Raw genomic sequence first — 56,629 nt, forward strand, 5'->3', positions numbered from 1 at the left:
GCGACTTCCGCGGCCGCGATCCGGTCATCGAGCCGCTGCTGGAGCGCCGTGGCCTGAACTGATGTCGATGAAGCCGGCGCTCGCGCCGGCTTTTTTGATTGCTGCATCCTTTCACTAAAACCATAACGAGGACACCATGATCCGTCCACATATCCTGCTGGTTGCCGCCGCCAGCGTCGCTTCCACCCTGGCCTATGCCGCTCCCGCCTCGATGCTCGAGGCCTCGAACCCGTTCGCCAAGCCGAGCACCCTGCCGTTCAACTATCCGGCGTGGGACAAGATCAAGAACGAGCACTTCGCCCCGGCCTTCGCCGAAGCGATGCGCCAGGAAAGCCTGGAAATCGAAGCGATCGCCAACAACAAGGCGGCGCCGACGTTTGAAAACACCATCGTCGCGATGGAACGCTCGGGCCAGCTGATGAACCGTGTCGGCGCCGCCTTCGGCACCCTGAAGGGTTCGTACACCAACGACACGCTGCAGGCCCTGGACAAGGAACTGGCGCCGAAGCTGTCGGCCCATAACGATGCGATCCGCCTGAATTCCAAGCTGTACGCCCGCATCAAGACCCTGTACGACAAGCGCAGCAAGCTGGGCCTGGACGCCGAAGGCCAGTACCTGATCGAGCGCTACCACACCGACTTCGTGCGCGCCGGCGCCCAGCTGTCCGATGCCGACAAGCAGAAGCTCAAGGAGATGAACGGCCAACTGGCCGCGCTGTCGACCCAGTTCGCCCAGAACGTGCTGAAGGAGGCGAACGCCTCGGCCCTGGTGGTGGACAGCCGCGCCGAACTGGCCGGCATGCCGGACAAGGCGGTCGACGCCGCCGCCCTTGAGGCGAAGAAGCGCGGCCTGGACGGCAAGTTCGTGATCCCGGTCGTGAACACCACCCAGCAAGCGGCCCTGTCGGTGCTGACCAACCGCGCCACCCGCGAGAAGCTGCTGGCGGCGTCCATGGCGCGCGGCTCGCGCGGCGGCGAATTCGACAACCGCGAGGTCGTGCTCAAGCTCGCCAAGCTGCGCGCCGAACGCGCCGTGCTGCTGGGCTACCCGAACCATGCGGCCTACAACCTGGCCGACCAGACCGCCAAGAACACGGGCGCCGTCAACCAGCTGCTGGCCGAATTCGCCAAGCCGGCCGTGAACAACGCGCGCAAGGAAGCGGCCGAGATCCAGAAAGTGATCGACCAGGAGAAGGGCGGCTTCCAGGCCGCCGCCCACGACTGGGCCTTCTACAGCGACAAGGTGCGCGCCGCCAAATACGCTTTCGACGGCAACCAGTTGAAACCCTATTTCGAACTGAACCGCGTGCTGGTGGACGGGGTGTTCTTCGCCGCCACCAAGGAATTCGGCATCACGTTCAAGGAACGCAAGGACCTGCCGGCCTACAACGAGGACGTGCGCGTGTTCGACGTGTTCGACCACGACGGCAAGCAGCTGGCGATCTTCACCTTCGACCCCTACGCGCGCCCGAACAAGCGCGGCGGCGCCTGGGCCAATGCCTGGGTACCGCAGAGCAAGCTGCTGGGCACCAAGCCGGTCATCGCGAACAACCTGAACATCGCCAAGCCGGCCGCGGGCGAGCCGACCCTCCTGACCTACGACGAAGTGCGCACCACCTTCCACGAGTTCGGCCACGCCCTGCACGGCATGTTCTCGGACGTGAAGTACCCGCGCTTCTCGGGCTCGCGCGTGCCGCGCGACTACGTCGAGTTCCCGTCGCAGGTGAACGAGATGTGGATGACCTGGCCGGAAGTGCTGGCCAATTATGCCAAGCACTACCAGACCGGCGCGCCGATGCCGAAGGAGCTGCTCGACAAGGTGCAGGCTTCGCAGCAGTTCAACGAAGGCTTCCGCACCACCGAGTACCTGGCCGCGGCGCTGCTGGACCAGGCCTGGCACCAGCTGTCGCCGAACCAGATCCCGACCGACGTGCTGGCCTTCGAGGCTGACGCGCTCAAGAAAGCGGGCGTTGACTTTGCCTTGGTGCCGCCGCGCTACCGCACCACCTACTTCTCGCACACCTTCTCGGGCGGCTACTCGGCGGGCTACTACGGCTACCTGTGGGCCGAGAAGCTGGACGCGGACACGGTCAACTGGTTCAAGGAGAACGGCGGCCTGACCCGCAAGAACGGCGACCACTTCCGCAAGACCTTGCTGTCGCGCGGCGGCACCATCGATGCGATGCAGATGTACCGCAACTTCAGCGGGCGCGATGCGCAAGTGCGTCCGCTGCTGGAACGCCGCGGCTTGACGGGGGAATAAGCCCGTCTGGCGCCGGCCGTGCAATGCGGCCGGCGCTTGTATACACTCCCGCCAATCCCTTCAACAGCAAGCCTCCAAGCGATGAGTGTTCAATCCCTCCACGGTATTACCTTAGAATCCCTGTTAACCCGCCTCGTCGAACACTATGGCTGGGAGGGGCTCGGCCGCCGGATCGACATCAACTGTTTCCAGAAAGACCCGAGCATCAAGTCGAGCCTGAAGTTTTTGCGTCGCACCCCATGGGCGCGCGAGCAGGTCGAGGCGCTGTACCTCGAGACCCGCTTCACCAACTAACGAGAGCGACATGTTGAACGAAAACGAGCACACCAACGAGCGCGATGAGAACCTGAAAGCGCACCTGAAGGCCTTGCACCGCCATCTGCAGGAGACCGATAACGTCGATCCCGAGCTGGAAACCCTGCTGCGCCAGCTCGACGGCGACATCGACCGCGCCCTCGCGCGCCACGCCGAGAGCGAGCTCGACGAGAACACCTATGGCCTGTCTTCCCGTACCCAGGAACTGGCGGCCCGCTTCGATGCGAACCACCCGACCTTCTCGGCCGGCCTGCGCCAGCTCGGCAATATGCTGTCCAATATGGGTATCTGACTACTGCCGCGCCGCAACTCATTGATAACTAAGCCATTTTTGGAGGCTGAGGGAGACCCAAAAATGGTTTTCCGGTACAATACCGGCCAATGAACTCCCCAGTAAACCTTTTCGCGAGCGTCCCGAAGCGCTCCAGCCGCGCTCCCGCCGCGCCTTTCCTCCCGATGTCCCGTGCCGAAATGGACAAGCTCGGGTGGGATTCGTGCGACATCATCCTGGTCACCGGCGACGCCTACATCGACCACCCGAGCTTCGGCATGGCGCTGGTCGGCCGCCTGCTGGAAGCGCAGGGCTACCGCGTCGGCATCATCAGCCAGCCGGACTGGACCTCGGTCGAGCCTTTCCGCGCGCTCGGCAAGCCGAACCTCTACTGGGGCATTACCGCTGGCAACATGGATTCGATGGTCAACCGCTACACGGCCGACCGCAAGATCCGTTCCGACGATGCCTATACCCCGAACGCCGAGCCGAACAAGCGCCCCGACCGCGCCGTCACGGTGTACTGCCAGCGCGCCCGCGAAGCCTTCCCGGGCGTGCCGGTGATCGCCGGCAGCATCGAGGCTTCGCTGCGCCGCATCGCCCACTACGACTACTGGTCGGACAAGGTGCGCCGCTCGGTGCTGTTCGAATCGAAGGCCGACCTGCTCATCTTCGGCAATGCCGAGCGCGCGCTGGTGGACGTCACGCGCCGTATCGCCGCCGGCGAGAACATCAAGAACATCCGCGACCTGCGCGGCACCGCCTTCCTGGTGCCGCACGGCTGGCTGCCGGACGACGAATGGAGCGTGCACAACTCGACCCGCGTCGACGTGCCGGGCCGCGTCGATCCGCATCCAAACCCCTACGCGATGGCGCAGGAAGACACGAAGGCGTGCGCCACCGAAAACGCGCAGCCCGAGCCGGTGGTGAAACCGGTGGTGATCATGACGCGCGAGGAGCGCCAGGCCGCCGCCCGCGCAAAGGCCCAGAAAACCGTGGTGCGCCTGCCTTCTTTCGAGACCGTCAGCGAAGACCCGGTGATGTACGCGCACGCCTCGCGCGTGTTCCACCTCGAGTCGAACCCGGGCAATGCGCGCGCCCTCGTGCAGCAGCACGGCGACCGCGACGTCTGGCTGAACGCGCCACCGCTGCCGCTGGCCATGGACGAGATGGACAACGTCTACGACCTGCCATACGCGCGCGCGCCGCACCCGAGCTACGGCAAGGCGCACATCCCGGCCTGGGAAATGATCCGCTATTCGGTGAACATCATGCGCGGCTGCTTCGGCGGCTGCACTTTCTGCTCGATCACCGAGCACGAAGGCCGCATCATCCAGAGCCGCTCGGAACCGTCGATCCTGCGCGAGATCGAGCTGATCCGCGACACCACCAAGAATTTTGCCGGCACCATCACCGACCTGGGCGGTCCGACCGCCAACATGTACCGCCTGGCCTGCAAGGATAAAAAGATCGAGGAGTCCTGCCGCCGCCTGTCGTGCGTCTACCCGACCATCTGCAGCAACCTGGGCACCGACCACAGCAAATTGATCTCTTTGTACCGCAAGGCGCGCGCCATTCCGGGCATCAAGAAGATCCTGATCGGTTCCGGCCTGCGCTACGACCTCGCGGTGCGCTCGCCCGAGTACGTCAAGGAACTGGTCACCCACCACGTGGGCGGCCTGCTGAAGATCGCGCCGGAGCATACCGAGCAGGGCACGCTCTCGAAAATGATGAAACCGGGCATCGGCGCCTACGACGAGTTCAAGCGCCTGTTCGACAAGTACTCGATCGAGGCCGGCAAGAAGCAGTACCTGATCCCGTATTTCATCGCCGCCCACCCGGGCTCGACCGACGAGGACATGCTGAACCTGGCACTGTGGCTGAAGAAGAACAACTTCAAGCTCGACCAGGTGCAGACCTTCACGCCGACGCCGATGGCGATGGCCACCACCATGTATCACTCGGGCAAGAACCCGCTGGCGAAGGTGACGGAAGATTCGGAAGTCGTCGAGACCGCCAAGAGCGGCAAGACCCGCAAGCTGCACAAGGCCTTCCTGCGCTACTACGATCCGGAGAACTGGCCGGTCCTGCGCGAGGGCCTGAAACGCATGGGCCGTGGCGACCTGATCGGCACGGGCGAGCGCCACCTGGTGCCGCCGCCAGGCGCCGAGCCGGCGCCGGACTGGGACCGCAAGCGCATGGTGCCGGGCGGGACGCCGGTGGGCGAGCGCGAGGTCGGCAAGCGCGGGCCGGGTACCGGACGCAGTAGCGGCGCGGGACGCGACAAGGTGCAGGTGCGCGTCGAGCGTGCGCCGGCCGCGGCCGTGGTGGCATCGTCCAAGGCCCGTCCTTCGATCCTCGATACGATCAAGGCCAAGCCGAAAGCAGGGCGCAAATAAGGCCGTCTTGCCGATACAAAAGCCGGAGCTGGTCTCCGGTTTTTTTTCGCCTATTTACCGGGAAATCTGGCCGGAAAACAAGCTGGTGAAGACCTTGTGCGCGCACAGGATCGCGCCGGGACGCAGCGCCACAATCGGATGCGGAGGGGCGCCGGCGCGTGCCGACGGCCTGTTCGATCACTTCTTTCCGGGAGCACAAAGTGAACCGCATACACGACCCAGGCCGGGCGCCGCACGGCCTGCTCCGGCTGTCCGCATGCTTGCTCGGCAGCATGCTCATCGTCGGCACGTCCGCCGCCTGGCAAGCGCCGGCGGCGGACGAACCGGCGCTCGAAAAAGCGCGCCCGGCGACAACGTACCGCGTGATCAACCTGCGTCCGTCCGGCGAGAGCCTGCAAGCCGGGATCGGCATGTTCAACGCCCGCAACCAGCTTGCGTTCTCGACCGGCGCCGGAGGCCTGATCCGCGGCTGGTTCTATGACGGCAGCAGCCTGGTGGACATCGGTTCGCTCAATGGCCGGACCACGCAGGTCAATGACCTCAACGATGCCGGGCAGGTCGTCGGCGCCGGCTTCATCCGCGACGCTGGCACCCCGGAGGCTCCCGGCGAGATCTATCATGCCTTCCTCTGGAGCAGGGCGAGAGGCATACGTGACCTCGGCACCCTCGGCGGGGACGGGACGTCCCGCGCAAACGCCATCAACAACCTGGGCCAGGTGGTGGGCGACGCCTATGCCCCCGACGGCAGGTTCCACGCATTCCTGTGGAGTGCGCGCGAGGGCATGCGCGATCTCGGCCTGCTCGGCTCGCGTCCCGACAGCGCCAGCGCTGCCAGCGGGATCAACGAGGCCGGCGAGGTTACCGGTGCAGCCACCCTGAACAACGGCAATTACCACGCTTTCGTGTGGACACGCCAAAAGGGCTTGCAGGATCTCGGCACCCTGGGCGGCACGACCTCGTCTGCGCTCGACATCGCGGACAACGGCCTGGTGGCGGGCGAATCGACGATACGCGGCGATGTCGCCAGGCATGCCTTCGCCTGGACGCGGCGCAGCGGCATGCGCGATATCGGACCGGCCGGCCGTAACGACGCATTCGTGCAGGAGTTGTCGTCGAACGGACACCTGTCCGGTTTCGTGCTCCTGAACAGCGGCGACAGGCGCCCGTTCTCCTGGACCCGTGAAGGCGGCCTGCGCATCCTCGGCACCCTGGGCGGCAGCGACGCGCTCGCCCAGGGCGGCAACAACAGGCGCGAGGTGGTGGGCGGGTCGTTTACCACCGGCGACCTGGACTTCCATGGCTTCCTCTGGACTCCCAGGAGCGGCATGGTCGACCTGAACACGCGCCTGCGGAATGCGCCGGCCGGGCTGGTCGTCAGAAATGCGTATGCGATCTCGGACGATGGCTACATTTTTGCCGACTCGAATGCCGGCGTGGTGCTGCTGGTGCCCGACAACTGCCCGACCCGGACGCAGTCGGTCGGTCCGATCGCGGCGAGCAGCCTGGTGGCGGTCGGCCGGCCTTTCGCCTCCTCGGTGAACACGGCGAGCGAGGACAAGGCCGCCAGCCATAACGTCCTGTGGAACTGGGGCGACGGCAGCGGCGACCAGCAGGGCAGCGTGCGCATGCGCGAGGGCAGCGGCGCCGCCATTGCACAGCACACGTACACGGCGCCCGGCGTCTACACGCTGCAGGCGAAAGTCGCCGACCGCAGCGGCAAGGGCGCGACCGCCAGCCGCACCGTCGTGGCCTACGAAGCGGCGCCCGGCGTGACGGCCGCCAGCGGCTGGTTCGTTTCCCCGCGCGGCGCCCACAAGGCGGCCGGCAGCAGGCTGGACAGGGTGGAATTCAGCTTCCTGTTCCCGTCGGACGCGGGGAGCAGCAAGGCGGCGCCACGCCTGGCGATCAGCGGCACCGGGCTGCAATTCAGCAGCGAGCACATCCGCATGGTGAAGCGGTCCGGGACACGCGGCTTCGAGGGCAGCGGCACCCTCAATGGGCGCGGCGGCTACCGCTTCAGCCTGAGCACCGCGACAGGCGCTACTGGCGCCACGGGACGCTTCGGACTGAAGATCTGGCATACCGACCCTGCCAGCGGCGCCATCGTCGTCGATTACGACAACGGGGGCGCGAATGGGTTGGGCTCACTGTTCCGGGGCGACATCCGGATGCACTAGCTCTCTATCCCCGGCACCATGCGTGCGCGCCGCTCATGGGCGACATCCAGGTCGAGGCTGGCCTGCCGCGCACGCAGGGTGCGCGCATAGCGGTGCCGCGCGCGCAGGCGCGGATTGGTGACGAGGCGCCCCAGCGTCTCGCCCACCACCATCACCACGCCCAGCAGCGGCAGCACCAGCATCAGCCCCACCACCCCGGCTAGCGCGCCGCCGATGAAGATCATCAAGACCGTCACCAGGGGATGGACGCGGATGCTGCGCCCCAGCGTCAGCGGCATGAACACGAAGTCGTCCAGCAGGCGCGCCAGCACGAACACGCCGATCGCGCCGTAGGCAATGAAAGGATTGCTGGGCGCATCGGTGGAGGCCACGATCACCACCAGCACGCAGCCGACCACCGAGCCGACGAAAGGCACCCAGGCCAGCACCGCGCAGAACAGGCCGAGCAGCAGCGGCGAGGACACCCCGATCGTCCACAGGCCCAGCGCCAGCACCGCCGTGTCGAGCACGGTCAGTTTGATCAGGCCTTCGAAATAGCGGCGCGCGGTCTGGTCGACTTCGTGCAGCAGGTAGAGCGCGCGTTCGAAATAGGCGTTCGGCACCGCGCGCGCCAGGAATTTCTTGAAGCGCAGGCCGTCACGCAGGAAGAAGAAGGTGAGGAAGGGCGCCAGCAGCAACGAGGGCACCCAGGTTGCGACCGCGACCAGGATCTCGCCCAGGTGCTTCTCGGCGAAGTTGTCGGTATGGGCGCGGAAGATGCCGTTCACGGTCGAGGTCAGGCGCATCTCGGCCAGCAGCGGGAACTTCTTTTCGAGCAGGGTCATGGTGTTGTGCACGAAGGCGATCCCGCCGTCGAGGTAGAGGCCGACCGTCTTTTCCCACGACGCTTCTTCCGGTCCCGGGCTCCATGAGAAGGCGGCGGTCAGCGCCAGCGCCAGGGCGGCGAAGAAGCCCAGGCAGACCAGCATCGCGGCCCCATTGCGTCCATAACCGCCGCGCACCAGGCGCTGCATCGGCCCGACCAGGATGTAGTGCAGTACCCCGCCGAACAGGAAGGGCAGGGCCAGCCACAGCATCTGCTGCACCACCAGCAGCAGCACGCAGGTGGCGGCGATGATCCCGGTCCAGACGACCGGCCCGGCGCGCTCGCTGCGGTTCATAGGGCTTCCAGCTGGGGACGGCCGGTGCCCATCCATTCACGCAGGCGCAGGCCGATGTGGCGAGCCAGCGCCAGCGAAATCTTGTAACCGATCACGGCGTCGGTCTCGAGCAGCCCGAGAAAGTCGGCGCGGAAGAACACCGCCATCTCGCAGGGCTCGACCGCGCGTGCCTGGGCATTGCGCGGCGAATTGTCGAGCAGGGCCAGGTCGCCGAAGAAGCTGCCCGGCCCGAGTTCTGCCACCACCTGGTTGCTGCCTTCGTGGAGCTTGTTGATGACGACCCGGCCGCTCATGATCAGGTACAGCGCCTGCCCTTCCTCACCCTCGTCGAACACGATTTCGTCGGTGAGGTAGCGGCGCTCATGCAGGAGACCGTCGACGATTTTCAGTTCCAGGGGCGTCAATGTCGAGAACAGCGCCGAGTTCTTCAGGCGGTGCAGGCGCGGCGACATCTTGGGCGACTTGAGGAAACCAAAAATCACGATTGCTCCAGCATGGTGCGTTGATATGTTGTCGGATGATTATCCGCTATCGGGTGCTGCTGTGCATCAAAAAAGCTCTGCCCCACATATGTCCCGGTAGAAAGTGTTGCGCTTACACATGTCTATGCAATTGTGCGTGCCCTGTCAGGGAAACGGTGTAATATAGTTCCTCAGGGAAATATATGTTAATAAAATAACATAATTGAGGTGATGCCAATGGCTCACCCATGGGAACAGCAGTGCTCGACATTCATTCTTTCCTGCTGGCGCTCGGCGTCGGCAATATCGCCTTTGCCATCCTGATGGCAGGGTACACGCATGGCGCTGCGCCCAGTCCGGGATTGCGCCTGTGGATGTGGGCACGCTTCGGCATGGGCGCCTGCCAGCTGCTGGGCTGGTGCCGCTTCTATTTCGACGTGGCGCTGCTCAACGGTATCGAAGGGGCCGGCTGGGTCCTCGCGGTATCGCTGGAGGTGGCCGCCTACTGTATTTTCTTCGGTCTCGAGCACTGGCGGCGGGTGTTGCTGCCGGTGTCGGCCCTGGCCCTGGCCATCGTGCTGGCGGCCGGCCGCGCCGGTGTGCCCATGCCCTACCTCACTGCGCTGGTAGCCGGGGTGCTCGCGCTGTTCGCGGCAGCGATGGCCTGGATCCTGCTGCGCCCCCGGCGCCGCGCTTCGCTGCTACAGCGGATCATCGGCGCCAATGACGCGCTGTTCGCGGTTGCGGTGGCCGTGTGGGGCGCCAGCTGCCTGAGCAGCGACGCGTCCCTGGGCCAGCGCGTGGCGCAGGAATCGGCTTACCTGGCCGGCTACCTCCTGATGATCGTGAATGGCTTCGGCTTCCTGTTGTTGTGCAAGGAAAAGGACGATACCGACATGGCGCGCCTGGCCACCACCGACAGCCTGACTGGCCTGCCGAATCGCCACGCCTTCCTCGAGCGTGCCGAGAACGCACGCCAGGCCGCGCTGCGCCAGCGCCAGCCGCTCGCGCTGGCGATGATGGACATCGATCACTTCAAGCAGATCAACGACCGCTTCGGCCATGCCACGGGCGACGAGGCGCTCACCGTTTTCGCCCGCACCGCGCGCGCGACCCTGCGGGCCCATGAGACCATCGGCAGGCTGGGTGGGGAAGAATTTGCGATGGTGCTGCCGGGGACCGATGTGGCGGGGGCCTTGCACGCTGCGGAACGACTGCGGCGAGCGGTGCGCGAGGCGGTCGTGATCACCAGCGGCACGCCGTACACGATGACGGTGAGTATCGGGGTTGTCGTGCTCGATCCGAACGAGACGCTCGGGATGGCGCTGGCACGGGCGGATCATGCGCTGTATGCGGCCAAGAGCGGGGGGCGGGATCGGGTGGAGGTGGGGAAGCCGCAGCAGCGGCGGGCATGAGAAGACTGGCCTGAGAAGACTGAAGTGCAAAGAAAAATGGTCCGCCAATGCGGACCACTTTTCTTTGAAGTGTTCAAAGCGGACGGGGCTCGCCCACGTGCCGCGGGCCGCGGATTCGCTTGCAGGCGAATCCCTTCGAGCCCACGGCTCGTGTTCACCCGCAGGGGTGAACACTCTGATCGCTGAACGAAAAAAGGGTCCGACTTCTCGGACCCTTCCTCTTAAGCTGGCGGAGCGGACGGGGCTCGAACCCGCGACCCCCGGCGTGACAGGCCGGTATTCTAACCAACTGAACTACCGCTCCGGTGTTCTGTTTCCCTACTCTACTAAAAGAAAAAGGTCCGACGAATCAGACCTTTTCCCGTGATGCTGGCGGAGCGGACGGGGCTCGAACCCGCGACCCCCGGCGTGACAGGCCGGTATTCTAACCAACTGAACTACCGCTCCGTTTACTCTGATCAGTACTTCGATCAACCTGCTGAATGGCGTGGTGGGCGCTGAGAGGCTCGAACTCCCGACCTAATCCTTGTAAGGGATCCGCTCTACCAACTGAGCTAAGCGCCCGGCTTCTCTATCCAGAGGTTTCTGTCTGACGCTTGTCATTGCGTCCGAAGAGGCCCGAATTATAGAGGCTCGAATTCAAGGTTTGCAAGGGTTTTCGAAAAAAATAGAAAATCGATGGAGGATGGGCGCCGTTTTCGCGATCCCGGCGCTTTTGTGTAAATATCATGCTTCGCCCCGGATGAGAAACGCCATGCCCACCGCCCACCCGCTGTTGCAGCACCTGTTCGACGCCGCCATGGCCGCCGCCGACCCCTACTACCTGGTCGCGCCGCACCTGCCGCCGCCGCCCAGGGGACGCACCCTGGTGCTGGGCGCGGGCAAGGCGGCCGCGCGCATGGCCGAGGCGGTCGAGCGCCACTGGCGGGGGGCGCTCGAAGGGCTGGTGGTCACGCGCTACGGCCACGGCGCGCCGACTCGCCGCATCGAGGTCATCGAAGCCGGCCATCCGGTGCCGGACGCCGCCAGCGAGGAGGCGGCGCGCCGCATGCTCGATGCCGCCGCCGGACTGGGACCGGACGACCTGGTGCTGTGCCTGGTGTCCGGCGGCGGCTCGGCCCTGATGTCGCTGCCCGCCCCTGGCATCACGTTCGAGGAAAAGCGCGCGCTGAACCGGGAACTGCTGCGCTGCGGCGCGCCGATCGGCGAGATGAACCGCGTGCGCCGCCACCTGTCTGCGATCAAGGGCGGGCGGCTGGCGCTGGCTTGTTACCCGGCGCGCGTGGTGACCCTGGTGGTGTCGGACGTGCCGGGCGACGACCCGGCCGTGGTGGCATCGGGCCCGACGGTGCCCGACGGCAGCACCGGCCGCGATGCGCTCGCCATCCTCGAGAAGTATGGGATCCCGGTGCCCGACGCCGCGCGCACGGTGCTGCTGGACGCGCAGTTGGCGGCGCCGCTGCCGGGCGATCCGCGCCTGGCGCGCAACGCCACCCACGTCATCGTTACCGCCCAGCAGTCGCTCGATGCCGCGGCAAGCGCCGCGCGCGCGGCCGGCTACGCGCCGCTGATCCTGTCGTCGAGCATGGAAGGCGAGGCGCGCGAGGTGGCGCTGGTACATGCCAGCATCGCGCGCCAGGTCGTGCGGCACGGCCAGCCGCTGGGCGCGCCCTGCGTGATCCTCTCGGGCGGCGAAACCAGCGTCACCGTGCGCGGGCAGGGCAGGGGCGGGCGCAATGCCGAGTTCCTGCTGGCCCTCGGCGTCGCCCTCGACGGCCTGCCGGGCGTGCATGCGCTCGCCGCCGACACCGACGGCATCGACGGCACCGAGGACAATGCCGGAGCCTGGCTCGCGCCCGGCACGCTGGCGCGAGCCCGCGCCCAGGGACTGGATGCACGCGCGCGCCTGGCGGACAACGACGGCTACGGCTTCTTCGGCGCTCTCGGCCAACTGATCGTCACCGGCCCGACCCGCACCAACGTCAACGACTTCCGCGCCATCGTCATCGAAACCGACGTGTTGTAGATCCCAGCGTCGCATCATCGGCGCTATCGACTGTATGAGGCCGTGCTCTGCGCGGCCTTTTTATTTGTCATTAAGCCTGAACAATACGCACTTGTTTACCTTATCCAAAAGGAAAGGTTTTTGAGGTATATCAACACAATTGTGGCATACGTTATTTGCCTGTTTTAACGTTTCGCCGAAGAAAACATGTTTCTGAAGCATCGGTTTCTCCAAGTGTTGTTAATACGCTGAATTGTCTCGAATTGTCACGCCGAACTTTTTCCTTTCGTATTACGCTGCCTTTCGCCGCATTCAGACGGCACCGGCAATGACCGGAAATCAATGACACAGGCGAGGTTCAGTCGCTTGACGGAAAACACACAATAAGGAAGAAACATGAAGCAATCGCATTCGATGCAACCTGCAATGTTGAAGATTTGTGTCGCAGTATCGTTGGCAGTCGCGTCCGTGACGGCTGCGGCGGGCGTCGGTAACGACAAGCCGGCCGGCAAACAGCAATTCGTCATGGAGACTGACCAGATCATCGTCAAGTACAAGGACGACCTCTCGGTGGAGAAGACCAAGGGTCAAGCGCGGGGGCACGCGGTCGCCGCACTGGCCCAGGAGCGCAAAGCCAAGCTCGAGCGCGCAGGCCAGGAGTTCGGCATGACCGTCCGGGAAAGCCACGCGATTGCCAGCGGCGCCCGTGTCTTCAAGCTCAACGGCAAAAAACACCTGAATGACGTACAGAAAGTTGCCGCCGAAATGATGGCGCGTGACCCGAACATCGAATACGCCGAGCCGGACCGCATCATGACCCACATGGCGACGGCGAACGACCCGTATTACGCGCAGCAGTGGCACTACACCGACTCGGTCGGCGGGCTGCGCCTGCCGACCGCCTGGGACAAGTCGACCGGCACCGGCGTGGTGGTGGCCGTGATCGACACCGGCTACCGCCCGCACGCCGACCTGAGCGGTCAGCACCTGGCCGGCTATGACTTCATCAGCAGCGCCACCATCGGCAACGACGGCAACGGCCGCGACAGCGATCCGAGCGACCCGGGCGACTGGGTGGCCGCCGGCGAATGCTATGCCGGCTCGCCGGCATCGGGTTCGAGCTGGCACGGCACCCACGTGGCCGGCACCGTTGCCGCCAAGACCAACAACAGCCTGGGCGTGGCCGGCGTGGCGTACAACGCCAAGATGATCCCGGTACGCGTGCTCGGCAAGTGCGGCGGCTACACCTCGGACATCGCCGACGCGATCACCTGGTCCTCGGGCGGCACCGTGACCGGCGTGCCAACCAATGCCAACAAGGCGAAAGTGCTGAACCTGTCGCTGGGCGGCAGCGGCGCCTGCGACGCCACCACCCAGACCGCAATCAATGGCGCCCGTTCGCGCGGCTCGGTCGTGGTCGTGGCGGCCGGCAACGACAACATGAACGTCAGCAACGCCAGCCCGGCGAACTGCTCGGGCGTGATCGCCGTGGCAGCCACCGGCAAGACCGGCGGCCGCGCCTCCTACTCGAACTACGGCACCCTGGTCGACGTGGCGGCCCCGGGCGGCGACGGCAGCTACAGCGTGATCTCGACCCTGAACTCGGGCTCGTCGACCCCGGGTTCGGACAACTACGCCGGCTACCAGGGCACGTCGATGGCGACTCCGCACGTGGCCGGCGTGGCGGCGCTGATGTTCGCGGCCAAGTCGACCCTTACCCCGGACCAGGTGGAAAGCATGCTCAAGTCGACCGCGCGCGCCTTCCCGGCGACCTGCTCGGGTTGCGGCACCGGCATCGTCGACGCGACCGCGGCGGTCAACGCGGCGATCGGCGGCACCACCCCACCGAGCGGAACGGTCATCAACGAGACCGAGTCGAACAACACCCTGGGCACCGCCAATCTGGTCTCGACCAGCGGCACCACCGTGAACGGCGCCATGGGCAGCTCGACCGATACGGATTACTTCCGTGTCGATCTGCCGGCAGGCAAGACCCTGAGTGCGTCCATGACCCCGAACTCGACCTCGGACTACGACTTGTACATCTACAACAGCTCGGGCACGCTGCTCAGCCGCAGCGAGAACGGCAGCGGCGCGGTCGACAGCGCGAGCTCGGCCAACACCGGCAGCACCACGGCGAGCCGCTACGTGCGCGTCGTGTACTACAGCGGCGGCACCGGCTCGACCAGCGGCAAGTACACCTTGAAGCTCAGCTGGTAATAGTCAGGACGAAACGGCGCGCTCCCCTGCGCCGCCTTCATCCGGGAACGCGCGGCATGCCGCGCGTTCTTTTTTGGTGCCTTGCAATAACTCAGCTTTCAACGGATACTGTATGGAATGACAGTAGTCGGCTCTGCCGTCAATGTGAATTCTCCGCTCCGTAAAATCATCCACTGCGACTGCGACTGTTTCTATGCATCGGTCGAGATGCGCGACGACCCCTCGCTGCGCGGGCGTCCGCTCGCGGTCGGCGGCCGTCCCGACCAGCGCGGCGTGATCGCCACCTGCAACTACGAGGCGCGCCGCTACGGCATCCATTCGGCCATGGCCACCGCCCAGGCCATGAAGCTGTGCCCGCAGCTGCTGGTGATTCCGCCGGCGATGGAAAAATACCGGATCGCCTCGCGGAGAATCATGGACATCTACCGCGACTACACCGACCTGGTGGAGCCGCTCTCGCTCGACGAGGCCTACCTCGACGTCAGCGATTCGCCGCACTGCAAGGGCAGCGCCACCCTGATCGCGCAGGAGATCCGGCGCCGCATTTTCGAGACCGTCGGCATCACCGCCTCGGCCGGGGTGGCGCCGAACAAGTTCGTGGCCAAGATCGCCAGCGACTGGAACAAGCCGGACGGCCTTTTTCTCGTGCGCCCGGAAGAGGTGGACGCCTTCGTCGCCGCGCTGCCGGTGAAAAAACTGTATGGCGTGGGCAAGGTGACGGCCGAGAAGATGCACCGGCTCGGCCTGCAGACCTGCGCCGACATGCGCCACTGGAGCATCGAGCGGCTGACCGAGCATTTCGGCAGCTTCGGCTACCGGCTCTACAAGCTCTGCCGCGGCATCGACGAGCGCGCGGTGAACACCTCGCGCGAGCGCAAGTCGATCAGCACCGAGGAAACCTACACGCCGGACGTGCCGGACCTGGATGCCTGCCTGCGCCTGCTGCCCGACCTGTTCGAGCACCTGCTGGCCCGCATCAAGCGCAATGGCGCCGAAAAATTCATCAACAAACTGTTTGTGAAGATCAAGTTCTCGGACTTCCAGCAGACCACGGTCGAGTGTGTTGGCTATGCGCCACATATCCCGACCTATGCACGCCTGATGGAAACCGGCTGGGCCCGCCATAACCGTCCGGTGCGCCTGCTGGGCCTCGGCGTGCGCCTGAGCGATACCGAGACGGTCGAGCAATTGCGCCTGTTCGACGACGCGCTGCCGGCGGCGATCGTCGAGGCTGTTGGCGACTCGTCAATAGAATAATTTTTTCCCCGTGCTGCCGGCCGCAATTTCCGCTGAGCAGCGTAGAATGTCGTTCCCTTGAAATACTGAAACAATCGGATAACAGCGTATGTGGTTCAAGAATCTCCAGATTTATCGCCTGCCCGCTCCCTGGGCGTTCAACCCTGAACAGATGGAAGAAGCCCTGCAGTCGCAGGCTTTCACGCCCGCGAGCAGCAACGAGCTGTTGCGCCAGGGCTGGGATTCGCCACGCGGCAACGGCAAGCTGGTGCATGTCGTCAACAAGCAGATGCTGATGATGCTGGGCACCGAGAAGAAGCTGCTGCCGAGCTCGGTCATCAACCAGGTCGCCAAGGCCAAGGCCGCCGAGCTGGAAGAGCAGCAGGGTTTCCCGCCGGGTAAGAAGGCAATGAAGGAACTGAAGGAACGCGTGGCCGACGAACTGCTGCCGCGCGCCTTCTCGATCCGCAGCAACGTCTGGGTCTGGATCGACCCGGTCAACGGCTGGCTGGTGGTCGATGCCGCCAGCCCGTCGAAGGCGGACGACGTCATCAAGCTGCTGCTCAAGGCCGTGGACCGCATGCCGCTCGAATCGCTGCGCGTGCAGCGTTCGCCGGTGGCCGTGATGACCGGCTGGCTGGAAGCCGACGAAGCGCCCTACGGCTTCACCATCGACCAGGACACCGAACTGCGCGCCACCGGCGAAAGCCGCGCCGCCGTGCGCTACGTGAAGCACACCCTGGAACCGGACGACATCCGCCGCCACATCGCGGCCGGCAAGCAGTGCACCCGCCTGGCCATGACCTGGAACGACCGCATCAGCTTCGTGCTGACCGAGTCGCTGGCGATCAAGGGCGTCAAGCCGCTGGACGTGATCAAGGAAGGCGAAGCGGTCACCTACAGCGACGACGAGCGCTTCGACAACGACATCACCCTGATGACCGGCGAGCTGGCCAAGCTGATGGCGGATGTGGTCGAGGCGCTGGGCGGCGAAGCCAAGGCGTAATCAGACTCTCGTTTCCACTATCTTCGTTACCCATGAACGTCGTTCCCGCGCAGGCGGGAATGACGGATTGATGGTTACGGGTAGAGGGTGCGGTAACGGTAGTTCAAGTTAACCGAAACTGCCACCTCTTCACTTCGCCCCCGCCATCTCCTCGCTGGTCGACGGCTCATCCCCCTGTTCCGGCTTGCCGCTCGAGTAAGTCGGCCCCGGCCGGTTCTGGTGCGGCGCCGGCTTGCCGGGCAGCGGCGGCAAGGCCTTGGCCTGTTCCAGGTCGATGCCCGCCACCTCGGCCACGCGGCGGCCGTAGTCCTCGTCGCAGTGCCACAGGTGCCATACCATGCGCAGCTGGATCGGCGCCGGGCACATCTTCAGGTCGCCGCCCACGTTATTGACCAGGTCGTCGCGCTCCCAGTCCTCGAAGGTGCGGTAGCGCGCCCCGGCCTGCGCGTAGTCGTCCATCGTGCGCGTCGTCTGGTAGCGGCCCAGGTGGCCTTCCACGTACTGGTTGTATTCCTTGTCCGGCTTCGGCGCTTCGCTGTAGCCGCCCATCAGGCTCGGTTCGTAGTTGATGTGCTTGTCCTGGCCGCGGCCGTCCACGTAATAGGTCATCTGGCCGTCGCGCTGGTTGGTGCGCGCCGCCGCGCCTTCCTGTGGCTGGTTGATGGGCAGTTGCAGGTAGTTCGGTCCCACGCGGTAGCGCTGGGTGTCGGAATAGGACAGGGTGCGGCCCTGCAGCATCTTGTCGTCCGAGAAGTCGATGCCGTCCACCAGCACGCCGGTGCCGAAGGCCGCCTGCTCGGTCTCGGCGAACACGTTGTCGGGGTTCTTGTTGAGCACGATGCGGCCCAGCGGCAGCAGCGGGAACTGGTCTTCCGGCCAGCGCTTGGTGTCGTCGAGCGGGTCGAAGTCGAGCTCCGGATGTTCGCCGTCGCTCATGATCTGCACGCAGAATTCCCATTCCGGGAACTCGCCGCGCTCGATCGCCTCATACAGGTCGCGCGTGGCGTGGCTGGTGTCGTGGGCCTGGATCTCGGCGGCTTGGCTGGAGGTGAGGTTGCGCACGCCCTGCTTCGGTTGGAAGTGGAACTTCACCAGGTGGGCCACGCCCTGGTCGTTGACCAGTTTATAGGTGTTCACGCCCGAACCTTCCATCTCGCGGTAGCTGGCCGGGATGCCCCACGGGCTCTTGACCCAGGTGACCATGTGCAGCGCTTCGGGATGGCTGCAGATGAAATCGTAGAAGCGCCACGGTTCCTGCTGGTTGGTGACCGGGTCGGGCTTGAAGGCGTGGATCATGTCCGGGAACTTGATCGCGTCGCGGATGAAGAACACCTTCAGGTTGTTGCCCACCAGGTCCCAGTTGCCGTCGACGGTCTTGAACTTGATGGCGAAGCCGCGCGGGTCGCGCGCCGTCTCGGGCGATTCCTTGCCGCCGATCACGGTCGAGAAACGCACGAAGATCGGGGTCTGCACGCCGAGTTCGTTCAGCACGCGGGCACGCGTGTACTTGCTGGCCGGTTCGCCGCCGATGGTGCCGTAGGGCTCGAAGTAGCCGTGGGCGCCGGTGCCGCGCGCGTGCACCACGCGCTCCGGGATGCGCTCGCGATCGAAATGGGTGATCTTTTCGATGAACTGGTAATTCTCGAGCGTGGCCGGACCACGCTCTCCTACCGAACGCAGCGACTGGTTGTCGCGGACCGGGTGGCCCTGGCGCGTGGTCAGGATAGGACGCTGCTCGTTCATTGCTCTCTCCTCGGACAAATTCGTTTGGAGAGAGCAGTATAGGAAGGCGCGCGCGTGGGGAGCGCGCGCCTGCAAACAAAACCTCCATGGCTGCGTTGCACCGTCTCGCCGTACACGCGTACTGTCTTCGTGGTCCGCCACTGCGGCGGTGCGCCTTGCCCTGAAGGTTTTGTGAGTTACAGCTGCTGGAACACGCCGGCGGCGCGGTTCTTGGTGACGTTATCCCATGGGAACACCTGGCCGTTCATGGCGACGTAGACGCCGGCCGGCAGGGTCTGCGCGACGCCGCAGGCGAAGCCGAGGTTGAACAGGGCGTCGGAATTGGCGATCTCGTAGGGGATCATGGCGCCGGTCAGCACGATGGTCTGGCCGAGCTGTGCAGCGCCAAGCACGGCCGCGGTGTCGCGCATGGTGTCGGTGCCGTGGACGATGACGATGGCCTTCTCTTTGGCCGCCTGGCAGGAGGCCAGCACGCGCTGGCGGTCGGGGTCCTGCATGTCGAGCGAATCGAGCAGGGGCAGCACCTCGAGTTCGACCGGAATCGTCATGCGCGAGCGCGCGATCACCGCCGGCAGGTGGCTCTCGGCAAAGCCGAGCACGCCGTTCAGTTCGTTGTAGTGTTTATCGAAAGTGCCGCCGGTGGCGATGATTCGCAAAGTCATGTTGGTTTGTCCACGTGCAGAAAAAAAGGTGGGTAATGATAGCCGCAAACGGTAGTGTATCCGTATGTGAAGCGCTAGAATCGCCTGGATCGGATGAGCAGTCGGCCGAGCCGGCTGTGATCTACCTCCTTTCTTTTCTGCATCTACTCCCATGAAAGCCGTCGCACCGGGCACCGTCATTTTCCACCGCCATCGAGGGTATGGCGTGATCACCCACGTCAACTTGCTCACCGGCTGGATCTCGGCGCGCTTCGGCAGCGAGCAGCGCACGCTCGACCTGAACCTGTCGAGCGACGAGGTGCAGCACGCCGATGGCGAGCCGATCCTGTTCCGCCGCGCCCCGCCGGACCGCATGCCGCATGCGCGCTTGATGGAAGTGGTGCGCGCGCTGCACCAGGCGGGCTACCAGAAACTGTACCTGTATTCCTGGCCCAAGCCCTCCGGCCTGCACTGGCGCTGGCACCTGTTCACCGGCCCGCGCAACTGGATGCAGCGCACCTGGCGCGAAGGCTGGTACGGCTCGGGGGCGGACTACAACAACAATCCCGTGATGGGCTGGGGCGATTCGCCCGGCGCGAGCACCGACGAACTGATCCATGCGCTGGCGAAGTTCGACCCGCAGGGCCTGGCGCAGGCGCTTGGACGCGACGAGGACCACACGGCCTGGTTCGCGCAGGTGTGCGAGCTGCTCCTGCCGGGCTACATGTACAGCCTGAACATGGAACGCCCAAGCGGCGGCAAGCTGGTCGAGGCGCCGCCGGTGCCGGTGGTGCCGGTGCGCGCCGGGCTGCAGCCGTATTCGGGGCCGCAGATCGGCTGGCCGCCGGGATGGGCAGGGCTGTGGACCGGCACGCATGTGATGCCGATGCGTAAGCCAAGCTTTACCGGCATGCCAGAACTCAAGCAGGAAAGCTAGCGGAGCGCCTAACAATTCCCCCGATGGCTGCGTTGCATCGTCTCGCCGTACTAACGTACTGTCTTCGACGATGCGCCTTGCCCTCGGGGGTTTGTTAGCCGCCCTTTATTCAGCTAGGGCCTCCGGATTCAGGATGTTATCCGGCTGCCCCGCCGCAAAGCGCACGATGTTCTCGAACGCGGTCTGGAAATAGATCTCGTAGCTGTCCTGCTCCACATACCCCAAGTGCGGCGTGGCCAGCACGGTCGGGATGCGCAGCAGCGGCGAATCCGGCCTGAGCGGTTCATTGGTGAACACGTCGAGCGCCGCATGGCCCGGCCGTCCCGCGCGCAGCGCCTGCTCCAGCGCCCCTTCCTCGACCAGTTCGGCCCGGCTCGTGTTGACGAACAGCGCGTCCGGCTTCATGCGCGCGAAATCCTCGGCCTTGACGATGCCGCGGGTCGCTTCGCCCAGGCGCAGGTGCAGCGTGAGCACGTCCGCCTGCGCGAACAGGGCCTCGCGCGAGGCCGCCGCCTCGAAGCCGTCGGCGACCGCCCGCTGCCGGCTGCCTTCGCTGCCCCACACCAGCACGCGCATGCCGAAGGCGCGCGCATAGCCGGCCACCAGTTGGCCGATCTTGCCGTAGCCCCAGATTGCCAGCGTGCGCCCGCGCAGCGAACGCCCCAGGCCGTTGAGCACCGGATTGACCGAGGCCGTCTGCCACAGGCCCTCCTTCAGGTTGCCCGCATACGGCACGATCTTGCGGCTGGCCGCCATGATCAGGGCCCAGGTCAGTTCGGACGGCGCCACCGGCGAACCGATGCCCTCGGCAATCGCAATGCCGTGCCCGGTCGCCGCCGTCACGTCGATGTGCCCGCTGACCTTGCCGGTCTGCGAGATCAGCTTCAGGTTCGGCAAGCGCGCCAGCAGCGCGGCAGGGAAGGCGGTGCGCTCGCGGATAAGCACCAGCGCATCAAAAGGCGCCAGCCGCGCGGCCAACTGGCCGAGTCCGCGCGCTCCATGCGTAAATACTTTTACCTCGTGTCCGTCGAGCAGGCGAAAGCATTGCAGGCCGCGCACGGCATCCTGGTAATCGTCCAAAACAGCTATTCGCATAAAAGTTGCTTCCTAGTAAGTTCGATCACGTAGCGAAATAACAGCTTCCAAAAAGACCTCGAATAGCCTACTACATTGCTCGGACATTTTTGGCTACTTTTTTGTAGTAGCCGAGCGTGAATCAGGTTTTGCGGGTGTACAATCGGCCAATTCTTGAGGGTTTGACACGCTTGTGCCGGACCCGGCAGCACCGCTTCGGCTTCCCCCTTATGAGGCCGTCGACACGACCGCCGTAAACTGCCGCGCTCCGATGGAGCGATACGCCATTCTAAGGCACGGCCAGACGGACGATCCTGCCGCGACAGTATTCTTAATTGGCATTGGAGGTATCTATGAACCAGCCCGTGATGGGCGGCGTCGCCGCACTGAACGTTCCAGCTCACGTCAAACACCAGAAGCTCATCAATTGGGTCGCAGACATCGCCGCCCTGACGAAGCCTGACAGCATCTACTGGTGCGACGGCTCCGAAGAAGAGTACGACCGCCTGTGCGCGCAGATGGTCGAAGCCGGCACGATGAAGAAGCTGAACCCGGCGAAGCGTCCGAATTCCTATCTGGCCTGGTCCGATCCGTCGGACGTCGCCCGCGTCGAAGACCGCACCTACATCTGCTCGGCCACCCGCGAGCAGGCCGGCCCGACCAACAACTGGATGGATCCGGCCGAAATGCGCCGCACCCTGAACGGCCTGTTCGACGGCTGCATGGCCGGCCGCACCCTGTACGTGGTGCCGTTCTCGATGGGCCCGCTGGGTTCCCCCATCGCCCACATCGGCGTGGAACTGTCGGACTCGCCTTACGTCGCCGTCAACATGCGCATCATGACGCGCATGGGCAAGGCCGTGTTCGACGTGCTGGGCAGCGACGGCGAGTTCGTGCCCTGCGTGCACACCGTCGGCATGCCGCTGGCCGCCGGCCAGAAGGACGTGCCGTGGCCGTGCAACGCCACCAAGTACATCGTCCACTATCCGGAAACCCGCGAGATCTGGTCCTTCGGCTCGGGCTACGGCGGCAACGCGTTGCTGGGCAAGAAGTGCTTCGCGCTGCGCATCGCCTCGAACATGGGCTACCAGGAAGCGCAGGCCGGCGGCACCGGCTGGCTGGCCGAGCACATGCTGATCCTGGGCGTCGAGTCCCCGAAGGGTGACAAGAAATACGTGGCGGCCGCCTTCCCGTCGGCCTGCGGCAAGACTAATTTCGCCATGTTGATCCCGCCGAAGGCCTTCGACGGCTGGAAGGTCACCACCATCGGCGACGACATCGCCTGGATCAAGCCGGGCGCAGACGGCAAGCTGTACGCCATCAACCCGGAAGCCGGCTACTTCGGCGTGGCCCCGGGCACCAACGACAAGACCAACCCGAACTGCATGGCCTCGCTGCGCGAGAACGTCATCTTCACCAACGTGGCCCTGACCGACGACGGCGACGTGTGGTGGGAAGGCATGACCAAGCAGGCGCCGGATCACCTGATCGACTGGCAGGGCAAGGACTGGACCCCGGCGTCCGGCACCAAGGCCGCCCACCCGAACGCGCGCTTCACCGTCGCCGCCACCCAGAACCCGGTCATCGACGCCGCCTGGGACGACCCGGCCGGCGTGCCGATCTCGGCCTTCATCTTCGGCGGCCGCCGCTCGACCACCGTGCCGCTGGTAACCGAAGCCAACAACTGGGTGGAAGGCGTCTACATGGCCGCCACCATGGGCTCGGAAACCACCGCCGCCGCCGCCGGCCAGATGGGCATCGTGCGCCGCGATCCGTTCGCGATGCTGCCTTTCATCGGCTACAACATGAGCGACTATTTCCAGCACTGGCTCAACCTCGGCAAGAAAGTCGAAGCCACCGGGACCGCGCCGAAGATCTTCTGCGTCAACTGGTTCCGCACCGACGAGAACGGCGGCTTCGTGTGGCCGGGCTACGGCGACAACATGCGCGTGCTGAAGTGGATCCTCGACCGCGCCGAAGGCTCTGCCACCGGCGGCCAGCAGCACCTGTTCGGCACCTCGCCGAACTACGGCGACCTGAACTGGGACGGCGTGGACTTCACCGAGCAGCAGTTCACCCAGATCACCTCGATCGACAAGGATGCCTGGAACGAAGAGCTGAAGCTGCACAGCGAGCTGTTCGAGAAGCTGGCCTACCACCTGCCGCAAGAGCTGGTCGACACCAAGGCCAAGCTGGAGAAGCAACTGGCTGCGTAATTCATCCAGCTACGCAGTGACACCGAAGGACAGGCTAGACGCCTGTCCTTTTTTTTTATTGCCGGGTCATGATGGTTGAAGCAGGGCGTTTTCCGGATCATTCCTGCGATCCTTTTCGCGCACTCAAAGTGGCGCTACCCGATCGGTGCGGGGTTTAGGCTATCCGCTCGTTCAACGCCATCGTAGGGAGAAGAGATCATGAACAAGACCATGAAGCGACTCGTTGCGAGCTCTCTTGCCGCGCTGTTGGCAGGAACGGCCGGGGCTGCCCTTGCCCAGGTCGGGCCGGCCAAGGAGGCTGCTACCCCAGGCACGGCGCGCCACAAGGAAGAGCTCAAGGATGCGAACGAGCACGTCAACAGCGCCATCCGGGTCGTCCACCAGATGCAGGCCACGCCGGAGATGCGCTCCCTGCTGCAGCGCGCGAAGGGCGTGTTCGTCGTGCCGAAGTATGGCGAAGCGGCGCTGGGCGTCGGCGCCCGCGGCGGCGCAGGCGTGCTCCTGGTGCGCAACGGGAATACCTGGAGCAACCCGGCCTTCTACAACATGGGCGGCATCACCGCCGGCCTGCAGGCGGGGGCCGAAGCCGGTGCCATCGCCTTCGTGCTCAACGACCAGAAGGCCCTCAACAGCTTCATGCAGAACAACAAGTTCTCGCTGGGAGCCGACGCCGGCCTGACGCTGGTCGACTGGTCGAAGAAGGGCGAAGGCTCGGCCGGCTGGGGCAACATCACGGCCTGGGCCGATACCGAAGGCCTGTTCGGCGGCGCGGCCCTGAACATCACGGACATCGACTACGACGAGGACGAGACCTCGGCCTATTACCGGCGCGAGGTGGCGGCGCGCGACGTCCTGAGCGGGAAGGTGAAGAATCCGCATGCCGACATGCTGCGCCAGGCTTTGGCGAATGCATCGAGCGGCAGCGGCGCGGCCACCATGGGCGGCAGCGGGACGAAGGGGGCGACCTCGTCGGGAAAGGACACCAAGAGCGAGTCGGAACGGGAGCGCAGCCGGTAGACCGCGGACGCCGATAAAGCAACAGGGGCAGTGCCTTGCGGCGCTGCCCCTGTTTTATTCGTACTGCCAGCTTATAAACCGTTATTCCGGCGAAGGCCGGAATCCAATTCCTTTGCGTACCAGCTGCGGTGAAAGCTACTGGTTAGCATGCAAACTTAGGTTCCAGCCTTCGCCGGAAGTCGTAGGCGCCAGTGGCGCGTACGACGGTTTTACGGCTGTCGGCTGCGAACGATATCAACGTCGACTCAAGCCTTCAACAACGGTTTCAAATACTTCCCGGTCACGCTCGCCTTGTTCTTCGCCACGTCCTCCGGCGTGCCGCTGGCGACGATGGTGCCGCCGCCGGCGCCGCCTTCCGGTCCCAGGTCGACGATCCAGTCCGCGGTCTTGATCACGTCCAGGTTGTGCTCGATGATCGCCAGGGTGTTGCCCTGGTCGCGCAGGCGGTGGATCACCTTCAGCAGCAGGTCGATGTCGGCAAAGTGCAGGCCGGTGGTCGGTTCGTCGAGGATATACAGGGTACGCCCGGTATCGCGCTTGGACAGTTCCAGCGACAGCTTCACACGCTGCGCCTCGCCGCCCGACAGCGTGGTCGCGCTCTGGCCCAGCTTGATGTAGCCGAGGCCCACGTCCAGCAGGGTCTGGAGCTTGCGCGCGATCACCGGCACCGGCTTGAAGAACGCGTGCGCATCCTCGACCGTCATCTCCAGCACTTCGGTGATGTTCTTGCCCTTGTACTGCACCTCGAGCGTCTCGCGGTTGTAGCGCTTGCCGTGGCAGACGTCGCAAGGCACGTACACGTCCGGCAGGAAGTGCATCTCGACCTTGATCACGCCGTCGCCCTGGCAGGCTTCGCAGCGGCCGCCCTTGACGTTGAAGGAGAAGCGGCCCGCCGAGTAGCCGCGTTCCTTCGCGGTCGGCACGGTGGCGAACAGGTCGCGGATCGGCGTGAACACGCCGGTGTAGGTCGCCGGGTTCGAACGCGGAGTGCGGCCGATCGGCGCCTGGTCCACCGAGATCACCTTGTCGAAGTGCTCCAGGCCGTGAATCGCATCGTGCGGCGCCGGCTCGGTTTGCGAACCGTACAGGTGGCGCGACAGGGCCGGGTACAGGGTGTCGTTGATCAGGGTCGATTTACCGGAACCCGAGACGCCCGTCACGCAGGTCAAGAGGCCGACCGGCAGGTTCAGCGACACGTTCTTCAGGTTGTTGCCGGTGGCGCCGGTGATCACCAGTTGGCGCGCCGGATCGGACTTGGTGCGCTTCTTGGGCACCTCGATCTTGCGGCGGCCGTCCAGGTACTGGGCGGTCAGCGAATGCTCGCTCTTCATGATCTCCGGCAGCGAGCCGGCCGCGATCACCGCGCCGCCATGCACGCCCGCGCCCGGACCCATGTCGACGATGTAGTCGGCGGTACGGATCGCGTCCTCGTCGTGCTCCACCACCAGCACGCTGTTGCCGATGTCGCGCAAATGCTTGAGCGTCGCGATCAGGCGGTCGTTGTCGCGCTGGTGCAGGCCGATCGAGGGCTCGTCCAGCACGTACATCACGCCGGTCAGGCCCGAGCCGATCTGCGAAGCCAGACGGATGCGCTGGGCTTCGCCGCCGGACAGGGTATCGGCGCTGCGGTCGAGCGACAGGTAGTCCAGGCCGACGTTGTTCAGGAACTTCAGGCGCGCCGTGATTTCCTTGATGACGCGCTCGGCAATATCTTTTTTCGCGCCGCTCAGCTCGAGCGTCTCGAAGAAGGCGAGGGTGTCGCGCAGCGGCTTGTCGGACACCTCGTAGATGGCGCGCTGCTGCGCTCCTTGTCCGATCTTCACGTAACGTGCTTCGGTGCGCAGGCGCGCGCCCTCGCAGGCCGGGCACTTCTTCTCGTTGATGAACTTGGCCAGCTCTTCCTTGACCGCCATCGAATCGGTCTCGCGGTAGCGCCGCTGCAGGTTGTTGACCACGCCTTCGAAGGTGTGTTCGCGGATCACGGTGCGGCCACGCTCGTTGACGTAGCTGAACGGGATCGTGGCCTTGCCCGAGCCATGCAGCACGGCTTCCTGGGCCGCTTTCGGCAGCGATTCAAACGGCTTGTCGAGGTCGAAGTCGTAGTGGGCCGCCAGGCTCTGCAGCATCTGGAAGTAGAACTGGTTGCGGCGGTCCCAGCCCTTCACGGCGCCGGAGGCCAGCGACAGGTGCGGGAAGGCGACGATGCGCTTCGGGTCGAAGAACTCGATGTGGCCGAGGCCGTCGCACTCCTGGCAGGCGCCCATTGGGTTATTGAAGGAGAACAGGCGCGGCTCGAGCTCCTGCAGCGAATAGCCGCAGACGTTACAGGCGAACTTGTTCGAGAAGACGGTTTCCTTTTCGGTATCCATCTCATAGGCCACGGCGCGCCCGTCGGCCAGGCGCAGCGCGGTCTCGAAACTCTCGGCCAGGCGCTGCTTGATCTCCGGATTGACCTTGACGCGATCGATCACGACGTCGATGCTGTGCTTCTCGGTCTTCTTGAGCTTGGGCAGTTCGTCGATCTCATAGATCTTGGCCGCGTTGACGCCGCTGGCGACGCGGAAGCGCACGAAGCCCTGGGCCTGCATGGCCTGGAACAGGTCGCCGTGCTCGCCCTTGCGGCCGGCCACGACGGGGGCCAGGATCATCAGCTTGGTGCCTTCCGGCATGGCCAGCACCGCATCGACCATCTGCGACACGGTCTGGGCCGCCAGCGGCTCGTGCGGGTGCTGCGGGCAGTAGGGGGTGCCGACGCGCGCGTACAGCAGGCGCAGGTAGTCGTGGATCTCGGTGACGGTGCCGACGGTCGAGCGCGGGTTGTGGGAAGTGGCCTTCTGCTCGATCGAGATCGCCGGCGACAGGCCCTCGATCAGGTCGACGTCCGGCTTTTCCATCAGCTGCAGGAACTGGCGCGCATAGGCCGACAGCGATTCGACGTAGCGGCGCTGGCCTTCCGCATACAGGGTGTCGAAGGCGAGCGACGACTTGCCCGAACCCGAGAGGCCCGTGATGACGATCAGCTTGTTGCGCGGAAGGTCGAGGTTGATGTTCTTCAGGTTGTGCGTGCGTGCGCCGCGGATGCGAATTTCTTCCATTGGTTTTTTTTGCAGGCTTTCAATAAAGTTTGCAGGGCCGGCGCACGATGGACTGTCGCGGTGAGCGGGCCAATCAGGGAGAACCTAGTAGTGTAGCTGGTTTTTCGAAAGGCTGTACATGCATCCAGCAGTTTTGTGCCGCTGGGATACGTTTCCATATCAATCTGAAATCGAAGGACACGCGTTGAAAAGCCGAGTGCGTCGTATGTGGGCCGTTTGGCCGGCTGTTCAATGACAAAGCGTTCAGATACCGAAAATTTTTATGCAGGTGCGGGTCAATCCCGGTAAATCCAGGGCGAACTGGCGCAATTGGACGCGTGGCGGAACACTAAAAATGTCCTTTTTTTCTCTGCCTTTCGGCCCCATAATAGTTGGCTGCAGCACTACGTTCCCTGATGCTTGGAAATCACGCAGAGTCAGGGCTCTACAAAACTCATTGGAGTAACAACATGGCATCAGTTAACAAGGTCATCATCGTCGGCAACCTGGGCCGCGACCCGGAAATCCGCTACATGCCGAGCGGCGACGCCATCGCGAACATCGCTGTCGCCACCTCGTACAAGTCGAAGGACCGCCAGACCGGCGAACAGAAAGAGCTGACCGAGTGGCACCGCATCTCGTTCTTCGGCCGCCTGGCCGAGATCGTGGGCCAGTACCTCAAGAAGGGCTCCTCGGTCTACGTCGAAGGCCGCCTGCAGACCCGCAAGTACACCGACAAGGACGGCATCGAGCGCTACGCGACCGACATCATCGCCGAGAACATGCAGATGCTGGGCGGCCGCCAGGGCATGGGCGGTGGCGACAGCATGGGTGGCGGCATGGATGACGGCGGCTACGAGCCGCAGCAGCGTCCGGCCCCGCGCCAGGCCCCGCCGGCACCGGCCGCCCGTCCGCAGCCGCAGCGTCCGGCGCCGAACTTCTCGGACATGGACGACGACATTCCGTTCTGACCGCGTCAGCCGGCGCTGTCCACAGACCCCGCATGCCCCGCGCTGCGGGGTTTTTTCTTGGCCGAAGCGTGCGTGCTGATCGAAGGCGAGCGCATACACTTGTCGGTCGCGCAGTTCCCACCGACGTACTCCCTTTCGAAAGGAAAGCCATGCCACGCATCCAGACTTCCGGCGCCAATCCGACCGAGCTGTATTACTACGAACAGGGACAGGGCCAGCCCGTCGTCCTGATCCATGGCTGGCCGCTCAGCCACCGCATGTGGGAGTCGCAGATCACGGCGCTGGCGGAAAGCGGTTACCGCGTGATCGCCTATGACCGCCGCGGCTTCGGCCAGTCGGGCCGGCCGGGCGGCGGCTACGATTACGATAGTTTCGCGGCCGACCTCGATGCGCTGATGACCCAGCTCGACCTGCGCGACGCGGCGTTGGCCGGTTTCTCGATGGGCGGCGGCGAGGTGGCGCGCTACATCGGCCGCTACGGCAGCGAACGGGTGTCGAAAGCCATGTTGCTGGGCGCCGTGCCGCCCTTCCTGCTCAAGACCGGGGACAATCCCGAAGGCGTCGACCAGTCGGTCTTCGACGGCATGTTTGAAGCGGTGAAGAATGACCGCATTGCCTTCCTGGGCGACTTCTTCTACGACTTCTATAACCTGGACAAGGACGGCAATGACGGCCAGGAACTGGTCGCCTTCAGCAAATGGATCGCCTGGGAAGCGTCGCCGCTGGCGACCCGGGAATGCATCAATGCGTTCGGGGGCACCGATTTCCGCGCCGACCTGGCGAAATTCGACATCCCGACCCTGGTCGTCCATGGCGACGACGACCGCATCGTGCCGCTTGAGGTGTCGGGCCAGCGCTCGCACGACATGATCGACGGCAGCCGCCTCGAGGTGGTCAAGGGTGCGCCGCATGGTTTCGCGGCCACCCATGCGGCGCAGCTGAATGCGCTGATGCTGGATTTCCTGAAGCGCTGAGCGGCGCTCAGTCTCTCTGGCCCGGCACGCCCTCGTCGGGTTCGTCCGGGATGACGTACACCTCGCCGGCCGTCGCCCCGGCATCGTGCTTGCGCGCCCGCAGGTCGCGGTACACGGCGGCGCGCATGATCATCATCGACACCACCGGCGCCGTCATCAAGAGGAAGACCGCGATGATGATCTCGTGGATCACCAGGCGCGACTTCGCCACCGTGAAGTACAGCATCGAGGCCATCAGCAGGCAGCCGGCGCCCAGGGTGATGGTGATGGCCGGGCCGTGGATGCGCTGGTAGAAGGTGGGCAGGCGCAGCAGGCCGAGGGCGCCGATCAGGACGATGCTTGCGCCCAGCACCAGCAGCAGGGCCACCGGCACCGCCGCCCAGCCCGGCAGGTATTCGAGCCCGCTCATTCGATGATCTCCCCGCGCATCAGGAATTTCGCCATCGCCACCGTCGACACGAAGCCGAGCAGCGCGATCAGGATCGCCACCTCGAAGTAGACCTGGGTGCCGAAGCGGATGCCCAGCACCAGGGCCAGCAGCATGCCGGCCATCCACAGCGTGTCGAGGGCCAGCACGCGGTCGTGCGCCGAAGGGCCGATCAGCAGGCGCAATGCGCAGCAGGCCATCGCCACCAGCGTGCACACCAGGGCATAGCCGACCGCCAGTTCAAGCAGGGTTTCCATCCTTGTTCTCCGGTTCGGTTGCGCCGCCTTCGAAGATCTCGATCAGCGGCTGTTCATAGCGGGTCTTGATGGTGTCGATCCACCATTGCTCGTCGTGCAGGTCGAATACGTGCAGCGACAGTTCATAGCCCTCGGGCAAAATCTCCACCCACACGGTCCCCGGTGTCATGTTGATGAGGCAGGACAGCATCGCCAGGCCGTAGGGGTCGCGCAAGTCCAGCGGTATCCGCATGAACTGCGCCTTCACGGTCTGGTAGTCGCGGAACAGGATGATGCGGCACACGTTGAAGCAGGAGCGCACAATTTCCACGCCCGCCATCCCCATCAGGCGCACGAAGGTGAGCGGCGCGCGCATGCGCGGGTAGCCGAAAGGCTGCAGGCGTCGGGTCAGCAGCGGCACCGCAATGCCCAGCAGCGCGCCGAACAGCAGGTTGGCCGGGTCGACCGTCTGGTTCAGCAGCAGCCACAGGACGCACAGTCCCAGCGATACCACCGGGTAGGGAAGCCAGCGCATCATGGCGCCTCCTTGGCCGAGGTCGGGCCGGGCACGGAAGGCGCGCTGCGCACCGCGTCGATGTACAGGGAGGGGCGGTGGATGTCGGCGCTGGCGCGCGCCAGGTAGGCGAACAGCGGCTGCGCCTGGACCGTCATCAGCACCGACGCCAGCAGCAGGCCCGCCACCGGCAGCGCCTCCGAGGCGTGCAGGGCGGGCGGAGCGAGGGCTTCGGAAGCCCAGAAGGTGCGCACCCCGAAGCGCATCAGCGACACGATGGCGAGCAGCCCGGAGCCGATCACCAGGGCCATCAGGGTCCAGCCGGCGGCGCCGATCGGCGGCATGCCCGGGCCCGGGTTGATCAGGGCGTGGAACATGCCGAACTTGGCGACGAAGCCGGATAGCGGCGGCAGGCCCGCGATGATCAGGGCGCTGGCCAGGAAGGCCAGCGACAGGAAGGCCATCGCGGCCGGCACCCCGCGGCCCTTCGGTTCGGCCGGCGCATCCTCGACCGCGAAGGCCTCCATGGTCAGCGCCAGCATCGCGGCGCCGGGCGTGCGGATGCGGTCGAACAGTTCGATCAGCAGCACGAAGGCGGCGATCGCCAGGGTCGAGGCGAGGTAGTAGTACAGGCCGGCCGTCACCAGGAGCGGCTGGCCGTAGCCGATCACCGCCAGCAGCGTGCCCGAGGAGACGATCGCCGCGTAGCCGGCCATGCGCCCGGCGGTGTCGGTGGCCAGCATGCCGGCGGCGCCGAACACGATGGTCGCCATGCCGCCCCAGAGCAGGGCGTCATAGCCGTAGCGCGACAGTTCGCCGGCGCCGTCCGAAAACACCATCAGCCAGATACGCAGCACCACATAGGCGCCCACCTTGGTCATCAGGGCCAGCATCACCGCCACCGGCGGCGAGGCCGCCGCATAGGTGGTCGGCAGCCAGAAGCCGAGCGGCCACATGGCGCCCTTGGCGAGGAAGGCCAGCGCCAGCACCGCCACTCCGGCCTTGAGCAGGCCGGCGTCCGTGCTCGCCAGGCCCGGCACGCGGCCGGCCAGGTCGGCTATGTTGAGGGTGCCGGTGACCGCGTAGATCATCGCCACGCCGACCAGGAACAGCAGCGAGGCCACCAGGTTGATGGCGATGTACTGCATGCTGGCGCGCAGCCGCGCCACGTTGTAGCCGTGCAGGACCAGACCGTAGGAGGACGCCAGCATGACCTCGAAGAACACGAACAGGTTGAACAGGTCGTTGGTCAGGAAGGCGCCGTTGATCCCCATCAGCAGGAACTGGAACAGGGAGTGGAAGTGCACGCCGATCCGGCTCCAGCGCGGCTGGGCATAGTGCAGGGCGGCCAGCCCCAGCAGCGCGGTCAGCACCAGCATCATTGCCGACAGCCGGTCGGCGACCAGCGCGATGCCGAAGGGCGCGGACCAGTTGGCCGACAGGTAGACGCCAATGCCGCCCTGCCAGCCGCCGTCGACCAGCCAGACCAGCGCCAGCGCATTGGCCAGCAGCGCCAGCACGCTGATGTAGGCGACCGCGAATTTGAGGCGGTGCCGCCCCTGGGTGAGCGGGGCCAGCAGCGCCCCGCACAGCAGCGGCAGCAGCACCGGGAGGATCACCAGGTGGCGGGTCCAGTCGAGTTCGAGCAACTGCATCATGCTTCCGGCTCCTCGCCGTCGACGTGGTCGGTGCCGGTCAGGCCGCGCGCGCCGATCATGACCACCAGGTAGAGCGCGGTGGTGGCGAAGCCGATCACGATGGCGGTCAAGACCAGCGCCTGCGGCACCGGATCGGCCAGGGCCGCGGGATCGGGCGCAGTGCCGGCCAGGGTGAGGGGCGGGCGGTCGACGGCCAGCCGGCCCATGGCGAAGATGAACAAATTGACGGCATAGGACATGAGCATCAGGCCGATCAGCACCTGGAAGCTGCGGGGACGCAGCACCAGCCAGATGCCGGCGCCGAATACGATGCCGATGGCGAGCGAGAGCACGGCTTCCATTACTGGATCTCCTTGGCAGGTGGAATGGCACCGCTGCGCGCGGCGCCGGGCGGCGCGCGGCGGCTGCGCAGCGACTGGTGCGCCAGCGCCACCAGGATCAGCATGGTGGTGCCGACCACCACCAGGAACACGCCGAGGTCGAACACGAAGGCCGATGGCAGGTGCAGTTCGCCGAGCAGCGGCAGGGTGACGTGGGCGGTATGGCTGGTCAGGAAGGGATAACCGAACAGCCAGGCGCCGATGCCGGTGGCGCAGGCGGTCACCAGGCCCCAGCCGATCCAGCGGTGCGGGCGCAGGCGCAGGTGCGACTCGACCCAGTCGGTGCCGGCCACCATGTACTGCACGATCAGGGAGGTGGCGAAGATCAGGCCGGCGACGAAGCCGCCGCCCGGCAGGTTGTGGCCGCGCATGAAGAAGTACACCGCGATCACGCCCATCACCGGCAGCAGGAAGCGCAGGTACACCGCCGGGATCATCAGGTAGCCGCCCGTGGCGGCCTGCTCGGCCGGTTTCTGCTGCACGGCCGGATCGACGTCGCTGGCCTGCTGCACCGGAATGGCGATGCTTTCCGGCGCCGGGCGGAAGCGCCGCAGCAGCGCGTACACGGTGAGCGCCACCGCCGACAGCACGGTGATCTCGCCCATGGTATCGAAGCCGCGGAAGTCCACCAGCAGCACGTTGACCACGTTGGAGCCGCCGCCCTCGGGCAGGGCGCGCAGGATGAAGAATTCGCGCAGGGTGGCGTCGCCGGGACGGGTCAGCACGGCATAGCTGGCGGCCGCCAGGCCGATGCCGCCCGCGACGGCCACCAGGGCGTCGCGCGAGCGCCGCAGCCACGCGCTGAGCGGAATGCGTTCGGCCAGGTGCGCCGGGCGGAAGCGCGGCGGCAGCCAGCGCAGGCCGAGCAGGATCAGCACCGTGGTCACGGTCTCGACCATCAGCTGGGTCAGCGCCAGGTCGGGCGCGGACAGCCACAGGAAGGTGACCGAGGTCGCCAGTCCGGTGGCGCCGACCAGCGCCAGCGCCGCCAGGCGGTGGTACTTGGCTTTCCAGGCCGCGGCCACGGCGCAGCCGGCGCCGATCAGCCAGAGCAGCGCGAACAGCGGATCGAGCTGGTCGAGCTCAGGCGCGGCCAGGTCCTGCACCGGGCGCGCCAGCATCAGCGGCACCGCCACCATCGCCGCCACCATCACCAGCAGCTGCGGCTGCAGGCGCCGGGTGCCGGCGATGCGGATCACCCAGGAGGCGCCCTGGGCCAGGCCGAGCATGACGTTCTCGTACAGCTGGGCGCCCTTCACGCGGTGCAGCACCGGGACCCGGTCGCGCCCGTGTAGGCCGAAGCGGTTACGCAGCAGCATGTAGCACAGCGCGCCGCCCACCAGGGCCATCACGCTCATCAGGAGCGGCAGGTTGACGCCGTGCCAGATCGCCAGGCTGTACTCGGGCAGGGTCGGGCCCAGCACCGAGCCGGCGGCCACCGCCAGCACGTCGCCCACCACCCGTTCCGGCATCACGCCGACCGCGATGCACAGCAGCACCAGCAGTTCGATCGGCAGCCGCATCCAGCGCGGCGGCTCGTGCGGCTCTTCCGGCAGGTCGCGCGCCAGCTGGCCGAAGAACACGCTGATGAAGCGCAGCGAATAGATCACGCTGAACACGCCCATCAGCACCGCGGCCACCGACATCCACCAGTCCTCGGTGCCGCCCACGATCATGGTCTCGGCGAAGAACATCTCCTTCGACAGGAAGCCGTTCATCAGCGGCACCCCGGCCATCGCCGCGCTGGCCACGATCGCCAGCGCCGCCGTGTGCGGCATGGCGCGCTTCAAGCCGCGCAGCACGCGCATGTCGCGGGTGCCGGTTTCGTGGTCGACGATGCCGACCGCCATGAACAGCGAGGCCTTGAACACTGCATGGTTCATGGTGTGGAAGATCGCGGCCACGACCGACAGCGGCGTGCCGATGCTCATCAGGACCGTGATCAGGCCCAGGTGGCTGATGGTCGAGTAGGCCAGCAGGCCCTTCATGTCGTGCTGGAAGATCGCGAAGAAGGAGCCGATCAGCAGGGTGAACACGCCGGCGCTGCCGAGGATCCAGGTCCATTCCTCGGTGCCGGCCAGGGCCGGCCACAGGCGGATCAGGAGGAACACCCCGGCCTTGACCATCGTGGCCGAGTGCAGGAAGGCCGACACCGGGGTGGGCGCCGCCATCGCGTGCGGCAGCCAGAAGTGGAAGGGGAACTGGGCGCTCTTGGTGAGCGCGCCGAGCGCCACCAGCACCAGGGCCGGCACGTACCAGTCGTGGGCGCGGATCGCATTGCCGGCCCCCAGCACGGTCTCCAGGTCGTAGCTGCCGGCAATGTGCCCGAGCAGCAGCACCCCGGCCAGCAGGCACAGGCCGCCGATGGTGGTGACGGTGAAGGCCATGCGCGCGCCGCGGCGGGCGTCGTTGCGTTCCTGCCAGTAGCCGATCAGCAGGAACGACGTGACGCTGGTGAGCTCCCAGAACACCACCAGCTGGATCAGGTTGCCCGACAGGACCACGCCCAGCATGGCCCCCATGAAGGCCATGATGTAGGCGTAGAAACGCGGCACCGGGTCGCGCCGTGACATGTAGTAGTGCGCATAGAGCAGCACCAGCAGGCCGATGCCGAGCACCATGATGGAGAAGACCCAGGCCAGGCCGTCCATGCGCAGCACCAGCGTCAGTCCGAAGTCGGGTAGCCAGTCGATCTGCCTGCGCAGGACCTCGCCCTCGGCGATCCGGCCGAACTCGAGGATGGCCAGCAGCAGCGCGCCGCCGGTGGCGATCGCCGCCACCGCCGCCGGGCGGTGGCGCGATCCGGTGGGCATGCAGGCCGCCACCAGGGCGGCCGCGAAGGGAAGGGAAAGCAGGAGCAGGAGCATCAGGTCAGCCCTTCCATGGCCAAGGGGCCGCTACGGGGTCGTTCAGCCATCGACACCGCCTTCTGGTGCACGCACCAGCAAAGTGTCGCAGGCCAGGTGCTGCAGCAGGTCGTCGCTGCGGCTACCCATGAACACGCGCGCCACGCCCGAGCGTTCACGCACGCCCAGCACCACCAGTTGGAGGGCCTGTTCGCGGGAATAGCGGGTAATGGTGTCGGTGACGCCGCCATGGCCGATAAAGGGCGCGATGTGTTCGCGTGCGCCCGGCGGCAGCGAGCAGCCGTCGAGGAAGCGCTCGCTGGCCGCCAGCATCTCGGGCACCGCGTCGGCGACCGGCTCGGCCAGCGCTTCGAGCACGTGGAACAGGACGATGCGGCGTCCCGGGAACAGCCGCACGGCGGTCTCCAGTGCACGGCGCGAGGCGTCCGAGAAATCGTTTGCAACCAGGATGCGCGCGTAACTGCCGCGGGTGCGCTGGCGCACCACCAGCAGCGGCTGGGCCAAGCCCTGCGCCAGGCGTTCGGCGGTGGAGCCGAAAATCAGCTGCTGGAAGCTTTCGTCGCGCGAGGCGCCGGTGACGACGACCCCGTCGCCCAGGGTGAGGGCAGTATCCAGAATGGCATCGACGACCTCGCCGTCCCTCACCTGCAGGGTCGGCGCGACACCGCTGCCGGCGAATTCTTCCTGCAGCTCGCGGCGCGCGGCCAGTTCGAGCGCGGACACGGTGTCGCCGCGGTCGAGCCAGGCGCTCACCTCGTCGGGCGTGCGCGGACCTTCGCGCACGGTCAGGATGACCAGTTCGGATTGCCATTCGAGCGCCAGCTGCTTGGCACGGTCCAGTGGGCGGTCGCAATGCGCGCACAAGTCCGTGGCGAGCAGCAGCCGCGATGGCGGGATACTGTCGTTCACGTAAACCTCCATGCCGGGAAAAAAGCGGCAAATGGCTCCACTTTACTGTTTTGCATGGGATACGGCAACGCATTACTTCAGGTCAATACGCCAAATTTTCTGCCGAACACAGCGCTCGTGCGCGCCGCAGGCGGCGGGATTGCTAGCATGCGAAGTATGCACATCCTCTGGAATTACCTGCGCCCGCATTGGCGCCTTGCCGCGCTGGCGCTGCTGCTGGCCGGCCTGGCCCAGGTGCTGAACCTGGTCGACCCCATCATCTTCGGGATGATCATCGACGACTACGCGCTGCATCCGGGGGACAGGAGCGACGACGAACTGGTGGCGGGCGTGCTGCGCCTGCTGGGGCTGGCCGTGCTGGTGGCCCTGCTGGCGCGCCTGGCCAAGGCGCTGCAGGAATACGTGACGCGGCTGGTGGTGCAAAAGCTCGGCGTGGCGATCTTCAACGACGGCCTGCGCCAGGTGCTGCGCCTGAAGTACCAGGAATTCGAAGACCTGCGCAGCGGCGAGACCCTGTCGCTGCTGCAGAAGGTGCGCGCCGACAGCGAGCGCTTCATCAACACCTTCATCAACACCGTGTTCGCATCGATGGTGGGAGTGTCCTTCCTGGTCTGGTACGCGGTGGCCAAGCACTGGCTGCTGGTGCCGGTGTTCGTGGTCGGGGTGCTGGTGCTGGGCGGCCTTACCGGCTTGCTGAGCCGCGAGATCAAGACCCAGCAGCGCTCGATCGTGCGCGAGACCAACCGCAACTCCGGTTTCATTACCGAGTCGCTGCGCAACATCGAACTGATCAAGAGCCTGGGCCTGACCTTCAGCGAGATCCGGCGCCTGCGTGCCCAGACCGACAGCATCTTCGCGCTCGAGATGGAAAAGGTGAAGCGCATCCGGCTGCTCTCCTTCCTGCAGGGGAGCACACTGAGCCTGTTGAGACTGGCGATCCTGTTCGCGCTGCTGTGGCTGATCTTCCGCAAGGTTCTCTCGACGGGCGAGCTGATCGCCATGCAATTCATCTCGGTGGCCATCTTCGCGCCGCTGCAGGAATTGGGCAACATCATCCTGGCGCACCGCGAGGTCGAAGCCTCGCTGCTCAACTTCCGCGCGCTGATGGACAAGCCGATCGAGCGCCGCCCGCAGGACTTCGTCGAGATCGGGCCGCTCGAGCAGATTCGCTTCGCCGAGGTGGGTTTTCGGCACAAGGGTGCGCAGGAGGATTCACTGGTGGACATCTCCTTCAGCGCCGCGCTGGGGCAGACCGTGGCCTTCGTAGGGCCGTCCGGTTCGGGCAAGTCGACCCTGGTGAAACTGCTGGTCGGCCTGTACACGCCGGCGCGCGGCAAGGTGTACTACAACGAGATCTCGACCGCGGACCTGCGCTACAACGAAGCGCGCCGCCAGGTCGGCTTCGTCACCCAGGAGACCCACCTGTTCGCGGGCACCATCCGCGACAACCTGCTGTTCGTGAAGCCGGATGCGACGGACGGACAGATCATGGCCGCGCTGGCGCAAGCCTCGTGCGCCAGCCTGGTCGAGAAGTCGCCGCAGGGGCTGGACACCGTCATCGGCGAGCGCGGCATGAAGCTGTCCGGCGGCGAGAAGCAGCGCCTGTCGATCGCCCGCGCGCTGGTGCGCGAGCCGCGCCTGCTGATTTTTGATGAGGCGACATCGGCGCTCGATTCGCTGACCGAAGAGCAGATCACCAACACGGTGCGCGACATCTCGGCGCGCGCCAGCCAGATCACGATCCTGATCGCGCACCGGCTCTCGACCGTCATGCACGCGGACACCATCCACGTGCTGGAAAAGGGCCGCATCGTGGAAACCGGTTCGCACGACGCGCTGGTGGCGCAGAAGGGCTTGTACTACGCGATGTGGCGCCAGCAGATCGGCGAGCGGCCCGTGCCCGCCGGCGCGGCTCAGGCGTCGGCGGGGTAGCGCAGGCCGATCTGCCCGCGAATCCGGTCCAGCAGGGCCATGTTGGACAAGGTGTCCTCGTGCGTCATGAGGGGATGCTCGATCAGGCCCTCGCGCAGGCAGCGCCCGGCTTCGATCGCTTCGTGCGTGTAGCCGTTGCCCAGGTAAGGCGTCGGGATGGTGCGCGAGGAACCGTCCTGCAGGTCCACGGTGATGCGCTCGGCCAGGTGGAACATGCGGTGCATGCGGATGCTGCCCCCGGTGCCGGAAACGATCAGTTCCGAGGCCGAACGCGCGCGGATCGAACAGCTGCACACCGACAGCGTGCCGCCCCCATGCTTCATGATGAAGGCGGTGGTGGCGTCCACTCCCGTCTCGCTCATGATGGCCTGCGCCTGTACGTTTTCCGCCTTGCCCAGCAAGGCGCAAGCGATCGACAGCGGGTAGATGCCGAGGTCGAGCAGGGCGCCGCCGCCCAGTTCTCGCTTGTTGACGCGGTGCTCGGGATCGAGCGTGGCCGAGAAGCCGAAATCGGCATGCACCTGCGTGACCGTGCCGATCTCGCCGGATGCCATGATGCGCCTGACCTCGGCGAGCGCCGGCAGGAAGCGGGTCCACATGGCTTCCATCAGGAACAGGTTCTTGGCACGCGCGAGCGCCACCACTTCGCCGGCCTCGCGCCGGTTGATGGCGAAGGGTTTTTCGCACAGCACGGCCTTGCCGCCCCCCAGAGCCAGCAGGGAATTCGGCGCATGCATCGGGTGCGGCGTGCCGATGTAGATGATGTCGACGTCGTCGGCCCTGGCCAGCGCCTCGTAGGAACCGTAGGCCTTCTTGACGCCCAGCTCGCGCGCGAAGGCCTGGGCACTGTCGAGCGTGCGCGAACCCACCGCCGCCAGCACCGCGCCCGGCGCGTGTTTCAGCCCCAGCGCGAACGCGCGCGCAATGCCGCCCGTGCCCAGGATGCCCCAACGTACCGTGTCGTTCATCGGATGTCCCCCTTGTCGTCGAATGGTTCTTGCGAAGCATACTCCCGCAGGTCAGGAGTGGGAATGGCCTTTGCCAGGGCCGCGACGGTCCGGCAAGGCTGGTTCTTGTTTCTGCTAAAAGTTTACTGCTGAGCCCAAATAAACGTCTCGCTGATAAGCGAGCTCTTCAATTTTACAATTCACTGCCTGAATAACGGGAATAAATATGTCGAATAAAGGCGAAAGAAAAAAGGGATTTTATATTCATTCCTTGTTTAATGATTTATTCCATTTGGACGAATGTAATTCGGACAGACATTATCTTGGCCCTGTTTTTGTTGTTTCGCCATCGTTCCCAGCACCGTCCGGGAAAATGTGCTGACCGTGAGATCGGAAGCATTTGCTTACATTTAGACGGCGTTGATGTCAGTTCATGCTCATCTTTGCCGTATTTCGTAGTGGTTCATCAATGATGTTGTCATCTTTGCGTCGACGCGAAACAACACCATCAAATTTTTTTCCGCGTGGAAAACAAAAAAAATGACGGGCGTTTAGAATTGCCTCCCATCAGCTTCCTGAAATAAATTTTCCCCGATTCAGGATTGGCTGGCATTTCTGAAAATCTCCCAAACATTTAACAATCCACGTTATCCGATGCACACTACTGTTTCTATTCCGCGTTCCGGTTTCAGTTTCGCGCAAACCCGGCAATACGCCCTGCCGGTGGCCTTTGCACTGTTCGGCCTCGTGATGGGCTCCTGGGCAGGCCGCATCCCTGCCCTCGCCGAAGGCGTCAAGATCTCGCACTCGGCGCTGTCGATGGTCCTGCTGTGCGGCGGCCTCGGCGCGCTCCTGTCGTTCCCGATCTCCTCCTTCCTGATGGGCCGGTTCGGCGCACGCAAGTCGCTGTTCATGTCCGGCCTGGCCCTGCTGGCTGTCCTGGTGGCGATCGGCAAGGCGCCCGACGTGGCGCGCCTGATGATGGCGGTACTGCTGCTGGGCGTGACCGCCAGCGTGTACGACGTCGCGATCAACTCGGCCGCCACCAGGCGCGAGAAGCAGACCGGCAAATCGGAAATGTCGCGGCTGCACGGCATCAGCTGTGGCGGCGGCCTCGTCGGCGCGACCCTGGGCAGCCTGATGGCCAGTATGAAGATCGCTCCCGCCGCCCACTTCCTGATGCTGGTCGGTCCGCTGGCCCTGCTGCTGTGCCTGGCCTTTGTCATGATCGGACCCGACGAAGCCGTCGACAAGGTCGAGAAAAAGTCGTTCTCGCTGCCGCGCGGTCCGCTGGCGCTGCTGGGCGTGCTGGGCTTCCTCGGCTCGATGACGGAAGGCAGCATCGCCGACTGGAGTGGCGTGTTCCTGAAGCAGCATTTCGGCGCGTCCGACGGCCTGGCGCCGCTGGCCCTGTCCGCGTTCTCGGTGATGATGCTGCTGTCGCGTATGGTCGGCGACAAGCTGAAGATGCGCTTCGGCGCCCAGCGCCTGGTGACCCTGGGCTCGCTGGTCGGCGCCTGCGGCCTGATCTTCGCGGTGCTGGCGCCGAGCGCCCACGTCGCGCTGATCGGTTTCGCCATCGCCGGCCTCGGCCTGGCGCTGCTGTTCCCCTTCGTGTTCAGCGCGGCGGGCGCCCAAGGCCCGATGGCCCTGGCCGCCGTCGCCAGCATGGCCTACAGCGGCACCCTGATGGGCCCGCCGGTGATCGGCGCCGTCGCCCACTTCGTCGGCATGCAGGTTGCGATCGCCTACCTCGGCGGCCTGGCCCTGGTCATCGCCTTCGTTGCCAGCCGTACCAAGCTGTTGAAGTAAGTGTTTTGCCGGCGGCAGCCGGCTTCCCGTTCTCGCTGGCGGCAGCCGGCGCCCGCTCCTCGCACGGCGTAAGCCGGCTTCCAACGCAGACCGCGCCGTGCGCCGTCTGCGTTTTTTTTGTTTGCGCTAGCCCAAGCCAGCCCCGGCGCTGGCCGAACTTCGCCAGCCGCGCCATCTCCAAGGAACAAACCCCTTGAACATGGAGACGCCATGACGAGCGCAGTCGATGCAGCCGCGGTGACGCAGTTCCACGATGGCGAGCTGGCCCGGGCCGACTGGCCAAGCCTGCACCGCGGGGCCGAGCTCCCCGCGGCCTGGCAGGCCATCGACGCCAACCATCGCTACAACTGCCTGCTGTGGCAGGAAGAAGACCGCGCGCGCCGGGTCGACGTCCCCGCCGCCGAGATCGCCACCAGCAAACGCCTGATCGACCGCTACAACCAGCAGCGCAACGATGCGGTCGAAGCCATTGACGAAGCGCTGCTGGCGGGCCTCGCGGCTGCCCATTGCGCCGAGCCCGCTCCCGGGGCGCGGCTGTCGAGCGAGACGCCGGGCGCGATGATCGACCGGCTGTCGATCCTGTCGCTCAAGATCCACCACATGCGGCTGCAGACCGAACGCGCTGACGCGGGGCGGGCGCACGTGCAGGCCTGCAGCGCCCGGCTGCAGCGCCTGATCACCCAGCGCCACGACCTCGCCGCCTGCCTCGACCAGTTGCTGCGCGAGGCGCGCAGCGGCCTGGCCTATTTCAAGGTCTACCGCCAGTTCAAGATGTACAACGATCCCGCGCTCAACCCCTACCTGTACGGTCAGGCGGCCGGCGGCGCGGCGCAGGCGGGCGGCCGATGACGCTGCCGCGCATCGACGTCCTCGTGCCCACCTGCGGCCGGCCGGCGGCGCTGGCGGTCACGCTGACGTCGATCGGTGCGCAGGATTATCCCGCGCTGCGCATCGTCGTCTCCGACCAGACCGAGGGCAGCACCGCGCTCGGGCAGGCCGAGGTGGTGGCCGTGCTGCGCTACCTGCGCGCGCGCGGGCACCAGCTCGATACCTGGCACCACCTGCCGCGGCGCGGCATGGCGGAACAGCGCGCCTTCCTGCTGGCGCAGGTCCAGGCGCCTTACTGCCTGTTCGTCGACGACGACGTCATCCTCGAGCCTGGCCTGGTCAGGCACCTGCACGGCCTGCTCGCGCGGCATGGATGCGGGTTCGCCGGCAGCGCCGTGCACGGCTTGAGCTACCTGGGCCAGGAACGTCCGGCGCAGGAGCAGCTCACGTTCTGGGAAGACCGCGTCGAGCCGGAAACGGTGTTGCCGGGCAGTAGCGCATGGGCACGTCACCACCTGCACAGCGCGGCCAACCTGTACCACCTGCAGCGGCGGCTCGGCGCCACCCCGGAGAGCGCGCGCGCCTACCGCGTGGCCTGGGTGGGCGGCTGCGTGCTGTTCGATACCGCCAAGCTGCGTGCCGCCGGCGGCTTCGATTTCTGGCCCGCGCTCCCCACAAGCCATTGTGGCGAGGACGTGCTGGCCCAACTGCGCGTCATGGAGCGCTTCGGCGGCTGCGGCATGCTGCCTTCCGGCGCCTATCACATGGAGCTGCCCACCACGCTGAAGCAACGCACGATCGACGCGCCCTGGGCGCTGCTGCCGCACGGCGATCCGGTGGCGCTCCCGCCTTCATCGATGCCGGCGCGGGAGCGGCCGTGACGCACGAACCGTCCCGGCTCGACGGGGTGGCGAAGATCGCCGTGCTGCGGCCGAACGCGGTGGGCGACTTCGTCTTCGCCCTGCCGGCCCTGCATGCGCTGAAGCAGGCCTATCCCGATGCCGAACTGGTATTCATCGGCAAGGACTGGCACGCAGGCTTCCTGCAAGATCGGCCGGGGCCGGTCGACCGGGTCGTGGTCATGCCGCCCGTGCCCGGCGTGGGCGCGCCCATGGACGAGCCGCTCGACGGGCAGGCGGTGGAGCGCTTCGTCGAACGCATGCGTGCGGAGCGCTTCGACATCGTGGCGCAAATGTACGGCGGCGGGCGCTACTCGAACCCCTTCGTCATGCGCCTCGAGGCCAGGCTGGCCATCGGCGCACGCGCGGGTGGTGCGCCGCCGCTCGATCGCTGGGTTGCCCATGTCGAGCCGGGCAACCGGCGGCTGGCCTTGCTGGAGATCGCCGCGCTCGCCGGGGCGACGCTGCCGTGGATGCGGCGCGAACTGGCCGTCACGGCGGCGGACCGCGCGGCCGCGGCGCAGGCCCTGCCACCCGATTACCGGATTGCGGCGCCTGAGCGGCACCCGGGGTCCGCGGCCGCGCCGCCGGCCTCGCAGGCGTACGGCCGTCCGCTCGTGCTGCTGCAGCCGGGATCGTCCGACCCGCGCCGCTGCTGGCCCGCGGAGCGCTTCAGCGCTGTCGGCGACGCCCTGTCCCAGGCGGGTGCGCTGGTGGCCGTCAACGGCACCGCGCAGGAGGCCGGCCTGGTGCGGCGGATCGTCGATGGCATGCGCCATCCCGCACTCGACCTTGCCGGCAAGCTCGGACTGGGCGGGCTGTGTGGCCTGCTCGAGCGTGCCGCGCTGGTGCTGTCCAACGATACGGGGCCGCTGCACCTGGCGCTGGCCATCGGCACCCCGGCCGTTGGCCTGTTCTGGCATACCAACCTGGTCGACGGCGCACCCTTGCGGCCTGCCCTGCTGCGCGCTACGGTCTCGGCCCAGGTGCGCTGCGGCGTGTGCGGCGCGGATAACCGCGCAGCGCGCTGCCCGCACCAGGAAAGCTTTCTGCAAGATATTTCAGTCGACGAGGTGCTGGCCCTGGCCTTGGCGCAGCTGCCAAGACGGGGCACGAGGACGCAGCCCGATCCTCACCAGTAAGGCCACATGCCGGTCGCGCGTTGTCCGCTCGGCTCCGTCCCCGTGAGCAAGGCGCGTGCGTGCTCGAGGACCACCGCGGCGCGCTCGGCGGCCGGATCCCAGATGCAGCGGTGGCGCAGGCGGTCGAGCGGCGCCCAGCGGGCGATGTCCGCCTTGCTGAACACCACCACGCTGTTCAGGCCCAGGCCGGCCGCGATATGCGACACCCCGGTGTCGTTGCAGATCAGCAGCCGTGAGCGGCTCATCAGGGCGGCCATGGCACCGATCGAGATCGGCGCGGCGGCCTCGATCGCGGGCGAGCGCATGTGCTCGGCCACGGCGCGCGCGAGCGGGGCTTCGTCGGCTGAACCGGTGAGCACGGTGTCGAGGCCGAATTCCTGCCTGAGCTGATCCGCCACTTCGGCGAAGCATTCCGGGGGCCAGCATTTGTCGCGCTTGCGCGCGCCCGGATGGATGCAGATGTAATGGCCGGGCTCGAGGTCGGGCGCGAGCTTGCTGGCTTCGAGTTCCTCGACGTCTTCGCGCCGCAGCGGAAATTCGAGCTGGGTGCCGGCGTCGGGCGCGCCCAGCCGCTCCAGCAGGCTCAGCAGCCGTTCCTGTTCGGCGCCCGCGTCGGGCCAGGGCATGAGCAGGGTGCGGTCGGTCTGGCTTGCTTCTCCGCTGGTGAAACCGGCCATGGCGCGGGCGCCGAGGCCGGCGACGATATGGTTGGTCACGTCGCCGCTGCCGTGCAGCTGCAGGGCGAGGTCGAAACCCTGGTCGCACATGAAGGCATAGTAGGCCGTGAGCTCCTCGTGGCGGACCGCCTGCTCCGGCAGCAGCGGGTGGCCCGGGAAGGGAATGAAATCGTCGATGTAGGCGTCGAAGCGCCGGGCGAACTGCGCCGCCCAGGGCAGGCCCGTGAGCACGATCCGCGCGTCCGGCAAGGCCGCGCGCAGCGCACGCAGGGCGGGTACCGAACAGAGCATGTCCCCCAGCTGCAGGGCGCGAAACACGATGACGCTGCGGATAGCGTGACGGTGCAGGAACGAACGCCGATTCATGTGTTCTCCAAATAATCCAGCCTTGCGTAAACTTCAGGGCCTGGCACCGCGGTCGCCGGGACAGGCGGCAGACATCAGGCGTGGGAAAGCCGGTCGAGGACGTTGCGGGTGATGCGTTCGACCCTGCGGTCACGCGCCTCGCCCAACACCTGCGCCCAGTCGGTCGTCCCCGCGGAAAACACGGTGCCGCCGTGCCGGAACATGCCCATCGCCGCGACGTGGGTGCCTTCGCCGGCGCCATGGCGCTCGCGCGGCGGCAGTTCCTGCCAGCGCCGGTCGAGCGGGCAGCGAGCAGCTGGTAGCCGTCCGGCGTTCCCGCCTCGTCGCGCCAGGCCGACAGGATGGCCTGGCCGCCCGGCCCGATGTGGTCGACCGGCACGCCGTCGCACTCGTATCCCGGCAGCGGCGGCCAGGTATCGCCGCCGAGCGATTCGCCATGCGACAGGCCGGTGCCCGCGAATATCCAGTGGCCGGGCTGCTGGACCACGAAGCCGGGCGTGTCGCGCGGGCCGTCCCACCAGCCGCCGCCATGGCGGTAGCTTGCGCCGCTCGGCGAGTCTTCCGGGCGCCGGGCGCCGGTGGCGGGCCACCAGTGGTCCTGGGCGCCGTGCTTGCCGCCCTGGTGGCACACCATGACCGTGCCCTCGTCCACCAGGTGGATGCGCCACCAGCACAGGTTGGCGCCGAACAGGGCCAGGTTGCCGCCGCCGGCGACGAAGTCTTCGACCGCGTCGCGCGTGGCTTCGCTCCAGTATTCGTCGTGGCCCACGCTGACGAGCAGGCGGTAATCCTGCAGCAGCGCCGGTTGCGCATGGAGGTCGAAGTCGGCGGCGCGGCCGTCGGGCAGGTGTTCGGCGCGTAGCCAGTCGCTCCGCCACACAGGCACCAGCGCGTGCTCCCAGCGGTAGATCGCGATGCGAAAGCGCGGCGCGTCGCCCGAGACGTGCAGGGTGAGCGGCTCGCCCGCCCGCACGCTCGGGCGCCCGGGGTAGGCGCGGATCATACCGGCAGCTCCGGCTCGCTGCGCTTGGTCACCAGGAAGGGCGGGATCGCCAGTGCGTGCAGGGGCATCTGGCGGAATGCGGCGACGGCCTCGAAGGGCGTCTCGACGATGGGCTCGTCCTTGCCGTTGAACGAGGTGTTGAGCAGCACCGGTACACCGGTGCGCACTTCGAAGCCGGCCAGCAGGGCGCGCAGCAGCGGGTCGTCCGCGGGACCGACGGTCTGCAGGCGCGCGGTGCCGTCCACGTGGGTGATGGCCGGCAGCATCGGCGCGACCTCGGGCCGCACCGGTGCGGCGAACTGCATGAAGGGAGACGGGCCGGCCACGTCGAAGTAGACGGCGGCGCGTTCTTCCGGCACCACCGGGGCGAGCGGGCGGAACCATTCGCGCTGCTTGACCCGCGCGTTGATCCAGTCGCGGATGCGGTCGCGGCGCGGATCGGCCAGGATGCTGCGGTGCCCGAGCGCGCGCGGACCGAATTCGCTGCGGCCCTGGTACAGGCCGACCACGCGCCCGGTGCACAGCAGGTCGAGCATGCGCGCGCACAGGGCGTCGCGGCCGCGCGGCCGCTCGATCACCAGGTCGCTCGCGCCGTCGAGCGCCGCCTCGATGTCGGACAGCTGGGGCGGCGGGCCGAGATAATCCGCGCTCCAGCGAAAGTCGCAGGGCCGGCCCGCCAGCTCGGTGAGCCCGTAAATGGCGCAGCCCAGGGCGGTGCCGGCGTCGCTCGGCGCCGGCGGCAGGAACACGCTGCGGAACGGGGTCTCGCGCAGCAGGCGCTCGTTGGCGGAGCAGTTCAGGGCCGTGCCGCCGGCGAAGCACAGGTGCTCGGCCCCGGTCTGGCGGTACAGCCAGTGCGCCAGCGCCAGCAAGGCGTCCTCGAAGGCGCGCTGGCCGGCGGCGGCCAGGTTGGCGCAGTCGGTAAAGCGCGCTTCCGCGCTGCCGAAGCGGAAGCGGCTGCGCTCGCGCAGCAGCGAGCGCCAGGCGGACGGGATGCCGACCGCCATGCCTTCGACGTCGAGCGGCGGCAGGCCGAGCGCCGTCGGGTCGCCGTAGGGCGCCAGGCCCATCACCTTGCCTTCGTTGCCCTCGCCCGGGAAGATCGCCTGGGTCAGCAGGAAGTAGAACATGCCGAGGCCGACCAGGCGGCCGTCGTCGCGGCGGGCGCCGTCAGGCGGCCGGACCTGCTTGCCGATGCAGCGGATCTCCTTGCGGCTGGCGGTATAGAAGGAAGAGACCTCGCGCCAGTCGCCGGGCGTGCTGGCGGCGCCGCTCCAGTGTTCGGTGAAGTCGGAGACCGGGCTGCCCTGGCCGTCGATGACCATCACCGCGGCCTCGTCGAAGGGGGAGGGGTGGAATACGCTGTACAGGTGCGCCAGGTGGTGCGAGATGCTGGCGCGCCGGCCGCCGCGCGCCAGCGCCAGCGTGGCGGCCAGCTCTTCTTCGTAGAGCGGCAGGCTGCCGATTTCCTCGTCGGAGGAGAAGCATTCGACGACGATGTCGACCGGGCGTTCGAGCCCGGGCAGGCGCGGCGCATAGTGCTCGCGCAGGTCGCCGGGCTTGCCCCAGTGGTGCTTGTGGCGGGTGAGACGTTCTTTCTGGATGGCCCAGGCGAGGTGCGAGCCCTGCATCAGGCAGATGCTGGCGTCCTGGGTCCGGTTAATGCCAAGCACAACTGGGGTGTCGTCCATTCGTCTTCTCCTTGTATCGGTCCGATAGCGGCGGACAGCCCAACTTTGAGCCGGATGAGCAGGATTAGTTCGCCCCGTTCATGCGATCCTGCACAGTGCCCGGATGCAGGAAGCGGTTCTTAATGGGGGCCGAAGAACGAGGCCGCGAAAGGCGGTATGATCGGGTCATTGTCCTGTCCGTCCAAGCCGATCCGACCATGCTCCAGACACCTGCTTCCTTCACGCCGCTGTTCGCGCAGCAATCCGATCCCGCGCCCCTGAGCTTCCTGTTCCACGGCGGCCGGCTGCTGGTGCGCGAGCACGACCTGGCGCTGCCCGACGCCGCCACGCTCGACCGTCTGGAGGTGGACCGTGCGCGCCTGCAGCCGCTCGGCCTGCACGGCGAGCGCTACTGCGAGACCGGCTGGTTCGACAGCGAACCCGCGCTGCCGCCGGGCTATGCCCTGCGCGGCCTGCGCTCGCTGTTCGCCGACATGGACGAGGAGCTGCTGGGCCTGGCGGCGCGCGCCGCCCAGGTCGCGGAATGGGCGCGCACCCACCGCTTCTGCGGCGCCTGCGGCAGCGGCACCGTGCTGGCGGCCGGCGAGCGCTGCTACAAGTGCGTGCAGTGCGGGCACATGGCCTATCCGCGCATCTCGCCGGCCATGATGGTCCTGATCAGGAAGGGCGACAGCGTGCTGCTGGCGATGCACCTGGCGTCGCCCACCAAGCGCTTCGTGCCGCTGGCCGGCTTCCTGGAGGCGGGGGAATCGGTGGAAGAGGCGATCCACCGCGAGGTCTACGAGGAGGTGGGACTGCGGGTGCAGAACCTGCGCTATTTCGCGAGCCAGTCCTGGCCCTTCCCGCATTCCTTGATGCTGGCCTTCACGGCCGACTACCTGGATGGCGAGATCCGGATAGATACCTCGGAGCTGTCGGAGGCGCGCTGGTTCGGGCCGGACGACGAATGGCCCGAACGGGTGCCGCACATATCGGTGTCGAGCGTGCTGGTGGATTCACACCGCCCGCCGGGCAGGTAGCGTTCAGGTCTGCGCCGGCGCGCCGTCCGTGCGCACGGCCTGCGCCTGCGGCTTGGCACCGGTGCCGCGCAGCTGGACCGCGCGCTGCAGCAGGTCGAACCAGAACGGGGCGCCGAACAGCGTGGTGCCGGCGGTGATCAGCCAGCCGGCCACCTGCAGCGCAAAGGCGGTGTCGAAGCGCGGCGGGAAACTGCTCCAGCCGATCGGCATCGTCCACAGCTGGCGCAATGCCTCGGCATCGAGCGCGCTCGGGGCGGCCTTGATCTGGGCCGCCAGCGCCGGGTTCTGCCACAGGGTCTGGAACAGGTGGATGCTGTCGATGTTGAGCAGGATGGCGAGCAGCAGCGCCAGCAGGAAGGAAATCAGGAGCTGGCGCCGCTTGTACACGCCGGACAGGCGTTCCATGGCGCTGTTGAACCAGCCGGCGATGCCCTCCTGGAAGCGGGCCAGGTCGCCGCTGGACTGGCGGTACAGGGCCAGCAGCACGCGCTTCACCTGCTCGTCGGGCAGGGCTTCGATCGCGGCCTGCAGCGGAATGGCCGGGTTGCTGCGCAGCGAATCGAGCAGGGCGATCGCGAAGTGCGCCGGTTCGATGTACGATGGCTTGACCGACAGGGGCCGCCGGGCGTTGCCGCCGCCGTGCGGATTGACCAGCGGATGGTCGTACAGGCTCTGCGCCAGCGCCTCGCAGCGCGGGTCGTCCAGCATGCGCTTGATCCCGTCCAGCAGCATGTTGGCGCGCAGGCTGAAGGCCGCCGCCAGCGCTTCCTGCAAGGTACTGACGACCAGCGCCAGGGTGCCGTAGCAAAACGTCAGGCCGATGGCGACTTCGAGGACCGTACTGCCGAACATGGCGATCTCCCAGGGACTGGAACCACCGTCCACGCTACCGCTATTGTGCGGATGGACTATTAATTTTGCTCAATAAATCGGCAGCCGCCGGAACCCTTCCCGCATTTTCTATATACTTGCGGCAATCGATTTTTTAAGGTTCACCATGTCTGACAAAGAAGCTTTCACCGAACACGACTGGCGCCGCCTGCTGACCAGCCTGGGCGAGGATCCGGACCGACCGGGCCTGCAGGAAACGCCGCATCGCGTGGCGAAGGCCTGGAAACACTGGACCTCGGGCTATGATCAGGATCCCGTCGAAGTGCTCAAGGCCTTCGAGGACGGCGCCGAGGAATACAATGAACTGATCGTGGTGCGCGGCATCCCGGTCTACAGCCATTGCGAACACCACCTGGCGCCCTTCTTCGGCAAGGCCACGGTCGGCTACCTGCCCAACGGTAAGATCGTGGGCCTCTCCAAGCTCACCCGCCTGGTCGACATCTTCTCCAAGCGCCTGCAGGTACAGGAACGCATGACGATCCAGATCGCCAACGCGCTGATGGAAGTGCTGGAGCCGAAGGCGGTGGGCGTGGTCGTCAAGTGCCGCCACATGTGCATGGAAAGCCGCGGCATCCGCGCCATCGGCGAAGAAACCATCACCTCGGCCCTGCTGGGTGAACTGCAACCGAACCTGGCTTTGCGTACCGAGTTCCTGGCATTGGCACGCGACTAGGACTAAGCTGGAAGGGCGAGCCGCCGGGCCCGCCTTGGAACCTGTTCCGGATCGCCGGCCTCCAAGTGATTTTCGGAGGACGCGCCATGGATCGCCCGGCCTTTCCCAGCGATATTTCTCGCGAGCAGTTCGAGCCCGTGCGCGGCATGCTGGAAGCGGCGCGGCGCAAGACCCGCCCGCGCAAGCACGACCTGTACGACGTGTTCTGCGCCGTCCTCTATTTCCTCCACACCGGCGCCACCTGGCGCAGCATGCCGGCCGGCTTTCCGCCCTGGCGCACCGTGCACGAGTACTTCACGCAGTGGACCATGCTGCGCGACGGCGACCGCACCCTGCTGGAAAGCGTGCTCGAGAAATCGGGTCGCGACCTGGAACTGGCACAGCTGAGGCGCTTGCTCAACCGTCATTGAGCTGAAGCAGTCGCACGCGACATTGTCAGGGGATTGTCACAATCTGTTGCACTTCTTGAAAAGTGCGGTAGCCGGGCTCGGCTAAGCTACAGAAAAGCTTATCAAACTCTTATCTTCGAGCCGGGCATGTTCGAGCACCTCAACCTCATTCTGTTTTCCGCCCTCAACGCCCAGGCCGGCCTGACCGGCTGGCAGTTGATGGCCGCCGTCTTCGCCGCGCAGTGGCTGATCTTCGTGATGCCGCTGTCGCTCGTCATGCTGTGGCTCGGCGGCGGGCCGGGCCGCGAGGTGGCGCTGCGCGCCTTCATCGCCGCCAGCGGTGCGCTCGCGCTGAACGCGCTGATCGGCCAGTTCTGGTACAGCCCGCGGCCCTTCGTCGCCGAAGTCGGCCAGACCTTCCTGCTGCACGCGCCGGACAGTTCCTTCCCGAGCGACCACGCCACCAGCATCTTCTCGGTGGCCCTGGTGCTGGCCTTCAGCCGGGTGCAGGAAGCGCGCCGAGTCGGCTGGCTGCTGCTGCCGCTGGCGCTGGTGGTGGCCTGGTCGCGCGTCTACCTGGGCGTGCACTGGCCGAAGGACATGGCGGGGGCGCTCCTGATGTCGGCGGCGATGGCCTTGCTGGTGCAGACGGCGGCCGTGCGTGCGGCATGCGCGCACCTGCTGCCGGTAGTGGAAAACGTGTACCGCCGCGTGCTGGCGGTGCCGATCGGACGCGGCTGGCTGCGTCCTTGACGATGATGGCCGGGTAGGGCGGCGCGGCCGGCAAGGTCCCGGTCGCCACCTGCGTCGGGCGAGGGATCCAACGCACGCAGGACGCGTGGAAGGCTTCCCGCGCCGGCCGCGTTTCCCTACGCCTTGACTTAGCGTGCCGCGGGCGTGCCGGCGGCCTCGAAGACCAGCTTGTCGTGCTCGTCGAGGTGGAAGCTGCCCAGCGCCTGGCCGGTGACGTCGTTCGCTTGCGGCGCTTCCAGTTCGGTGCAGCCCTGGGTTTCCACCTGCCAGACATCCTCGCCCGAGCGCAGCGTATACAGGTTGGGGCCGCTCGCGAACAGCTCGATCTCCAGGCCGGACACCGATACCTTGCCCAGCTCCAGTTGGCGCTGGCATTCCGGCATGTGGGCGACGGTCAGGCGCAGCGTCGCATCCTTGCTCCAGAAATAGTCCTGCAGCACGCGTACGGTGATCGCATGCTCCTTGCCATCGATCTGGTAGCTGGCCGAATCGTTGACGCAGCCGGCCAGCAGCAGCGGTGCTAGAAGTGCGGGGAGCAGGAAGAGTGGCTTGCGCATGGCGGTTCCGTTGTCAGGTGATGCATTGGTGCATCGTTTGACGGAGTATAGAAGCGGCATGGAGCGGGCGCAACCGCGCGTTTCAGGGAGCGGGCATGCCGGAAGGGCGGAGGATGTGCAGCAATTCCTGCGGCGTGAAGAATTCGCGGTCGGGCGCCGCCCGCCGCAGCGCCTCGATCGGCGCATAGCCCCAGCTCACCGCGCCGAAGGCCACCCCGGCCCGGCGCGCGGCGGCGGCGTCCAGCGCCTGGTCGCCCACGTACAGCGCATGCGCCGCCGGCACCGCCGCGCGCCTGACCACCTTGCGGATGCGCCCGGCCTTGCCGAACATCGACATCCCGCATTCGTAGTGGCCGAACAGGGCGCTCAGGCGCGGCCCCAGCACCAGGCGCACGTTCTGTTCCGAGTTCGAGGACACGATGGCGAGGCGCACGCCTTCGCGGTCGAGCGTGTGCAGCACCTCGCCGATCCCCTCGAACAACGGGATGCGCGCGGCGTTCTCGCGCATTAGCCCGATGAAGCTGCGCGAGGCCAGCGGCAGCTTCCAGGCCGGCATGCCGAGGTGGCGCATGATCGCGCGGGTGTCGTGGTGGCGCAGCTGCTGGGCCTCCTCCTCGGCGACCCGCCGGAAGCCGAGCTCGTCGGCGATCTGGTTGAACACGCTGATGAAGAAGGGGAAGGAATCGGCCAGCGTGCCGTCGAAGTCGAAGATGGCGAGACGGTAGGACATGAAGACAATTATAGTCTGCGCCGTTCAGATGGTGCCCCCATTGGCGCGCAGCACCTGGCCGTTGACCCAGCCGGACTCCTCGCTCACCAGGAAGGACACGATGCGCGCGATGTCGCCCGGCTCGCCGAGGCGTTCGAGCGGCGGCAGCTTGGCGAAGTGTTCGATCTGCTCGGATGTCTTCCCCGAAAAGAACAGCTCGGTTGCAACCGGCCCCGGCGCCACCGTGTTGACGCGGATGCGGCGCCCGCGCAATTCCTTGGCGAACACCGCCCCCATCGCTTCCACCGCGGCCTTGCTGGCGGCGTAGATGGCGTAGCCGGGCAGCTTCATCGCCAGCACGCTGGTGGAGAAATTCACGATGCGTCCGCCGTCGTTCAGGCGCCGCGCCGCTTCGCGCAGGGTGTGGAAGGTGCCCTGCACGTTGACGCCGAAGGTCTGGGCGAACAGCGCGTCGGAGGTGTCGGCCAGCGGCATGGTCTTGAGCACGCCGGCATTGTTGACCAGCACGTCCACCTTGCCCAGTTCACGCTCGGCGGCGTCGAACAGCGCGCGCACTTCCTCCGGGTTCGCCACGTCGGCCTTGACGGCGATCGCCTGGTGGCCGCAGGCGTGAAGCGTCGCCAACACGCGCTGCGCCTCGGCCGCGTTGCTGGCGTAGTTGACGACCACCCGGTAGCCGTCCTCGGCCAGGCGCTGGGCCAGGGCGGCGCCGATGCCGCGCGAGGCACCGGTGACGATGGCGACTTGTCGAGCTTCCTGGTTCATGCTTCCTCCCGTGTGCGATGGATGCATGCATGATGGACCATTATCCGAAAAGGATCATGAGCGTCTGTGCGGCAAGCGTATTCCGTTTTCCTTCAACGATCAGGCCGGCAGTGCCTGGGCCATGCTGCGCTCGCGCGTATACACGCCGACCGTCTTGCCGTGTATCTCGGTTTCCGTTTCATAAGCCAGGCCAAGGCGCCTGGCGACGCGCAGCGACGATGCATTGTCCGAAGCGATGAGCGCCCGCACCTTGGGTTCGCGCTGGAATGCAAACGCATGGTGCAAGGCCGCCGCCGCCGCTTCGTTCGCGTATCCCCGGCCCCAGAAGGCACGGTAGGTATTCCAGCCAAGCTCCATCACGGTGGATTCCTCGCGGAAGAACGCGCCGACACTGCCGACGAGCCGGCCCGTCTGCTTTTCCTCGACCGCCCACCAGCCGGCGCCATGGATGAGCCATAGTCCCGCTTGCGAACAGAAGATCCGCCATGCGGCATGGCCGTCGGCCGGACCCAGGTGGGCCGAGATGACCGGGTCGGCCAGATGCGCCGCGAATGCGCCGAAGTCCTCCCGCCGGTATTCGCGAAGCCTGAGCCGTTCCGTGTGAAGGCAGGGAACAGAAGTAATGAACTCGCTATTCATGCGCCAGACTCCATGTACTGGTGCCGGACAAGCCGGTCTTCCTTCAGCCAATTCGACTTGTCATGCGGCGATCGCCGTCTCGCCCGTGCCCGCGACCGCCAGGTGGCGGTTCACCGCCGACAGCACCGCGCGGAACGAGGCGGTCACGATATTGCTGTCGATGCCCACGCCGAACAGGGTCTGGCCGCTGCCCACGCGCAGCTCGACGTAGCAGGCGGCGCGGGCGTCGGCGCCGTGGCCGATGGCGTGCTCGTGGTAGTCCATCACGCGGATGTCCAGGCCGAGCGCGTTCACGAAAGCGTCGATCGGGCCGTTGCCCTTGCCCTGCATGCTGTGCGGCGCATGGTGGCGGGTGAGGTCCAGCGCGATCTGCACGCCGTGCGCGCTGTCTTCCGTCATGCGGTGCGCGGCGTAGGCATAGGGCGTGTCCTGCTCCAGGTATTCGCGCGAGAACAGCCCATGGATGTCGGCGGCGGCGATTTCGCGCCCGGTGGCGTCGGCCATGCGCTGCACCGCGCGCGAGAACTCGATCTGCAGGCGGCGCGGCAGCTCCAGGCCATATTCCTGCTGCAGCAGGTAGGCCATGCCGCCCTTGCCGGACTGGCTGTTGACGCGGATGACGGCGTCGTAGCTGCGGCCCATGTCGGCCGGGTCGATCGGCAGGTAGGGCACTTCCCAGATTGCGTCGGGCTTCTGCACCGCGAAGCCTTTCTTGATGGCGTCCTGGTGCGATCCGGAGAAGGCGGTGAACACCAGGTCGCCCGCATAAGGGTGGCGCGGGTGCACCGGCAGCTGGTTGCATTCCTCCACCACCTGGCGCACCGCGTCGATGTCGGAGAAGTCCAGGCCCGGGTCGACGCCCTGGGTGTAGAGGTTCATCGCCAGGGTGACCAGGTCGACGTTGCCGGTGCGTTCGCCGTTGCCGAACAGGCAGCCCTCGACGCGGTCAGCGCCCGCCATCACGGCCAGTTCGGCCGCCGCCACGGCGGTGCCGCGGTCGTTATGCGGGTGCACGCTGACGACCAGGGCCTCGCGGCGCTCCAGGTGGCGGCACATCCACTCGATCTGGTCGGCGTAGACGTTGGGCGTGCTCGCCTCCACGGTGGAGGGCAGGTTGACGATCATCTTGTTGTCGACGGTCGGCTGCCAGACGCTGCTCACCGCATCCACGATCTGCTTCGAGAAATCGAGCTCGGTGGTGGAGAAGGATTCCGGCGAATACTCGAGGCCCCAGCGGGTCTGCGGATGCTGGGCCACCAGCTCTTTGATGAGCTGTGTGCCCTTGACCGCAATCTGCACGATCTCCTCGCGCTCCATGCCGAACACCACGCGGCGGAACACCGGCGCCACCGAGTTGTAGACGTGGACGATGGCCTGTTTGGCGCCGGCGGCGGCTTCCACCGTGCGGCGGATCAGCTCTTCGCGCGCCTGGGTCAGCACAATGATGGTCACGTCGTCGGGGATGCGCTTTTCCTCGACCAGCATGCGCACGAAGTCGAAGTCGGTCTGCGATGCGGAAGGGAAGCCGACCTCGATCTCCTTGATCCCGATTTTCACCAGCATCTCGAAGAAGCGCAGTTTCTTCTCCGGGCTCATCGGCTCGATCAGGGCCTGGTTGCCGTCGCGCAGGTCGGTGCTCATCCAGATCGGCGGGCGGGTGATGCTGCGGCTGGGCCATTGGCGATCAAGCAGCTGGACAGCGGGGAAAGGACGGTATTTGGCGGCGGGGTTCTTCAGCATGATCGTTTGCTCCTGTTTGCGTGACACGTGAGGCCTGATGAGGCGGTAGTGTGGCGGCAGGCTGCCGGACGGGCCACGAACGCTAGGCCCGGCAACCGGTCAGTAGCTTTAGCAGGAGACGAAACTGTGCGCGCGCGCCTTCCGGCAGCGTGATCGCGGCGGCTGGGAACGACGGGGTATGAAATGGAATCCTGGACATCGGTACGACTTTCCTTGACTGCGTGATTGGCCGGCGAGGGCGCCGGGACCTACGGCGTGAATTACGCGCGTAGTAGCAGGGCTGCCAGCGATAGCGCGCCGGCGGCAGGTAGGGAAGTCGACAGATGCAGGTGGAAGGACATGCGATCCACTCTAAAAGAGGAGTGGATCACCTGTCAAGCAGAAATTTGTGCAGTGCACATTACAACTTTTCGAGCAGTTGCGGCAGCTCCTTGAGGAAGGCGTCGCGCACCCGCAGCCCGGCGCGTCCGTCGGGCTCGTGCTGCGCATCCTGCACCAGCCGCGCGAACACGATCGTGCGTCCGCCGTGGGCGGCCCAGCCCACCAGCCATCCGTGCGGCAGCGATCCCGGCTCCGAACCGGTGCCGGTCTTCGCATACACGTCCCAGCC

Annotated in this window: 48 protein-coding genes, 3 tRNA genes and 2 pseudogenes (2 of these 53 cut by a window edge); 25 read left to right on the forward strand and 28 right to left on the reverse strand. The window is 66.3% G+C overall.

What is annotated here, in order from left to right; genetic code table 11:
• The 6 genes from ACK4S9_RS05210 to ACK4S9_RS05235 form a co-directional block, all read left to right on the forward strand.
• Positions 1 to 62, forward strand: the 3' portion of a protein-coding gene (locus ACK4S9_RS05210; protein WP_409722662.1) for a M3 family metallopeptidase. It extends 2,035 nt beyond the left edge of the window; 62 of the gene's 2,097 nt are visible here — the last part of the coding sequence; the start codon falls outside the window, past its left edge; the stop codon is at positions 60 to 62.
• Between the two features lie 74 nt (positions 63 to 136).
• Positions 137 to 2,263, forward strand: a complete 2,127-nt coding sequence (locus tag ACK4S9_RS05215) for a M3 family metallopeptidase (RefSeq protein ID WP_409722441.1) — start codon at positions 137 to 139, stop codon at positions 2,261 to 2,263.
• 81 nt (positions 2,264 to 2,344) lie between these two features.
• Entirely contained in the window at positions 2,345 to 2,557 is a 213-nt protein-coding gene (locus tag ACK4S9_RS05220) for a VF530 family DNA-binding protein (protein ID WP_027866485.1), read from the forward strand.
• Positions 2,558 to 2,567: 10 nt separating this feature from the next.
• Complete coding sequence (locus tag ACK4S9_RS05225) at positions 2,568 to 2,870, forward strand: DUF4404 family protein (protein ID WP_409722446.1); 303 nt, start codon at positions 2,568 to 2,570, stop codon at positions 2,868 to 2,870.
• An 89-nt stretch (positions 2,871 to 2,959) separates the two neighbouring features.
• A complete protein-coding gene (locus ACK4S9_RS05230) occupies positions 2,960 to 5,248 on the forward strand; it encodes a YgiQ family radical SAM protein (RefSeq protein ID WP_409722449.1) in 2,289 nt (762 codons plus the stop codon).
• Positions 5,249 to 5,448: 200 nt separating this feature from the next.
• Positions 5,449 to 7,425: a PKD domain-containing protein gene (locus ACK4S9_RS05235; protein ID WP_409722452.1), complete on the forward strand. Its 1,977-nt coding sequence runs from the start codon at positions 5,449 to 5,451 to the stop codon at positions 7,423 to 7,425.
• On the opposite strand, the gene ACK4S9_RS05240 is transcribed toward ACK4S9_RS05235, so the two are convergent.
• Positions 7,422 to 8,585, reverse strand: coding sequence for an AI-2E family transporter (locus tag ACK4S9_RS05240; RefSeq protein WP_409722455.1), 1,164 nt, complete (start codon positions 8,583 to 8,585; stop codon positions 7,422 to 7,424). The genes ACK4S9_RS05235 and ACK4S9_RS05240 overlap by 4 nt on opposite strands.
• The gene (locus ACK4S9_RS05245) at positions 8,582 to 9,067 is read right to left on the reverse strand and encodes a cyclic nucleotide-binding domain-containing protein (protein ID WP_409722458.1); all 486 of its coding nucleotides are present in this window, start codon (positions 9,065 to 9,067) and stop codon (positions 8,582 to 8,584) included. Before ACK4S9_RS05245 ends, ACK4S9_RS05240 begins: the two co-directional genes overlap by 4 nt.
• A 239-nt stretch (positions 9,068 to 9,306) precedes the next feature.
• On the opposite strand from ACK4S9_RS05245, the gene ACK4S9_RS05250 reads away from it, so the two are divergent.
• Positions 9,307 to 10,461, forward strand: a complete 1,155-nt coding sequence (locus tag ACK4S9_RS05250; protein ID WP_409722461.1) for a diguanylate cyclase — start codon at positions 9,307 to 9,309, stop codon at positions 10,459 to 10,461.
• 227 nt (positions 10,462 to 10,688) lie between these two features.
• Here ACK4S9_RS05250 and ACK4S9_RS05255 read toward each other — a convergent pair.
• The 3 genes from ACK4S9_RS05255 to ACK4S9_RS05265 all read right to left on the reverse strand — a co-directional run bounded on the left by ACK4S9_RS05255 (position 10,689) and on the right by ACK4S9_RS05265 (position 11,025).
• Positions 10,689 to 10,765: transfer RNA gene (locus tag ACK4S9_RS05255), tRNA-Asp, on the reverse strand.
• Between the two features lie 66 nt (positions 10,766 to 10,831).
• Positions 10,832 to 10,908 (reverse strand) — tRNA-Asp (locus ACK4S9_RS05260).
• A gap of 41 nt (positions 10,909 to 10,949) precedes the next feature.
• Positions 10,950 to 11,025, reverse strand: a tRNA-Val gene (locus ACK4S9_RS05265).
• A 121-nt stretch (positions 11,026 to 11,146) separates the two neighbouring features.
• On the opposite strand from ACK4S9_RS05265, the gene ACK4S9_RS05270 reads away from it, so the two are divergent.
• The 4 genes from ACK4S9_RS05270 to ACK4S9_RS05285 all read left to right on the forward strand — a co-directional run bounded on the left by ACK4S9_RS05270 (position 11,147) and on the right by ACK4S9_RS05285 (position 16,928).
• Positions 11,147 to 12,487, forward strand: a complete 1,341-nt coding sequence (locus ACK4S9_RS05270) for a glycerate kinase (RefSeq protein WP_409722464.1) — start codon at positions 11,147 to 11,149, stop codon at positions 12,485 to 12,487.
• Between the two features lie 432 nt (positions 12,488 to 12,919).
• Entirely contained in the window at positions 12,920 to 14,686 is a 1,767-nt protein-coding gene (locus tag ACK4S9_RS05275) for a S8 family peptidase (RefSeq protein ID WP_409722467.1), read from the forward strand.
• 144 nt (positions 14,687 to 14,830) lie between these two features.
• Positions 14,831 to 15,943 carry a DNA polymerase IV gene (dinB, locus tag ACK4S9_RS05280; RefSeq protein ID WP_409722469.1) on the forward strand — a complete coding sequence of 371 codons (1,113 nt, stop codon included), beginning with the start codon at positions 14,831 to 14,833 and terminating at the stop codon, positions 15,941 to 15,943.
• An 88-nt stretch (positions 15,944 to 16,031) separates the two neighbouring features.
• Positions 16,032 to 16,928, forward strand: a complete 897-nt coding sequence (locus tag ACK4S9_RS05285) for a recombination-associated protein RdgC (RefSeq protein WP_036211683.1) — start codon at positions 16,032 to 16,034, stop codon at positions 16,926 to 16,928.
• A gap of 129 nt (positions 16,929 to 17,057) precedes the next feature.
• Here the strand turns inward: ACK4S9_RS05285 and ACK4S9_RS05290 are convergent, their stop codons facing one another.
• Both ACK4S9_RS05290 and ACK4S9_RS05295 read right to left on the reverse strand, forming a co-directional pair.
• Complete coding sequence (locus tag ACK4S9_RS05290) at positions 17,058 to 18,671, reverse strand: catalase (RefSeq protein ID WP_409722472.1); 1,614 nt, start codon at positions 18,669 to 18,671, stop codon at positions 17,058 to 17,060.
• 176 nt (positions 18,672 to 18,847) lie between these two features.
• Complete coding sequence (locus ACK4S9_RS05295) at positions 18,848 to 19,333, reverse strand: asparaginase domain-containing protein (protein ID WP_409722475.1); 486 nt, start codon at positions 19,331 to 19,333, stop codon at positions 18,848 to 18,850.
• Positions 19,334 to 19,484: 151 nt separating this feature from the next.
• Here ACK4S9_RS05295 and ACK4S9_RS05300 point away from each other — a divergent pair, with 151 nt between their 5' ends.
• The gene (locus tag ACK4S9_RS05300; RefSeq protein ID WP_409722478.1) at positions 19,485 to 20,249 is read left to right on the forward strand and encodes an L-asparaginase; all 765 of its coding nucleotides are present in this window, start codon (positions 19,485 to 19,487) and stop codon (positions 20,247 to 20,249) included.
• 105 nt (positions 20,250 to 20,354) lie between these two features.
• On the opposite strand, the gene ACK4S9_RS05305 is transcribed toward ACK4S9_RS05300, so the two are convergent.
• The gene (locus tag ACK4S9_RS05305) at positions 20,355 to 21,344 is read right to left on the reverse strand and encodes a D-2-hydroxyacid dehydrogenase family protein (protein ID WP_409722481.1); all 990 of its coding nucleotides are present in this window, start codon (positions 21,342 to 21,344) and stop codon (positions 20,355 to 20,357) included.
• Positions 21,345 to 21,676: 332 nt separating this feature from the next.
• On the opposite strand from ACK4S9_RS05305, the gene ACK4S9_RS05310 reads away from it, so the two are divergent.
• Positions 21,677 to 23,539, forward strand: coding sequence for a phosphoenolpyruvate carboxykinase (GTP) (locus tag ACK4S9_RS05310; RefSeq protein WP_409722484.1), 1,863 nt, complete (start codon positions 21,677 to 21,679; stop codon positions 23,537 to 23,539).
• Positions 23,540 to 23,737: 198 nt separating this feature from the next.
• Positions 23,738 to 24,556 carry a lipid-binding SYLF domain-containing protein gene (locus tag ACK4S9_RS05315; RefSeq protein WP_409722487.1) on the forward strand — a complete coding sequence of 273 codons (819 nt, stop codon included), beginning with the start codon at positions 23,738 to 23,740 and terminating at the stop codon, positions 24,554 to 24,556.
• Positions 24,557 to 24,801: 245 nt separating this feature from the next.
• Here ACK4S9_RS05315 and uvrA read toward each other — a convergent pair whose 3' ends face one another.
• A complete protein-coding gene (gene uvrA / locus ACK4S9_RS05320; protein WP_409722490.1) occupies positions 24,802 to 27,651 on the reverse strand; it encodes an excinuclease ABC subunit UvrA in 2,850 nt (949 codons plus the stop codon).
• A gap of 449 nt (positions 27,652 to 28,100) precedes the next feature.
• On the opposite strand from uvrA, the gene ssb reads away from it, so the two are divergent.
• Positions 28,101 to 28,601, forward strand: a complete 501-nt coding sequence (gene ssb / locus ACK4S9_RS05325) for a single-stranded DNA-binding protein (RefSeq protein WP_209589756.1) — start codon at positions 28,101 to 28,103, stop codon at positions 28,599 to 28,601.
• Between the two features lie 149 nt (positions 28,602 to 28,750).
• Positions 28,751 to 29,575 carry an alpha/beta fold hydrolase gene (locus ACK4S9_RS05330; RefSeq protein WP_409722494.1) on the forward strand — a complete coding sequence of 275 codons (825 nt, stop codon included), beginning with the start codon at positions 28,751 to 28,753 and terminating at the stop codon, positions 29,573 to 29,575.
• Between the two features lie 7 nt (positions 29,576 to 29,582).
• Here the strand turns inward: ACK4S9_RS05330 and mnhG are convergent, their stop codons facing one another.
• The 7 genes from mnhG to ACK4S9_RS05365 are packed head-to-tail and all read right to left on the reverse strand — an operon-like array spanning position 29,583 to position 36,566.
• The gene (gene mnhG, locus ACK4S9_RS05335; RefSeq protein WP_409722497.1) at positions 29,583 to 29,984 is read right to left on the reverse strand and encodes a monovalent cation/H(+) antiporter subunit G; all 402 of its coding nucleotides are present in this window, start codon (positions 29,982 to 29,984) and stop codon (positions 29,583 to 29,585) included.
• Positions 29,981 to 30,259: a K+/H+ antiporter subunit F gene (locus ACK4S9_RS05340; RefSeq protein WP_409722499.1), complete on the reverse strand. Its 279-nt coding sequence runs from the start codon at positions 30,257 to 30,259 to the stop codon at positions 29,981 to 29,983. The genes mnhG and ACK4S9_RS05340 overlap by 4 nt, the downstream gene beginning before the upstream one ends.
• Complete coding sequence (locus tag ACK4S9_RS05345; RefSeq protein ID WP_409722502.1) at positions 30,243 to 30,776, reverse strand: Na+/H+ antiporter subunit E; 534 nt, start codon at positions 30,774 to 30,776, stop codon at positions 30,243 to 30,245. Before ACK4S9_RS05345 ends, ACK4S9_RS05340 begins: the two co-directional genes overlap by 17 nt.
• Positions 30,773 to 32,410, reverse strand: coding sequence for a monovalent cation/H+ antiporter subunit D (locus tag ACK4S9_RS05350; protein ID WP_409722505.1), 1,638 nt, complete (start codon positions 32,408 to 32,410; stop codon positions 30,773 to 30,775). Before ACK4S9_RS05350 ends, ACK4S9_RS05345 begins: the two co-directional genes overlap by 4 nt.
• Positions 32,407 to 32,751 carry a Na+/H+ antiporter subunit C gene (locus ACK4S9_RS05355; RefSeq protein ID WP_409722508.1) on the reverse strand — a complete coding sequence of 115 codons (345 nt, stop codon included), beginning with the start codon at positions 32,749 to 32,751 and terminating at the stop codon, positions 32,407 to 32,409. Before ACK4S9_RS05355 ends, ACK4S9_RS05350 begins: the two co-directional genes overlap by 4 nt.
• Complete coding sequence (locus ACK4S9_RS05360) at positions 32,751 to 35,660, reverse strand: monovalent cation/H+ antiporter subunit A (RefSeq protein ID WP_409722665.1); 2,910 nt, start codon at positions 35,658 to 35,660, stop codon at positions 32,751 to 32,753. Before ACK4S9_RS05360 ends, ACK4S9_RS05355 begins: the two co-directional genes overlap by 1 nt.
• Before the next feature lie 39 nt (positions 35,661 to 35,699).
• Positions 35,700 to 36,566: a universal stress protein gene (locus ACK4S9_RS05365; protein WP_409722511.1), complete on the reverse strand. Its 867-nt coding sequence runs from the start codon at positions 36,564 to 36,566 to the stop codon at positions 35,700 to 35,702.
• Between the two features lie 156 nt (positions 36,567 to 36,722).
• On the opposite strand from ACK4S9_RS05365, the gene ACK4S9_RS05370 reads away from it, so the two are divergent.
• A complete protein-coding gene (locus tag ACK4S9_RS05370; RefSeq protein WP_409722514.1) occupies positions 36,723 to 38,498 on the forward strand; it encodes an ABC transporter ATP-binding protein in 1,776 nt (591 codons plus the stop codon).
• On the opposite strand, the gene ACK4S9_RS05375 is transcribed toward ACK4S9_RS05370, so the two are convergent.
• Positions 38,480 to 39,466 (reverse strand): Gfo/Idh/MocA family protein, encoded by a 987-nt coding sequence (locus ACK4S9_RS05375; protein ID WP_409722516.1) that lies wholly within the window; start codon positions 39,464 to 39,466, stop codon positions 38,480 to 38,482. The two genes, ACK4S9_RS05370 and ACK4S9_RS05375, sit on opposite strands and share 19 nt — an antisense overlap.
• A gap of 633 nt (positions 39,467 to 40,099) precedes the next feature.
• Here ACK4S9_RS05375 and ACK4S9_RS05380 point away from each other — a divergent pair.
• From ACK4S9_RS05380 to ACK4S9_RS05395, 4 genes are all read left to right on the forward strand, one after another.
• Positions 40,100 to 41,257: an MFS transporter gene (locus tag ACK4S9_RS05380; protein ID WP_409722519.1), complete on the forward strand. Its 1,158-nt coding sequence runs from the start codon at positions 40,100 to 40,102 to the stop codon at positions 41,255 to 41,257.
• 210 nt (positions 41,258 to 41,467) lie between these two features.
• The gene (locus ACK4S9_RS05385) at positions 41,468 to 42,106 is read left to right on the forward strand and encodes a DUF4254 domain-containing protein (RefSeq protein ID WP_409722521.1); all 639 of its coding nucleotides are present in this window, start codon (positions 41,468 to 41,470) and stop codon (positions 42,104 to 42,106) included.
• Positions 42,103 to 42,966, forward strand: coding sequence for a glycosyltransferase (locus ACK4S9_RS05390; protein WP_409722524.1), 864 nt, complete (start codon positions 42,103 to 42,105; stop codon positions 42,964 to 42,966). Before ACK4S9_RS05385 ends, ACK4S9_RS05390 begins: the two co-directional genes overlap by 4 nt.
• The gene (locus ACK4S9_RS05395; RefSeq protein ID WP_409722526.1) at positions 42,963 to 44,126 is read left to right on the forward strand and encodes a glycosyltransferase family 9 protein; all 1,164 of its coding nucleotides are present in this window, start codon (positions 42,963 to 42,965) and stop codon (positions 44,124 to 44,126) included. Before ACK4S9_RS05390 ends, ACK4S9_RS05395 begins: the two co-directional genes overlap by 4 nt.
• On the opposite strand, the gene ACK4S9_RS05400 is transcribed toward ACK4S9_RS05395, so the two are convergent.
• The 4 genes and pseudogenes from ACK4S9_RS05400 to ACK4S9_RS05415 form a co-directional block, all read right to left on the reverse strand.
• Positions 44,117 to 45,169, reverse strand: coding sequence for a glycosyltransferase family 9 protein (locus ACK4S9_RS05400; RefSeq protein WP_409722528.1), 1,053 nt, complete (start codon positions 45,167 to 45,169; stop codon positions 44,117 to 44,119). The two genes, ACK4S9_RS05395 and ACK4S9_RS05400, sit on opposite strands and share 10 nt — an antisense overlap.
• Positions 45,170 to 45,243: 74 nt before the next feature.
• Complete coding sequence (locus ACK4S9_RS05405; RefSeq protein ID WP_409722531.1) at positions 45,244 to 45,372, reverse strand: hypothetical protein; 129 nt, start codon at positions 45,370 to 45,372, stop codon at positions 45,244 to 45,246.
• Between the two features lie 188 nt (positions 45,373 to 45,560).
• Positions 45,561 to 46,172 (reverse strand): annotated as a pseudogene (locus ACK4S9_RS05410) (N,N-dimethylformamidase beta subunit family domain-containing protein); the annotation flags it as partial.
• Positions 46,169 to 47,863, reverse strand: a complete 1,695-nt coding sequence (locus ACK4S9_RS05415; RefSeq protein ID WP_409722534.1) for a carbamoyltransferase — start codon at positions 47,861 to 47,863, stop codon at positions 46,169 to 46,171. The pseudogene ACK4S9_RS05410 and the gene ACK4S9_RS05415, both read right to left, overlap by 4 nt.
• 197 nt (positions 47,864 to 48,060) lie before the next feature.
• Between ACK4S9_RS05415 and nudC the strand changes: the two genes are divergently transcribed.
• A complete protein-coding gene (gene nudC, locus ACK4S9_RS05420) occupies positions 48,061 to 48,882 on the forward strand; it encodes an NAD(+) diphosphatase (RefSeq protein WP_409722536.1) in 822 nt (273 codons plus the stop codon).
• 3 nt (positions 48,883 to 48,885) lie between these two features.
• On the opposite strand, the gene ACK4S9_RS05425 is transcribed toward nudC, so the two are convergent.
• Positions 48,886 to 49,734: a hypothetical protein gene (locus tag ACK4S9_RS05425; protein WP_409722538.1), complete on the reverse strand. Its 849-nt coding sequence runs from the start codon at positions 49,732 to 49,734 to the stop codon at positions 48,886 to 48,888.
• A 145-nt stretch (positions 49,735 to 49,879) separates the two neighbouring features.
• Here ACK4S9_RS05425 and folE point away from each other — a divergent pair, with 145 nt between their 5' ends.
• The 3 genes and pseudogenes from folE to ACK4S9_RS05440 all read left to right on the forward strand — a co-directional run bounded on the left by folE (position 49,880) and on the right by ACK4S9_RS05440 (position 51,588).
• Positions 49,880 to 50,446, forward strand: a complete 567-nt coding sequence (folE, locus tag ACK4S9_RS05430; protein WP_027867092.1) for a GTP cyclohydrolase I FolE — start codon at positions 49,880 to 49,882, stop codon at positions 50,444 to 50,446.
• Positions 50,447 to 50,532: 86 nt separating this feature from the next.
• A pseudogene (locus tag ACK4S9_RS05435) lies at positions 50,533 to 50,808 on the forward strand (transposase); the annotation flags it as partial.
• A 174-nt stretch (positions 50,809 to 50,982) separates the two neighbouring features.
• Positions 50,983 to 51,588, forward strand: a complete 606-nt coding sequence (locus tag ACK4S9_RS05440) for a phosphatase PAP2 family protein (RefSeq protein ID WP_409722541.1) — start codon at positions 50,983 to 50,985, stop codon at positions 51,586 to 51,588.
• A 128-nt stretch (positions 51,589 to 51,716) separates the two neighbouring features.
• On the opposite strand, the gene ACK4S9_RS05445 is transcribed toward ACK4S9_RS05440, so the two are convergent.
• From ACK4S9_RS05445 to blaOXA, 6 genes are all read right to left on the reverse strand, one after another.
• Complete coding sequence (locus ACK4S9_RS05445; protein ID WP_409722544.1) at positions 51,717 to 52,145, reverse strand: hypothetical protein; 429 nt, start codon at positions 52,143 to 52,145, stop codon at positions 51,717 to 51,719.
• Between the two features lie 82 nt (positions 52,146 to 52,227).
• The gene (locus ACK4S9_RS05450) at positions 52,228 to 52,875 is read right to left on the reverse strand and encodes an HAD hydrolase-like protein (protein WP_409722547.1); all 648 of its coding nucleotides are present in this window, start codon (positions 52,873 to 52,875) and stop codon (positions 52,228 to 52,230) included.
• Positions 52,876 to 52,899: 24 nt separating this feature from the next.
• Positions 52,900 to 53,640, reverse strand: a complete 741-nt coding sequence (locus ACK4S9_RS05455) for an SDR family oxidoreductase (protein ID WP_409722550.1) — start codon at positions 53,638 to 53,640, stop codon at positions 52,900 to 52,902.
• A 99-nt stretch (positions 53,641 to 53,739) separates the two neighbouring features.
• A complete protein-coding gene (locus ACK4S9_RS05460; RefSeq protein WP_409722553.1) occupies positions 53,740 to 54,279 on the reverse strand; it encodes a GNAT family N-acetyltransferase in 540 nt (179 codons plus the stop codon).
• Positions 54,280 to 54,339: 60 nt separating this feature from the next.
• Positions 54,340 to 56,022 carry a 2-isopropylmalate synthase gene (gene leuA, locus ACK4S9_RS05465; RefSeq protein WP_409722668.1) on the reverse strand — a complete coding sequence of 561 codons (1,683 nt, stop codon included), beginning with the start codon at positions 56,020 to 56,022 and terminating at the stop codon, positions 54,340 to 54,342.
• Positions 56,023 to 56,419: 397 nt separating this feature from the next.
• Positions 56,420 to 56,629, reverse strand: the final stretch of a protein-coding gene (blaOXA, locus tag ACK4S9_RS05470) for a class D beta-lactamase (protein ID WP_409722556.1). The gene runs 573 nt beyond the window's last position; the window shows 210 of its 783 coding nt (coding positions 574–783); the start codon falls outside the window, past its right edge — the gene reads right to left on this strand; it ends in the stop codon at positions 56,420 to 56,422.

The sequence above is a fragment of the Massilia sp. genome (assembly GCF_046293535.1).
Lineage (GTDB): Bacteria > Pseudomonadota > Gammaproteobacteria > Burkholderiales > Burkholderiaceae_D > Telluria.

Coding starts and splice junctions, on each gene's coding strand:
- ACK4S9_RS05240 (WP_409722455.1), bottom strand. CDS start 8,585: ATGAACCGCAGCGAGCGCGCCGGGCCGGTCGTCTGGACCGGGATCATC.
- ACK4S9_RS05285 (WP_036211683.1), top strand. CDS start 16,032: ATGTGGTTCAAGAATCTCCAGATTTATCGCCTGCCCGCTCCCTGGGCG.
- ACK4S9_RS05300 (WP_409722478.1), top strand. CDS start 19,485: ATGAAAGCCGTCGCACCGGGCACCGTCATTTTCCACCGCCATCGAGGG.
- ACK4S9_RS05230 (WP_409722449.1), top strand. CDS start 2,960: ATGAACTCCCCAGTAAACCTTTTCGCGAGCGTCCCGAAGCGCTCCAGC.
- ACK4S9_RS05215 (WP_409722441.1), top strand. CDS start 137: ATGATCCGTCCACATATCCTGCTGGTTGCCGCCGCCAGCGTCGCTTCC.
- ACK4S9_RS05295 (WP_409722475.1), bottom strand. CDS start 19,333: ATGACTTTGCGAATCATCGCCACCGGCGGCACTTTCGATAAACACTAC.
- ssb (WP_209589756.1), top strand. CDS start 28,101: ATGGCATCAGTTAACAAGGTCATCATCGTCGGCAACCTGGGCCGCGAC.
- ACK4S9_RS05415 (WP_409722534.1), bottom strand. CDS start 47,863: ATGGACGACACCCCAGTTGTGCTTGGCATTAACCGGACCCAGGACGCC.
- ACK4S9_RS05340 (WP_409722499.1), bottom strand. CDS start 30,259: ATGGAAACCCTGCTTGAACTGGCGGTCGGCTATGCCCTGGTGTGCACG.
- ACK4S9_RS05270 (WP_409722464.1), top strand. CDS start 11,147: ATGGGCGCCGTTTTCGCGATCCCGGCGCTTTTGTGTAAATATCATGCT.
- ACK4S9_RS05355 (WP_409722508.1), bottom strand. CDS start 32,751: ATGGAAGCCGTGCTCTCGCTCGCCATCGGCATCGTATTCGGCGCCGGC.
- uvrA (WP_409722490.1), bottom strand. CDS start 27,651: ATGGAAGAAATTCGCATCCGCGGCGCACGCACGCACAACCTGAAGAAC.
- ACK4S9_RS05290 (WP_409722472.1), bottom strand. CDS start 18,671: ATGAACGAGCAGCGTCCTATCCTGACCACGCGCCAGGGCCACCCGGTC.
- ACK4S9_RS05315 (WP_409722487.1), top strand. CDS start 23,738: ATGAACAAGACCATGAAGCGACTCGTTGCGAGCTCTCTTGCCGCGCTG.
- ACK4S9_RS05445 (WP_409722544.1), bottom strand. CDS start 52,145: ATGCGCAAGCCACTCTTCCTGCTCCCCGCACTTCTAGCACCGCTGCTG.
- folE (WP_027867092.1), top strand. CDS start 49,880: ATGTCTGACAAAGAAGCTTTCACCGAACACGACTGGCGCCGCCTGCTG.
- ACK4S9_RS05345 (WP_409722502.1), bottom strand. CDS start 30,776: ATGATGCGCTGGCTTCCCTACCCGGTGGTATCGCTGGGACTGTGCGTC.
- ACK4S9_RS05405 (WP_409722531.1), bottom strand. CDS start 45,372: ATGTTCCGGCACGGCGGCACCGTGTTTTCCGCGGGGACGACCGACTGG.
- ACK4S9_RS05310 (WP_409722484.1), top strand. CDS start 21,677: ATGAACCAGCCCGTGATGGGCGGCGTCGCCGCACTGAACGTTCCAGCT.
- ACK4S9_RS05425 (WP_409722538.1), bottom strand. CDS start 49,734: ATGTTCGGCAGTACGGTCCTCGAAGTCGCCATCGGCCTGACGTTTTGC.
- ACK4S9_RS05225 (WP_409722446.1), top strand. CDS start 2,568: ATGTTGAACGAAAACGAGCACACCAACGAGCGCGATGAGAACCTGAAA.
- nudC (WP_409722536.1), top strand. CDS start 48,061: ATGCTCCAGACACCTGCTTCCTTCACGCCGCTGTTCGCGCAGCAATCC.
- ACK4S9_RS05440 (WP_409722541.1), top strand. CDS start 50,983: ATGTTCGAGCACCTCAACCTCATTCTGTTTTCCGCCCTCAACGCCCAG.
- ACK4S9_RS05400 (WP_409722528.1), bottom strand. CDS start 45,169: ATGAATCGGCGTTCGTTCCTGCACCGTCACGCTATCCGCAGCGTCATC.
- ACK4S9_RS05385 (WP_409722521.1), top strand. CDS start 41,468: ATGACGAGCGCAGTCGATGCAGCCGCGGTGACGCAGTTCCACGATGGC.
- ACK4S9_RS05370 (WP_409722514.1), top strand. CDS start 36,723: ATGCACATCCTCTGGAATTACCTGCGCCCGCATTGGCGCCTTGCCGCG.
- mnhG (WP_409722497.1), bottom strand. CDS start 29,984: ATGAGCGGGCTCGAATACCTGCCGGGCTGGGCGGCGGTGCCGGTGGCC.
- ACK4S9_RS05460 (WP_409722553.1), bottom strand. CDS start 54,279: ATGAATAGCGAGTTCATTACTTCTGTTCCCTGCCTTCACACGGAACGG.
- ACK4S9_RS05305 (WP_409722481.1), bottom strand. CDS start 21,344: ATGCGAATAGCTGTTTTGGACGATTACCAGGATGCCGTGCGCGGCCTG.
- ACK4S9_RS05220 (WP_027866485.1), top strand. CDS start 2,345: ATGAGTGTTCAATCCCTCCACGGTATTACCTTAGAATCCCTGTTAACC.
- ACK4S9_RS05375 (WP_409722516.1), bottom strand. CDS start 39,466: ATGAACGACACGGTACGTTGGGGCATCCTGGGCACGGGCGGCATTGCG.
- ACK4S9_RS05380 (WP_409722519.1), top strand. CDS start 40,100: ATGCACACTACTGTTTCTATTCCGCGTTCCGGTTTCAGTTTCGCGCAA.
- ACK4S9_RS05350 (WP_409722505.1), bottom strand. CDS start 32,410: ATGATGCAGTTGCTCGAACTCGACTGGACCCGCCACCTGGTGATCCTC.
- ACK4S9_RS05450 (WP_409722547.1), bottom strand. CDS start 52,875: ATGTCCTACCGTCTCGCCATCTTCGACTTCGACGGCACGCTGGCCGAT.
- ACK4S9_RS05455 (WP_409722550.1), bottom strand. CDS start 53,640: ATGAACCAGGAAGCTCGACAAGTCGCCATCGTCACCGGTGCCTCGCGC.
- ACK4S9_RS05330 (WP_409722494.1), top strand. CDS start 28,751: ATGCCACGCATCCAGACTTCCGGCGCCAATCCGACCGAGCTGTATTAC.
- ACK4S9_RS05390 (WP_409722524.1), top strand. CDS start 42,103: ATGACGCTGCCGCGCATCGACGTCCTCGTGCCCACCTGCGGCCGGCCG.